At 71.0% G+C, this 56818-nt stretch carries 50 protein-coding genes (2 of these 50 only partly in view); 35 read left to right on the top strand and 15 right to left on the bottom strand.

The window, feature by feature from the left end; genetic code table 11:
- The 6 genes from ACTOQ3_RS20420 to ACTOQ3_RS20395 all read left to right on the top strand — a co-directional run.
- Window positions 1-1274: the 3' portion of an AMP-dependent synthetase/ligase gene (locus ACTOQ3_RS20420; RefSeq protein WP_440084951.1), read on the top strand. It extends 562 nt beyond the left edge of the window; only the last 1274 of its 1836 coding nucleotides appear in the window; its start codon lies beyond the left edge, outside the window; its stop codon occupies window positions 1272-1274.
- A 647-nt stretch (window positions 1275-1921) separates the two neighbouring features.
- Window positions 1922-2914, top strand: a complete 993-nt coding sequence (locus ACTOQ3_RS20415) for an ABC transporter permease (protein ID WP_440084950.1) — start codon at window positions 1922-1924, stop codon at window positions 2912-2914.
- Window positions 2911-3783 (top strand): carbohydrate ABC transporter permease, encoded by an 873-nt coding sequence (locus ACTOQ3_RS20410; RefSeq protein ID WP_440084949.1) that lies wholly within the window; start codon window positions 2911-2913, stop codon window positions 3781-3783. The genes ACTOQ3_RS20415 and ACTOQ3_RS20410 overlap by 4 nt, the downstream gene beginning before the upstream one ends.
- Before the next feature lie 84 nt (window positions 3784-3867).
- Window positions 3868-5505 (top strand): ABC transporter substrate-binding protein, encoded by a 1638-nt coding sequence (locus ACTOQ3_RS20405; RefSeq protein WP_440084948.1) that lies wholly within the window; start codon window positions 3868-3870, stop codon window positions 5503-5505.
- A gap of 141 nt (window positions 5506-5646) precedes the next feature.
- A complete protein-coding gene (locus ACTOQ3_RS20400) occupies window positions 5647-6324 on the top strand; it encodes a DUF624 domain-containing protein (protein ID WP_440084947.1) in 678 nt (225 codons plus the stop codon).
- Window positions 6325-6626: 302 nt separating this feature from the next.
- Window positions 6627-7487, top strand: a complete 861-nt coding sequence (locus tag ACTOQ3_RS20395) for a hypothetical protein (protein ID WP_440084946.1) — start codon at window positions 6627-6629, stop codon at window positions 7485-7487.
- A 151-nt stretch (window positions 7488-7638) separates the two neighbouring features.
- Here the strand turns inward: ACTOQ3_RS20395 and ACTOQ3_RS20390 are convergent, their stop codons facing one another.
- The 3 genes from ACTOQ3_RS20390 to ACTOQ3_RS20380 are packed head-to-tail and all read right to left on the bottom strand — an operon-like array spanning window position 7639 to window position 10635.
- Window positions 7639-8652, bottom strand: a complete 1014-nt coding sequence (locus ACTOQ3_RS20390) for an NAD(P)/FAD-dependent oxidoreductase (RefSeq protein WP_440084945.1) — start codon at window positions 8650-8652, stop codon at window positions 7639-7641.
- A complete protein-coding gene (locus ACTOQ3_RS20385) occupies window positions 8649-9299 on the bottom strand; it encodes an isoprenylcysteine carboxyl methyltransferase family protein (RefSeq protein ID WP_440084944.1) in 651 nt (216 codons plus the stop codon). Before ACTOQ3_RS20385 ends, ACTOQ3_RS20390 begins: the two co-directional genes overlap by 4 nt.
- A gap of 7 nt (window positions 9300-9306) precedes the next feature.
- The gene (locus ACTOQ3_RS20380) at window positions 9307-10635 is read right to left on the bottom strand and encodes a type III polyketide synthase (RefSeq protein WP_440084943.1); all 1329 of its coding nucleotides are present in this window, start codon (window positions 10633-10635) and stop codon (window positions 9307-9309) included.
- 270 nt (window positions 10636-10905) lie between these two features.
- Here ACTOQ3_RS20380 and ACTOQ3_RS20375 point away from each other — a divergent pair, with 270 nt between their 5' ends.
- Entirely contained in the window at window positions 10906-11775 is an 870-nt protein-coding gene (locus ACTOQ3_RS20375; protein ID WP_440084942.1) for a UbiA family prenyltransferase, read from the top strand.
- A gap of 15 nt (window positions 11776-11790) precedes the next feature.
- On the opposite strand, the gene ACTOQ3_RS20370 is transcribed toward ACTOQ3_RS20375, so the two are convergent.
- Window positions 11791-12972: an FAD-dependent oxidoreductase gene (locus ACTOQ3_RS20370; protein ID WP_440084941.1), complete on the bottom strand. Its 1182-nt coding sequence runs from the start codon at window positions 12970-12972 to the stop codon at window positions 11791-11793.
- Window positions 12973-13025: 53 nt separating this feature from the next.
- On the opposite strand from ACTOQ3_RS20370, the gene ACTOQ3_RS20365 reads away from it, so the two are divergent.
- The 4 genes from ACTOQ3_RS20365 to ACTOQ3_RS20350 all read left to right on the top strand — a co-directional run bounded on the left by ACTOQ3_RS20365 (window position 13026) and on the right by ACTOQ3_RS20350 (window position 15873).
- Entirely contained in the window at window positions 13026-13595 is a 570-nt protein-coding gene (locus tag ACTOQ3_RS20365; protein WP_440084940.1) for a PadR family transcriptional regulator, read from the top strand.
- Between the two features lie 257 nt (window positions 13596-13852).
- Window positions 13853-14584 (top strand): hypothetical protein, encoded by a 732-nt coding sequence (locus tag ACTOQ3_RS20360; protein WP_440084939.1) that lies wholly within the window; start codon window positions 13853-13855, stop codon window positions 14582-14584.
- A gap of 96 nt (window positions 14585-14680) precedes the next feature.
- Complete coding sequence (locus ACTOQ3_RS20355; RefSeq protein WP_440084938.1) at window positions 14681-15010, top strand: PadR family transcriptional regulator; 330 nt, start codon at window positions 14681-14683, stop codon at window positions 15008-15010.
- Window positions 15007-15873 carry a hypothetical protein gene (locus ACTOQ3_RS20350; protein ID WP_440084937.1) on the top strand — a complete coding sequence of 289 codons (867 nt, stop codon included), beginning with the start codon at window positions 15007-15009 and terminating at the stop codon, window positions 15871-15873. Before ACTOQ3_RS20355 ends, ACTOQ3_RS20350 begins: the two co-directional genes overlap by 4 nt.
- A 211-nt stretch (window positions 15874-16084) precedes the next feature.
- Here the strand turns inward: ACTOQ3_RS20350 and ACTOQ3_RS20345 are convergent, their stop codons facing one another.
- Complete coding sequence (locus ACTOQ3_RS20345; protein WP_440084936.1) at window positions 16085-18946, bottom strand: helix-turn-helix transcriptional regulator; 2862 nt, start codon at window positions 18944-18946, stop codon at window positions 16085-16087.
- A gap of 981 nt (window positions 18947-19927) precedes the next feature.
- On the opposite strand from ACTOQ3_RS20345, the gene ACTOQ3_RS20340 reads away from it, so the two are divergent.
- Window positions 19928-21238, top strand: coding sequence for a sensor histidine kinase (locus ACTOQ3_RS20340; protein ID WP_440084935.1), 1311 nt, complete (start codon window positions 19928-19930; stop codon window positions 21236-21238).
- Window positions 21228-22595 (top strand): sensor histidine kinase, encoded by a 1368-nt coding sequence (locus tag ACTOQ3_RS20335; RefSeq protein ID WP_440084934.1) that lies wholly within the window; start codon window positions 21228-21230, stop codon window positions 22593-22595. Before ACTOQ3_RS20340 ends, ACTOQ3_RS20335 begins: the two co-directional genes overlap by 11 nt.
- Window positions 22596-22670: 75 nt before the next feature.
- On the opposite strand, the gene ACTOQ3_RS20330 is transcribed toward ACTOQ3_RS20335, so the two are convergent.
- Window positions 22671-23861: an RtcB family protein gene (locus tag ACTOQ3_RS20330; RefSeq protein WP_440084933.1), complete on the bottom strand. Its 1191-nt coding sequence runs from the start codon at window positions 23859-23861 to the stop codon at window positions 22671-22673.
- A gap of 312 nt (window positions 23862-24173) precedes the next feature.
- Between ACTOQ3_RS20330 and moaA the strand changes: the two genes are divergently transcribed.
- The 3 genes from moaA to ACTOQ3_RS20315 are packed head-to-tail and all read left to right on the top strand — an operon-like array spanning window position 24174 to window position 26182.
- Window positions 24174-25163: a GTP 3',8-cyclase MoaA gene (gene moaA, locus ACTOQ3_RS20325; RefSeq protein WP_440084932.1), complete on the top strand. Its 990-nt coding sequence runs from the start codon at window positions 24174-24176 to the stop codon at window positions 25161-25163.
- Between the two features lie 30 nt (window positions 25164-25193).
- Window positions 25194-25928: a molybdenum cofactor guanylyltransferase gene (gene mobA, locus ACTOQ3_RS20320; protein WP_440084931.1), complete on the top strand. Its 735-nt coding sequence runs from the start codon at window positions 25194-25196 to the stop codon at window positions 25926-25928.
- Window positions 25925-26182 carry a DUF6457 domain-containing protein gene (locus ACTOQ3_RS20315; RefSeq protein WP_440084930.1) on the top strand — a complete coding sequence of 86 codons (258 nt, stop codon included), beginning with the start codon at window positions 25925-25927 and terminating at the stop codon, window positions 26180-26182. The genes mobA and ACTOQ3_RS20315 overlap by 4 nt, the downstream gene beginning before the upstream one ends.
- Window positions 26183-26378: 196 nt before the next feature.
- Here the strand turns inward: ACTOQ3_RS20315 and ACTOQ3_RS20310 are convergent, their stop codons facing one another.
- Window positions 26379-26690, bottom strand: a complete 312-nt coding sequence (locus ACTOQ3_RS20310; RefSeq protein WP_440084929.1) for a DUF3099 domain-containing protein — start codon at window positions 26688-26690, stop codon at window positions 26379-26381.
- 75 nt (window positions 26691-26765) lie between these two features.
- Between ACTOQ3_RS20310 and ACTOQ3_RS20305 the strand changes: the two genes are divergently transcribed.
- Together ACTOQ3_RS20305 and ACTOQ3_RS20300 are read left to right on the top strand one after the other, a co-directional pair.
- Window positions 26766-26978 (top strand): dodecin, encoded by a 213-nt coding sequence (locus tag ACTOQ3_RS20305; RefSeq protein ID WP_440066106.1) that lies wholly within the window; start codon window positions 26766-26768, stop codon window positions 26976-26978.
- Window positions 26979-27016: 38 nt separating this feature from the next.
- On the top strand, window positions 27017-28204 hold the full coding sequence (locus ACTOQ3_RS20300; RefSeq protein ID WP_440084928.1) for a carcinine hydrolase/isopenicillin-N N-acyltransferase family protein: 1188 nt from the start codon (window positions 27017-27019) through the stop codon (window positions 28202-28204).
- Between the two features lie 21 nt (window positions 28205-28225).
- Here ACTOQ3_RS20300 and ACTOQ3_RS20295 read toward each other — a convergent pair whose 3' ends face one another.
- Both ACTOQ3_RS20295 and ACTOQ3_RS20290 read right to left on the bottom strand, forming a co-directional pair.
- On the bottom strand, window positions 28226-29593 hold the full coding sequence (locus ACTOQ3_RS20295) for a metallopeptidase TldD-related protein (RefSeq protein ID WP_440084927.1): 1368 nt from the start codon (window positions 29591-29593) through the stop codon (window positions 28226-28228).
- Between the two features lie 62 nt (window positions 29594-29655).
- Window positions 29656-31155: a TldD/PmbA family protein gene (locus ACTOQ3_RS20290; RefSeq protein ID WP_440084926.1), complete on the bottom strand. Its 1500-nt coding sequence runs from the start codon at window positions 31153-31155 to the stop codon at window positions 29656-29658.
- Window positions 31156-31231: 76 nt separating this feature from the next.
- Between ACTOQ3_RS20290 and ACTOQ3_RS20285 the strand changes: the two genes are divergently transcribed.
- Together ACTOQ3_RS20285 and fabI are read left to right on the top strand one after the other, a co-directional pair.
- On the top strand, window positions 31232-31936 hold the full coding sequence (locus ACTOQ3_RS20285) for a beta-ketoacyl-ACP reductase (protein ID WP_440084925.1): 705 nt from the start codon (window positions 31232-31234) through the stop codon (window positions 31934-31936).
- 1 nt (window position 31937) lies between these two features.
- A complete protein-coding gene (gene fabI, locus ACTOQ3_RS20280) occupies window positions 31938-32702 on the top strand; it encodes an enoyl-ACP reductase FabI (protein ID WP_440084924.1) in 765 nt (254 codons plus the stop codon).
- A gap of 113 nt (window positions 32703-32815) precedes the next feature.
- On the opposite strand, the gene ACTOQ3_RS20275 is transcribed toward fabI, so the two are convergent.
- Window positions 32816-33793 (bottom strand): hypothetical protein, encoded by a 978-nt coding sequence (locus ACTOQ3_RS20275; RefSeq protein ID WP_440084923.1) that lies wholly within the window; start codon window positions 33791-33793, stop codon window positions 32816-32818.
- A 270-nt stretch (window positions 33794-34063) separates the two neighbouring features.
- Window positions 34064-35008: an aldo/keto reductase gene (locus ACTOQ3_RS20270; protein ID WP_440066112.1), complete on the bottom strand. Its 945-nt coding sequence runs from the start codon at window positions 35006-35008 to the stop codon at window positions 34064-34066.
- A gap of 65 nt (window positions 35009-35073) precedes the next feature.
- Here ACTOQ3_RS20270 and ACTOQ3_RS20265 point away from each other — a divergent pair, with 65 nt between their 5' ends.
- From ACTOQ3_RS20265 to mshC, 5 genes are all read left to right on the top strand, one after another.
- A complete protein-coding gene (locus tag ACTOQ3_RS20265; RefSeq protein WP_440084922.1) occupies window positions 35074-35775 on the top strand; it encodes a histidine phosphatase family protein in 702 nt (233 codons plus the stop codon).
- Window positions 35776-35784: 9 nt separating this feature from the next.
- Entirely contained in the window at window positions 35785-36360 is a 576-nt protein-coding gene (locus ACTOQ3_RS20260) for a DUF3090 domain-containing protein (RefSeq protein WP_440084921.1), read from the top strand.
- A complete protein-coding gene (locus ACTOQ3_RS20255; RefSeq protein WP_440084920.1) occupies window positions 36357-37118 on the top strand; it encodes an SCO1664 family protein in 762 nt (253 codons plus the stop codon). The genes ACTOQ3_RS20260 and ACTOQ3_RS20255 overlap by 4 nt, the downstream gene beginning before the upstream one ends.
- Before the next feature lie 191 nt (window positions 37119-37309).
- Entirely contained in the window at window positions 37310-38038 is a 729-nt protein-coding gene (locus tag ACTOQ3_RS20250; RefSeq protein WP_440084919.1) for an NRDE family protein, read from the top strand.
- Window positions 38039-38129: 91 nt separating this feature from the next.
- On the top strand, window positions 38130-39353 hold the full coding sequence (mshC, locus tag ACTOQ3_RS20245; protein ID WP_440084918.1) for a cysteine--1-D-myo-inosityl 2-amino-2-deoxy-alpha-D-glucopyranoside ligase: 1224 nt from the start codon (window positions 38130-38132) through the stop codon (window positions 39351-39353).
- Between the two features lie 172 nt (window positions 39354-39525).
- On the opposite strand, the gene ACTOQ3_RS20240 is transcribed toward mshC, so the two are convergent.
- A complete protein-coding gene (locus ACTOQ3_RS20240; protein WP_344903117.1) occupies window positions 39526-39729 on the bottom strand; it encodes a cold-shock protein in 204 nt (67 codons plus the stop codon).
- Window positions 39730-39944: 215 nt separating this feature from the next.
- Window positions 39945-40421, bottom strand: a complete 477-nt coding sequence (gene def / locus ACTOQ3_RS20235) for a peptide deformylase (RefSeq protein ID WP_440084917.1) — start codon at window positions 40419-40421, stop codon at window positions 39945-39947.
- A 236-nt stretch (window positions 40422-40657) separates the two neighbouring features.
- On the opposite strand from def, the gene ACTOQ3_RS20230 reads away from it, so the two are divergent.
- From ACTOQ3_RS20230 to ACTOQ3_RS20210, 5 genes are all read left to right on the top strand, one after another.
- Window positions 40658-41980, top strand: coding sequence for an MFS transporter (locus ACTOQ3_RS20230; RefSeq protein ID WP_440084916.1), 1323 nt, complete (start codon window positions 40658-40660; stop codon window positions 41978-41980).
- A 235-nt stretch (window positions 41981-42215) separates the two neighbouring features.
- Complete coding sequence (gene nirB, locus ACTOQ3_RS20225) at window positions 42216-44663, top strand: nitrite reductase large subunit NirB (protein ID WP_440084915.1); 2448 nt, start codon at window positions 42216-42218, stop codon at window positions 44661-44663.
- Window positions 44664-44755: 92 nt separating this feature from the next.
- Complete coding sequence (gene nirD / locus ACTOQ3_RS20220; RefSeq protein WP_440084914.1) at window positions 44756-45127, top strand: nitrite reductase small subunit NirD; 372 nt, start codon at window positions 44756-44758, stop codon at window positions 45125-45127.
- Between the two features lie 85 nt (window positions 45128-45212).
- Entirely contained in the window at window positions 45213-46382 is a 1170-nt protein-coding gene (locus ACTOQ3_RS20215) for a uroporphyrinogen-III synthase (RefSeq protein ID WP_440084913.1), read from the top strand.
- On the top strand, window positions 46379-47164 hold the full coding sequence (locus ACTOQ3_RS20210; RefSeq protein ID WP_440084912.1) for a sirohydrochlorin chelatase: 786 nt from the start codon (window positions 46379-46381) through the stop codon (window positions 47162-47164). Before ACTOQ3_RS20215 ends, ACTOQ3_RS20210 begins: the two co-directional genes overlap by 4 nt.
- 13 nt (window positions 47165-47177) lie before the next feature.
- Here ACTOQ3_RS20210 and ACTOQ3_RS20205 read toward each other — a convergent pair whose 3' ends face one another.
- Both ACTOQ3_RS20205 and ACTOQ3_RS20200 read right to left on the bottom strand, forming a co-directional pair.
- Entirely contained in the window at window positions 47178-47825 is a 648-nt protein-coding gene (locus tag ACTOQ3_RS20205; RefSeq protein ID WP_440084911.1) for a hypothetical protein, read from the bottom strand.
- 256 nt (window positions 47826-48081) lie between these two features.
- Window positions 48082-48936: a PAC2 family protein gene (locus tag ACTOQ3_RS20200; RefSeq protein WP_329079264.1), complete on the bottom strand. Its 855-nt coding sequence runs from the start codon at window positions 48934-48936 to the stop codon at window positions 48082-48084.
- Between the two features lie 396 nt (window positions 48937-49332).
- Between ACTOQ3_RS20200 and metH the strand changes: the two genes are divergently transcribed.
- The 5 genes from metH to ACTOQ3_RS20175 form a co-directional block, all read left to right on the top strand.
- Window positions 49333-52797: a methionine synthase gene (gene metH, locus ACTOQ3_RS20195; RefSeq protein WP_440084910.1), complete on the top strand. Its 3465-nt coding sequence runs from the start codon at window positions 49333-49335 to the stop codon at window positions 52795-52797.
- A 32-nt stretch (window positions 52798-52829) separates the two neighbouring features.
- Window positions 52830-53501, top strand: coding sequence for an HAD family hydrolase (locus ACTOQ3_RS20190; RefSeq protein WP_440084909.1), 672 nt, complete (start codon window positions 52830-52832; stop codon window positions 53499-53501).
- Window positions 53502-53621: 120 nt separating this feature from the next.
- Window positions 53622-54197: a cellulose synthase gene (locus tag ACTOQ3_RS20185; RefSeq protein ID WP_440084908.1), complete on the top strand. Its 576-nt coding sequence runs from the start codon at window positions 53622-53624 to the stop codon at window positions 54195-54197.
- Window positions 54198-54463: 266 nt separating this feature from the next.
- Window positions 54464-55465, top strand: coding sequence for an ABC transporter permease (locus ACTOQ3_RS20180; RefSeq protein ID WP_440084907.1), 1002 nt, complete (start codon window positions 54464-54466; stop codon window positions 55463-55465).
- Between the two features lie 44 nt (window positions 55466-55509).
- Window positions 55510-56818: the 5' portion of an ABC transporter substrate-binding protein gene (locus ACTOQ3_RS20175; protein ID WP_440084906.1), read on the top strand. Its footprint extends 455 nt past the window's final position; 1309 of the gene's 1764 nt are visible here — the first part of the coding sequence; the start codon lies at window positions 55510-55512; its stop codon lies off the right edge, out of view.

Raw genomic sequence — 56818 nt, 5'->3', positions numbered from 1 at the left:
CCGCCGACGACGTCCTCACCGTCCTGTACACCTCCGGCACCACCGGCAACCCCAAGGGCGTGCCGCTGACCCACTCCAACGTGTTCTTCGAGGTCGTGGCCACCAACCGGATGGCCGACCTGCCCGGCAACGGCACCCAGATCTCCTACCTCACCTACGCGCACATCGCCGAGCGGGTGCTCAGCCTCTACCTGCCGCTCTTCAAGTTCTCCCACACCCATTTCTGCACCGACCTCGCCCAGCTCGGCGCCACCCTCGGCCAGGTCAAGCCGGTGCTGTTCTTCGGGGTGCCGCGCGTGTGGGAGAAGATGATGGCCCGCCTGCAGGCGCTGCTCGCCACCCAGCCGGAGGAGCAGCAGGAGAGCGTGCGCCAGGCGATGGCCGCCGGGCTCGCCTACATCGAGGCCAACCAGTACGGGCGCACCCCCTCGCCCGAGGTCCTGGCCGCCTACGAGCAGGCCGACGCCGCCCTGCTGTCGATCATCCGGTCGATGATCGGCTTCGACAACGCGGGCTGGCTCGCCACCGCCGCCGCGCCGATGCCGCTGGAGGTCCAGCGCTTCTTCGCCGGCCTCGGCCTGCGGGTCCTCGACGTGTACGGCATGACCGAGACGACCGGCGCGTTCACCGCCAACGCCCCCGACCGCTACAAGCTCGGCACGGTCGGCCAGGCGGGTCCGGGCGTCGAGGTCAGGATCGCCGACGACGGCGAGATCATCACCCGCAGCCCGGCCAACACCCGCGGCTACCTCGGACGGCCCGAGGCCACCGCCGAGCTGCTCGACGAGGACGGCTGGCTGCACACCGGGGACGTGGGCTCCATCGACGAGGACGGCTTCGTCAGCATCGTCGACCGCAAGAAGGAGATCATCATCACCTCCGGGGGCGAGAACATCTCCCCGGCCAACATCGAGAGCCACCTCAAGGAGCACCCGCTCATCGGCCAGGCCCTCGCCTACGGCGACGGCAGGCCGTACCCGGTGGCGATCCTCACCCTCGACGGCGAGGTGGCCCCCGGCTGGGCGCAGGCCAACGGCGTCTCGTTCACCACCCTGGCCGACCTCGCCGAGCACCCCGACGTCCTGAAGGCCGTCGAGGGCGCGATCGCCGTCGCCAACGAGAAGCTGGCCCGCGTCCAGCAGATCAAGCGCTGGCGGCTGCTGCCGGTGGAGTGGACGGCCGAGAGCACGGAGCTCACCCCGAGCCTGAAGCTCAAGCGCCGCGTCATCCACGCCAAGTACGCGGAGATCATCGACGGCATGTACGAGGGCTGATCACACGGCACGAACGAGAGCCGACCACGAGGAGGCCGCGAGCCGCCCACGAGCCGCCCGGCGCCCGCCGTCGCCGGGCGCCGGGTTCCCCTTTTCCCCTTTCCGGCGTTCCCCGGCTTCCCGTTGCCCCGGGTTCCCCGGCGCGCGTCGCCCGGGAGGCCGCTCACGAAAGGCGGCCCGCCGACCCTCCCGGTCCGGCGCCGGGCCGCGATGAGCGGGCCGCAGGACCGGCACGGGCGAGGGGCACCGTCCCGGCACGGGCGAGGAACGCTGTTCCGGCACCGTGAGCCGAAACCTTTCGCCGCCGGATGACCGGGACGCTGGCTGCACATCGGCTCCGAAACATTTCGAGTAAATAAGTGCGCCGAGTTCGCACGACGTTGAGCTGCGAGTGAGAACGAGGAAGACCTTACTCGTCATAAGTCTGTTGACACCTCCCTTGACTCACCTCTACCAGCCGCTTATATTTCCGCAATATTAATAAACCGCATTGAAAGTTTCAGCCTCACAACTCCGATTGATTCACGGCCGACGGCCTCGGGTGACGCCGTCGCCGGTCGAAGGGATGGCATGAGCGAACAGGCGGTCCACCGGCGACGCCCGCGGCCGCCGGCACGCGTTCACCGGCCGGCACCGGAGACGCGGGGATGAGCGCGACCGGGACGGTCGAGGTGTCATCCGGCACTCCTGATCCGGGTGAGGTGACGTCCGATCCCGTCCGGGGGAGGCGCGCTCCGGGTCGTACCTGGCGTCAGGCGCTGCGCCGCGACTGGCAGCTGTACTCGCTGGCGGTTCTCCCGCTGCTGTTCTTCGCGATATTCCGGTACCTGCCGATGATCGGCAACGTGATCGCCTTCAGGAAGTTCGAGCCCGGCGGCAGCGTGCTGGGCGAGGAGTGGGCGGGCCTGCGCTACGTGCGGATGTTTTTGAACGACCCGACGTTCTGGCAGGTGTTCACCAACACGCTGGTGCTGGGGGCGCTGACCCTGCTGTTCTGCTTTCCCATGCCGATCGTGCTCGCACTGCTGATCAACGAGGTGCGGCAGCGGCGCCTCAGGCGGTTCGTCCAGTCGATCTCCTACCTGCCGCACTTCCTGTCGATCGTGGTCGTGGCCGGCCTGGTCATCGAGTTGTTGTCGGTGGACGGGCCGGTGAACCAGATCCTGCGCGTGGCGGGTGACGACCCCATCTCGTTCCTGCAGCAGCCGGAGTGGTTTCGGACGATCTACGTCTCCTCGGAGATGTGGCAGACCGTCGGGTGGGGGACGATCCTCTATCTCGCCGCGCTGACCACCATCGACGACCAGCTGTACGAGGCGGCCAGGATCGACGGCGCGGGCCGGTGGCGGCAGACCTGGCACGTGACGCTGCCCGGCATCCGGCCGACCGCGGTCACCCTGCTGATCCTGAACATCGGGGCGTTCATGGCGGTCGGGTTCGAGAAGGTCTTGTTGCTGTACAACCCGCTGACGTACCCGACCGCGGACGTGATCTCCACGTACCTGTACCGGATGGGCGTGGTGTCCAACAACTTCAGCTACGCCACGGCGATCGGCCTGTTCGAGGCGTTGATCGGGCTGATCCTGGTGTTGTCGGCGAACCTGATCTCCCGGCGCACGGTGGGGACGAGCCTGTGGTGAGCGTGGACGTGAGCAGGGGCCATCGGGTGTTCCAGGCGGTCAACGCCGTCGTTCTGGCCGGCGTCGTGATCGTGACCCTGTACCCCTTCGTCAACGTGGTCGCCCGCTCGCTGAGCGACGAGACCGCCATCCGCTCGGGTCAGGTCAACCTCATACCCCGCGGCTTCACCCTGTCGACGTACGAGTACGTGATCTCTGACCCGACGTTCTGGACGAACTACCGCAACACCGTGGTGTACACGGTCGTGGCCACGGCGATCGCGATGTTCATGACCACCTGCTACGCCTACGTGTTGTCCAAGAGGCATCTCAAGGGCCGCAGGCTCCTGATCGGGATCGCCGTCTTCACCATGTTCTTCTCCGGCGGCATCATCCCCAACTACGTGCTGATCACCAGCCTCGGGATGAAGGACAGCATCTGGGCCATCGTGTTGCCGAACGCCATCAGCGTCTTCAACCTCCTGATCATGAAGGCGTTCTTCGAGGGGCTGCCGGTCGAGCTGGAGGAGGCCGCCGCGATCGACGGCATGAACACCTACGGCATCCTGCTGCGGATCGTGCTGCCGCTGTCGAAGGCGGTGATCGCCACGATGGTGCTCTTCTACGCCGTCGCGTTCTGGAACTCGTGGTTCGCCGCGTTCCTCTACATGAGCCAGTCCGATCTCTTCCCGGTGACCGTCTTCCTGCGCAACCTGATCGCCGGCGCCACCGGCGCGTCGTCGGTGGGCGCCGACGCGATGAACATGACGGTGGCCGCCAACATCAAGGCGGTGACGACGGTGCTCACCATCTTGCCCATCCTGGGGATCTACCCCTTCGTCCAGCGCTACTTCGTCACCGGGGTCACGCTCGGCGCGGTCAAGGGATAGCCGTACTCCCGCCGGCCTCTGTCACCCCGGTCGCCCTCCCACCCGTTTCCGAGAAATCCGAGAAAAAGGACTTCCATGTACCAGATGAACCGGCGTCAGGCGATGGTCGCGATGGGTACCTTCGCCGTCCTGGCCGGCTGCGGCAGTGACGACACCAAGAAGCAGGCCGACAACCTGGCGGCGAACCGGGAGGGCGCGATGCCCGGCTACGGGGCCGGCGCCCAGTTCAAGGCCGCCGCGCCGCTGTCGTTCACCGTGCTGTACAACAACCACCCGTTCTACCCGATCAAGAACGACTGGCTGTTCTGGTCCGAGCTCGGCAAGCGGACCAACGTGACCCTCCAGCCGAGCGTGGTGCCGCTCAGCGACTACGAGAACAAGCGCAGCCTGGTGATCGGCGCGGGTGACGCCCCGCTCATCATCCCCAAGACCTATCCCGCCCAGGAGACCCCTTTCGTCGCCTCCGGCGCCATCCTGCCGGTCAGCGACTACCTGGACCTGATGCCGAACTTCAAGGAGAAGGTCGCCAAGTGGAACCTCCAGGCCGACCTGGACACGCTCCGGCAGGAGGACGGCCGCTTCTACCTCCTGCCCGGCCTCCACCAGGACCACTGGGTGGATTACTCCCTGGCGGTTCGCGCGGACATCCTGGAGAAGCACGGGCTCGAGATCCCGGAGACCTGGGAGGAGTTACGCACCATGCTGAAGGCGCTGAAGGCGGAGTATCCCGACTCCTACCCGTTCTCCGACCGCTGGGGAACCCTCACGCCTGGTGCCAACCTGCTGAACATCGTCGGCGTCTCCTACGGCGCCCCCGGCGGCTGGGGCTACGGGGAAGGGGTGGTGTGGGACCCCAACATCCAGAAGTTCGCCTTCACCGGCGCCACGGAGCAGTACCGGCAGATGCTGGAGTATCTCCACACGCTGGTGAAGGAGAAGCTGCTCGACCCGGAGAGCTTCACCCAGACCGACGACCTGGCGATCCAGAAGCTGGTGTCCGGCAAGTCCTTCGTGATCGGCACGAACGCCCAGACGCTGGTCAACGAGTACCGGCCGCCGCTGGAGAAGGCGAACCCGGAGGCCAGGCTCGTCAAGATCCCACTGCCCGTCGGCCCGCTCGGACCCATCAAGTACGGCGCGGGCAACACCCGCCTGGAGAACGGCGTCATGATCTCCAAGAAGGCCCGTGACAGCAAGAACTTCGTCGCCATGATGCAGTTCGTCGACTGGCTCTGGTACTCCGACGCGGGCCAGGCGTTCGCCAAGTGGGGGGTCGAGGGGGTCACCCACACCAAGGACGCGTCCGGGAAGTACAAGCTCGCCTCCGACGTCGACTTCGTCGGGCTCAACCCCAAGGCGCCCAAGCACCTGCAGAAGGACTTCGGGTTCTCCAACGGCGTCTTCGCCTACGGCGGGCCCACCGAGCTGCTGCAGTCGACCTTCTCCGAGGAGGAGATCGCGTTCCAGAAGGAGATGAACTCCCGCAAGCCGCTGCCGGTGCCGCCCCCGCACCCGCTCACCGACGAGGAGCGCGAGCAGGTGACGCTGTGGCAGACACCGCTGAAGGACCACGTCACCCAGAACACGCTCAAGTTCATCCTCGGCAAACGCGACTTCGGCGAGTGGGGCGCCTACGTCAAGGAACTCGAGGCCAACAACATGACCTCCTTCGTCAACATGATGAACGGCGCCTACGAGCGGTTCAAGCAGAAGCACGGTTGATCCCCTGCGGGCCGGTGGCGCTCGTACCACCGACGGGCGCCCCGGCCTCCCCTGCACGACCGACCCGTCCGACGGCACGTCCGACCCGTCCGACCGCACGAGCGACCCATCCGACGGCACGACCGACGCGGAGTTCCCCTGATGACCGACACGACGGCCGGGCACCGGTTCGGCGAAGGGCCCCTCGCCCGCGCCTCCGCGCTCGTCTACACCCTGCTGGTGGTCGAGCTGCTGTTCCTGCTCACCACCGTGCCCGGCCTGATCGGGCTCGTCCTGCTCGGCCGTGACGCCACCAACATCCCGCTGGCCGCGCTCTGCCTGATCCCGGCCGGCCCGGCGCTCTCGGCCGCGCTTTACGCGCTGCACCACCGCCGCCTGGACCTCACCGACCTCCATCCCGGGGCGGCGTTCTGGCGCGGCTACCGGGCCAACCTGCGCGGGGTCGTGAAGCTCTGGATCCCGTGGCTGCTGTGGCTGGCCGTCATCGGGTCGAACCTCGCCACCGCCGGCGTCCAGGGATGGTGGGCCGTGCCGTCGGTCCTCATCGCCGTGGCGGCGACCCTCTGGATCGCCAACGTGCTGGTGATCACCTCCCTGTTCGCGTTCCGCGCTCGGGACGTCGCCCGCCTGGCCGTGTACTTCCTCACCCGTTCCCCCCGGGCCTCGCTGGGCAACGCCTGCCTGCTGGTCCTGGCGGCGGGTCTCACGCTGATCGCCTCCGAGGCGCTGCCTGTGCTGCTGGCCTCGGTGTTCGCGTCGATGCTCCTGCTGAACAGCCGCACGGTGATCACCGAGGTGCGGGAGAGGTTCACGGCCTGAGACCCGCGGACGCCCGTCGCCGGAGACCCACCTGTTCGGATCGGCCACCCCGATGGCCCCGCACGCCGGCCGGAGGAGCCCTACGACCGGGCTCGAACCGGCCGGCGCGGCGGCGTCGGCACGGGGGCGCTCACCGGCGTCCGGCCGGCGACGGCGATCCCACCGGCATGCCGGTCTCGCGGCCGGGGAGCGGCCGGGCCTCGGGGCCCCGGGGGCTTTCCCCGGCGGGCGGCTCTCGCTTTGCCCAACGGGGCGTGTGTCCTCTACCTGCTTGTTACCGGTGGCCTCCTAGCGTCTTGATCATGACGATGAGAGTTCTTCTCGCATCCCTGGCGGCCGGGGCAGTGACCCTGCCGGCACCGGCCGGAGCCCCGGCCGCCGCCGCTGTCGAGGACCTGACGATCCGCTCGGTGACCCTGCACCCCACGACCCCCGTGGTCGGGCCCGCCGACTCCGTACGCATGGTGATAGAGGTGGTGGCCCGGGGCGTCACCGGCCCCGAGGGGGTGAGGATCAAGGTCGAGCCCGGCGCGCCTCCCGCCTCGGCGGGCACGTCCTTCCCCGTCACCGCGCCCCGCCGCGGGACGCCCGCCCGGCCGGGACCCGGACGGGGGCCCGCCCTCGCGCCCGGACCGGCGCCCGGCCCGGTCGTGGCCGCCCGCCTCGCTCCCGGCTCGGCCGTGGCGACGGCGGGGAAGATCGTCTCCAGGCCGGGGGAGGGCTGGGTGACCTGGCGGTTCGCCCCGGAGAAGAGCCTGAGCCGCTGGTACCCCGCAGGACCCTGGACGGTCTCCGTGACCGCCAGGGGCGCGGACGGCGCCGAGGTCACCGGGCACACGGGCTTCCTGCTGAAGCGCCTGACCAGGTTCGGCGGGGTGGAGGCGGTCCGGGGGAACTCGGGTGTGCGGGTGACGGGGGTGCTGAACCGGGTCGACCCGCAGGGAGCCCTCGACTACGCGCCCTTCCCCGGCCAGCCCGTCGAGATCCTGCACCGGCCGGGGGAGAAGGCCGGATGGACGAGGGTGGCCGGCGCCACGACCGACTCCCGGGGACGTTTCGCCCGGACCGTGGGCGATCGCACGGGCGGTGAGTGGCGGATCCGCTTCCAGGGCACGAACCATTACGCCCCCAGGCTGGGCATCGTTCACAAGGTCTCGCGCTAGGCCGGCCGGGTCGAGACGGAGGGCCGGGCGGCCGGCGAGATCGGGCCGGGCCGGGCCAGAGACGTGCCGGGCCATGCCATGCCGGGCCATGCCATGCCGGGCCATGCCATGCCGGGCCATGCCATGCCGGGCCATGCCAGGGCGTTCCAGGTCAGGCCAGGGCGTGCACCGCCGCGCCGAACAGGGAGGGCATCCGCCGGGCGGCCGGGACGATCAGCCGCCCCGCCGTCCGGTACCGGCGGGTGCCCACCAGCGCCCCGGTGAGCAGCCGGTGCCGCCGGGACAGCCGAAGCCAGGCGGCCTCGTACGACCCGGGGGCACCGGCCCGCAGGCAGTCCACCAGCAACCGCGCGGACGTCAGCGCGAGCGACACCCCCTCCCCGGTGAGCGCGTCGACGTAGCCGGCCGCGTCACCGACCAGCAGCACCCGCCCGGCCACCCGGGCGCGTACCCGCTGGCGCAGCGGTCCCGCCCCGCGCACCGGGGTCGCCGCCGGTCCCTCCAGCCGCTCCAGGAGCGCGGGAAAGTCCGCCAGGTGCTCCGGGTAGCCGCGCCGCCGCGAGCTCAGCACGGCGACGCCCACCAGGTTCTCGCCCACCGGCGTCACGTACGCCTCGCCGTCCGCCGCCCAGTGGACCTCGACGAAGTCCGTCCACGGCGCGACCGGGTAGTGCCGCCGCAGCCCGTACCTGCGCGGCCCGCGCCCCGGCAGCTCCAGCCCGAGCAGGGCGCGCAGCGGGGAGTGCAGGCCGTCAGCGGCCACCAGCCAGCGGGCACGCAGCCCCGCCGCCTCGACCCCGCCGCCGTCCTGCCGCACGCCGTCCACCTTGCCGGGCACGACCTTCACGCCCAGTTCCCGCGCCCGCCGGGCCAGCGCGGCGTGCAGCGCGGTCCGCCGCACGCCCAGGCCCGGCCCGTCGCGGAACGCCGCCTCCACCGCGTACCGGCGGTCCAGGTAGCGGATGCCGCGCAGCGGCCTGCCCTCGACCCGCACCCCCAGCGACCCCAGGGCGGCGGTGCCGCTGGGCATCAGCCCCTCGCCGCACGCCTTGTCCACCGGTACGGCCCTGGGCTCGACGACGACCGCCTCCATCCCGGCCAGCGCGGCGTGGATGGCGGTGGCCAGACCCGCCGGCCCACCGCCCGCGATCAGGACGTCGATCACGCCGGGGCCCTGCCGGAGGACGGCGGCACGTCGGAGGGCGGCAGGTCCTCCGGCGGCGCGGTGGGGGGTGGCACGTCCTGCGGCGGCGCGGCTCCCGCCGCCCCGGTGGCGGGAGCCGTGGCGAGCGAGGCCAGGGCGTCCTCCTCGCAGCGGATCCGCACCACCATCAGCGCGGCGTTGAGCACGGTGAACACCAGCGCGGTGACCCACGCGGTGTGCACCAGGGGCAGCGCCGCCCCCTCGACGGCCACCGCGACGTAGTTGGGGTGGCGCAGCCACCGCAGCCGGTAGGGGCCGCGCTCCACCAGCGGCAGACCGGGCACCACGATGACCTGGGTGTTCCACTGCGGGCCCAGCGCGGTGATGCACCACCAGCGCAGGCCCTGCGCGGCGACCACCAGGACGAGCATCGGCCAGCCGAGCGCGGGCACGAAGGGCCGGTCGGCCAGGCCCGCCTCGAACAGGCATCCGGCGAGCAGGCCGGTGTGCAGGGCGACCATCCACGGGTAGTGGCCCTGCCCGGACAGCACCCCGCCGCGCGCCATGCTCCAGCGCGCGTTGCGGCGCGCGACGACCAGCTCGGCGACGCGCTCCAGGCCGACGAGCAGCACGAGCAGCAGGTACCAGGACGACAGATGCCAGGACATCGGGCTCCTACCAGCGCAGCAGTACGAGTTCGGAGCAGAAGCCCGGCCCCATCGCGAGGAGGAGTCCCGGCGTGCCCGGCGGTGGTGGCCGCAGGGCGAGCGTATCCCGCAGGACGTGCAGGACTGAGGACGAGGACAGGTTCCCGATCGCGGCGAGCGAGCGCCAGGTGAGGTCCAGCGCGCCCTCGGGAAGCCGCAGCGTCTCCGCCACCGCCTCCAGGACCTTCGGGCCGCCCGGGTGGCAGACCCACGCCGTCACGTCCTCGACCCTCAGGCCGTGGTCACCGAGGAAGCCGTGCACGTCGTCCGCCAGATAGGTGCGCACCACCTCGGGGACGCTCGCGTCGAGCACCACGCGGAAGCCGGTGTCGCCGACGTGCCAGCCCATCACGTGCTCGGACTCCGGATACAGGTGGCTGCGCGAGGCCACCACCGTCGGCCCGGTCATCGTGACCGGCGGCTCCGGGAGCTCGTACGTTCCCGCCGGTTCGGAGGGCGGCCGGTGCGTCACGGGCGCGCCGGTCGCGGGGGAGGACCTCGCGAACCCCGAGGGCGCCGGGGACGAGGAGGACGCGGAGGCTCCGGAGAGGGGGAACCGGTGATGCGCGGCGGGCGCGCTGTTCGGCGGGGAGGAGCCCGCGGGTCCCGCGGGCCGCGTGGTCGCGGACGCGCCGTTCGCCCCGGCGGCGGCACGGGAGGTCGCGGAGGATCCGGTACGCCGTGGCCGCCACTCGTCGCCGCAGGCCACCACGGCCGTCGCCCCGTCGCCGAACAGGGCGCTCGCGACCATGTTGGCGATGGAGGCGTCACCGCGCTGCAGGGTGAGGGAGCACAGCTCGACCGAGAGCAGCACCGCGAGATGGTCCGGCCAGCCGCGCAGGTAGTCGTGGAGGCGGGCGATCCCGGCCGCCCCCGCGACACAGCCCAGGCCGAAGACCGGTACCCGCTTGACGTCCGGGCGCAGCCCGAGCCGCCCGGCCAGCCTGGCGTCCACCGAGGGCGCCGCGACACCGGTCACCGAGGTGAAGAGGATCATGTCCACGTCCTCGGGGAGGACCCCCGCGTCCCGCAGCGCACCGCCCACCGCCTCGGCGCCCAGCTCCACGGCCGTCTCCACGAAGGCGTCGTTGGCCGCGCCGAAGCCGTCCAGCTTGGCGTACCGTTCGAGCGGCAGTGTCAGGTGCCGTGACTCCACCCGCGCGGAGGCGTGCAGCCTGTCGAGCAACAGGCGGCTGGCACCCTTGGGAAGGCACGCTCGTGCGAACGCGTCGGTGATCTCTGCCTGGGAGTGGCGGTTCGGCGGGAGTGCGCCGCGGACAGCGACGATTCGCGTCATCTGGTAACTCCCGGCTCGCGAACAGCGGACAACTCCCTTTTGCCCACCTGCGCGTGTGGCATGCGTCACGAAGCCCTTCGCGCCCGCCTTCCGCGGGGTTCCGGTCCGCGGGGGAGCCGCGCTCCGCCTCCGGCTCTCGCCCCGGCCCCGCCCGTCTCCGGCCCGCCCGTCTCCGGCCCCGGCTCCGCGAGGTGGCGGGCCGGGACGCGAGAGCGGGAACGGCCCGAGAGGGTGCCCGCGCTTTGTGAGGTTCCCGCCTACGATCGACCCGTGACGAGGAGTCGGCCATCGCGCCTGGGCCCCGGGCCGTCGCTCCGGGCCGTACGGGGATTACTGCTGGCCTGTCACCCGGGACCGACCGTGGCGGTCACCGCCCTGGTGACCGCGCTGGCCGTCGCGAGCGGGCGCGACGCGGCCGGGTGCGCCCTGGTGGCCGCGGCCGTGCTGGCGGGACAGCTCTCGATCGGCTGGTGCAACGACGCGGTGGACGCCGCGCGGGACGCCGCCGCGGGCCGCACCGGCAAGCCCGTCGCCTCCGGAGCGGTGGGCGTCCGCACGGTGTGGGTCGCCGCTCTCGCGGCCCTGGCGCTGTGCGTGCCGCTCTCGCTGGCCTCCGGTCCCGCCGCCGGTGCCGTCCACCTGGCCGGCGTCGCCGCGGCGTGGGCCTACGACCTCGGGCTCAAGGCGACCGCGCTGTCCTGGCTGCCGTACGCGGTGGGGTTCGGCTCGCTGCCGGGGTTCGTGACCCTGGGCCTGCCGGGACACCCGTGGCCCGCCTGGTGGGCCGTGACGGCCGCGGCGCTGCTCGGCTGCGGGGCGCACCTGGCCAACGTGCTTCCCGACATCCCCGCGGACCTCGCGGGCGGGGTCCGCGGCTGGCCGCAGCGGCTCGGCACCGCCCGCGTCCGCCTCCTGATCCCGCTGCCCCTGCTGGCCGCGACGGCCCTGCTCGTCCTCGGGCCCCCGGAGCCGCCGGGCGCGGGAAGCTGGGCCGCCCTGGCGGCGGCGGGGGCCTTCACCGCCGGAGGACTGGCACTGGGCCGGGGCTCGTCGCGCGTCCCCTTCGCCGCGGCGATCGCCGTCGCCGCGGTCGACGTCGTCCTGCTCCTCGCCCGCGGCACCGCCATCACCGCGCCCTGACCGGCCGCCCGCGTCTCAGCGGGACGCCGCGGGTACCGGGTCGTCCCAGGAGATCCGGTGGTCGTGTATCCAGGCCAGCGCGTTCCTCCTGTCCACCTGCCGCATGATGGCGGGGAGCGTGAGGTCGCGCAGGAAGGCGCGGACGGCTCCGGGGGCCTTGCCGCTCCCGCTGCGCCTGCCGTGCGCCACGATCCGCTCCACCCGGTCTCGCCGCAGCCTCTCGAAGGCGGCGAACGCGTCGGGGGTGCCGGGGACGTCACGCAGGCACTTGGCCAGCACCACCGCGTCCTCGATCGCCATGGACGCCCCCTGGCCCGACGAGGGCGAGGTCGCGTGCGCGGCGTCGCCCAGGATCACCATGCGCTCGTCGAACCACTTCGGCACGGTCGGGAGGTCGTAGGTGTTCCATCCGGCCGGGATGTGGTCGGTCGCGCCGATGATGTCGAGCATCGGCCCGGTGTCGTCCCTGAACAGCTCCGTCAGCGTGGCGCGCCACCCCTCCGGGGTGACCGCCGCGAGCTCCTGCGGAGCCGGCTCCCTCGGACTCGGCGGGTTGGCGAACCACCACACCTGCCCGTCCGGATGGACCAGGTAGCCGAAGAAGGCCCTCTTGCCGAAGATGAAGTGGTACGTCCCCGGCTCGCCGGGAACCTCCACACCGTCCGCGAAACCGCCCGTGTTCAGCAGCCCGACATGCCGGGCACGGGGAGCGCCGGGGTCGATGATCGTGCGCGTGCGCGAGTGGAGCCCGTCGGCGCCGACCAGCAGGTCGCCCTCGGCCGTACCGCCGTCGGCGAAGACCGCCCGCACCCCGTCCGCGGTGGCCGAGGCGTCGGTGAGGCGCTTGCCGTAGTGGATCCGCACCCCGCGCCGTACGGCCTCGTCGCGCAGCGCCAGGTAGAGGTCGGCGCGCTTCAGGGTCCGGCTGGGCTGCCGGGTGGTGGCGAGCGGCCTGCCCCGGCCGTTGAGCATGAGCATCCGCGGGGAGTCCATGCCCAGGTCGCTGACGAGATCGTGCAGGTCGAGGAGGCGCAGGGCCTCGATCCCGTTGACCGCGAGCGTGAGGAAGACGCCCACGCCCTCCGAACCGCGGTCGTACGCCTCGAAGACCTCGCAGTCCACGCCCGCGCGCCGCAGGGCCATGGCCGTCACCGGACCGGCGATGCCTCCGCCGACGATCAATGCTTTTTTAGTCATAAAATGACTATACATAAAATGACCATTACGCGGCGAGCCCTACGATGTTCGCCATGTCGACGAGGCGATCTCCACTGGCCATGGCGTTGCTCTCGCTGGTCGCCGAGGCGCCGATGCACGCGTACCGGATGCAGCGGCTGATCAGGGAGCGGCACAAGGACGACGTGGTCAACGTCGCGCAGCGCAACAGCGTGTACCAGACCATCGACCGGCTGCTGCGCGACGGGCTCATCGCGGTCCGCGAGACCTCGCGCGAGGAGAACCGCCCGGAGCGGACCGTCTACGAGCCCACCGAGGCGGGCCGCGACACGCTGCGGCAGTGGATGCGGACGATGCTCTCCACGCGGGCCCGCGAGTTCCCCGAGTTCCCCGCCGCGCTCGCCTTCATGGTCGTGCTGCCGCCCGAGGAGGTCCGTGCCGCGCTCGAGGAGCGACTGACCTCGCTGGAGACGCGGCTGTCGGAGCTGGACACCGACCTGACCGAGGGCGGGAGATTCCTGTCCCGGGTCTTCCTGGTGGAGTCCGAGTACCAGCGGGCCGTGCTCAAGGCCGAGCTCGACTACGTCCGCGGCCTCGCCGGCGACCTGCGCGCGGGCATGCTCGGCTGGGATTACCGCCTCTGACGTCCACCGGCGTCCACGAGGCCGGGCCGCCGCGGGCGCGACCCGGCATCGTGACACTCACCGGACGGTCCGCCGGAGTCTGACCCGCCGCCCCCGCGGCACTCCCGGCCCCGTCCGTGAGACGTGAGCGTGGCCGGGTGACTCCGCCCGGATCTCGCGGACGCCCCTGTCCTGGCCACAAAAGGCCATCCCGTTGCCGCCGGGGAAACGCGGTGGAAGTGTCATGGTTCCTCCGGAAAAGTAATTGGGAGATCACCATGAGTCAGTCCACGCACGCGACCCCGAAGCAGGCACGGATGGCGGCCGTTCAGGCGGCGATCGCCAAGACGAAGATGACCACGGCCAAGCTGTGGAACCCCTGGCCGCAGTTGCTGGACGACGACGTCGTCATCAAGAAGCTGCAAATCGCGGCCGGTGGTGGGAACGTTCCAGAAATCATTCCCGACGGGCAGCAGTTCTCCGACCTCAAGCCCGTGCGCCTGCCGGCGATCGGCAAGGAGGCGGGGCTCGGCGGGCCGGTGACCCAGTCCACGTTCGCCGAGGCCCGCGAGAAGCTCAGGAGCGGGTACGTCGCGACCGGGCGGGCCAACTACCGCGGGCTCGCCAGCGCCAACTGCACGCTCTTCGCCTGTTGCGTCATCGGGATGCTGGCCGACCAGCCCAAGCTGCTCGGTTCGGGCGTCAAGGTGGAGTTGGTCAACTTCCGCGACACCACCGGGGGCGCCGGGCACGCCTACGTCGTCGTGGGACGCGCCGAGGGCGATGTGGGCGACATCAGGACCTACGGTCCCGACTGCTTCTTCGTCGACCAGTGGTACGCCCGCCACAAGAGCGGCACGCCCGGCGTCCAGGGGGTCAAGGACGCCGTTCCGGGTGAGCCTCCCAACCCCTTCTGGGACCTCGATTTCTACGCCTTCATGAGCGACGAGACCTCTCCCGTCGTGAAGCTCACCTTTACCGGCGACGAACTGTCCAAGCTCGGGCTCTGAGCCCTCCCGGCGCGCCCGCCGTCTCCCTCACCGGTCACCGACGGCGGGCGCACCGGCACCCTTGCTTAGTCCAACTTACTAAGTTTTACTGAATAGATGGGACGTCGAACACAGGACCTCGGGCGCTTCACCGACGTGGCACTGCTCGTGCTCATCAGCCTCGCCGAGGGCGACAAACACGGTTACCGGATGATCCAGGACATCGAGGGGTTCTCCGGGACGGCTCTGGAGCCCGGCACCCTCTACGGGGCGCTCATGCGCCTGGAGAAGCGCGACTGGATCGAGCAGGTCGCCTCCGGCGAGCGACGCAAGCCGTACCGGCTCACGGAGGGCGGCAGGAGCGCGCTCACCGAGCAGCTCGCGACGCTGCGCCGCATCGAGCAGACGGGCGCCAGGCGCGCGGGGGTCGCCTGGGGGTCGTCATGATGCGGGCGCTGGCCGTCGGAGTGCTGCGGCTCTATCCCAGGGCGTGGCGCAGGCGCTACGAGGAGGAGGTCCGCGAGCTGGTCGAGGCGCGCCCGGTGCGGCTTCGCACGGTGGCCGATCTCCTCGCGGGCGCGTTCGACGCCCGGATCAACCGTGACCTGATCCCAGGAGGCTCCGCCGTGCGAACTCCGCGCGCCGCCGTGCTGATCGTCGGCGGCATCACGCTCACCCACCTCTGGAACCCCGGCATCCGGCAGGTGGCCAGCCTGGAGGCCACGTGGTCGCACGCTCTGGAGCACGGGCCGGTCGCGGAGCCGCTGGCCGTCGTGAGCACCACGGTGTTCACGACGGCACCGGTGATCGCCGTGCTCGCGATGCTCCCGCTGCTGGCGAACGCGGTGAGGGTGATCAGACGCAGCGAGCGTTCCGCCCCCTTCGAGGTGATCGCCTTCGCGCCCCTGTGCCTGGTTCCAGCGGCGCTGTTCGGCTGGCTGTACGTGAGCATGGTGTTCCTGGGCTCCGGGTTTCCGATGGGAGCCTTCGGCAACGCCATGACCGGCGGCTTCTTCGTGCCGATGATGCTCGCCTTCCTCCTGGCGCTGCCTTCGAAGGCGGCCGGGGACCCCATGCTCGCCCCCGGCGTCCGTGCCGCCGGCCGGTTGCTCGCCGTCGCCGCCGGGGCCACCGCCCTGGCCTGGCTGCCGATCGCCGTCCTGATGCTCATGGGTGCCGAGGGGGTCACGGCCTCCTTCGCGGCAGCGGTGGCGGCGAGCGCGGCGGTCAGCGTGGCGATGTCGGCTTTCATCGCCGGGCGGGCCCTCGGCCACGGCCGCCAGGCGGTCCGGCACCTCGCCCACGCCTGACGGGGAGGCGCGTCCGGCCGTCCCGGTGTCCCGCGTGACGCCGTGACTCGACGGTCGTCGAGTCACGAGGCGGCCGGCGGTTCCGGCCCTGCCGATCGCGTTCGGGACGTGACCGGGAGCGATCGCCTGCCACCACGACGTCGCTCCGGGCGACAGGTTCGCGCCGGCCGCTTGGGCCGGCCTCTCGACACCGTGATCTCAGCCATCGGGCCTAAGCGCCCTCGCGGAGGTCGGGGCATCTCTCGGCGACGATGCGAGCCAGCTCGGCACGGGACGCGATGTCGAGTTTGCCGAACATCCGGCGAAGGTGGGTGGACACCGTGTGGGGGGAGAGGAACATGCGCTCGGCGGCCTGGCGGTTGGTCATGCCTCGGGCGATGAGGCCGGCCACCGCGCGTTCCGTGTCGGTGAGGCTGTCCCATCCGAAAGACGGCCGCTGGGCTCGAGCCCAGCGGCGGCGCCGTACGCCGAGTGTCCGCAGCCGGGCTCGCACGCGGGCCGCGTCCCGGAGCGCGCCGATGTGCTCGTAGCCGTCGAGCGCCTCGTCCAGGCTGCCGACGGCCTTCGCGAAGGCGTCGGCGCCGGAAACGCCGGCCCACAAGAGGCCCAGGTCTTCTGCGGCCGAGGCGCATGCCCACGGTTCAGGCTGATCGGTGGCGGAGGCCAACGCGCCGGGGTCCTGGTAGAAAATGCCGCGGACATGGGCGAACGTGACGGCGAAGACGGGGAAATCCGGGTTGTTCCGGGCCAGGTACTCGGCCGTGTCAACGATGACCTGCGCATACGGACGATTCGCCGTGGCCAGCGCCAGCCGGGTCATCCAGGCGGCGGTGAGAGGCGTCGTGATCAGTGCCCAGCGCCGCTCCTCCTCATCGGTGTAGATGGTGCGGAGGATGTCGATCGCCCGCCCGGGGTCACCTTGAGCCTCGGCCACCGCCGCCATCACCCACCTTTCCCACACCGTCCCGAACAACATCTCGGGCGCGGCGTGGATGGACCGGAAGCGCTCGATGTGCCCGGCCGCGGCGTCGATGTCACCCCGCCACATGGCGATGAACGCGAGGACGGACAGCCCGACGCGGATGAACCCGTGCGTGCCCAGCCCCTCGGCGATCATTCTCCCGGCCTGGGCCTCGGCGGCGGCGTCATCGTATTGACAGGCGGTCAGCTTCAGAACGGAGCGAAACAGCGCGGGTTGCGCGGCGAGCACGGTCAGCCCGAGGTCGTTGATCTCCTCCTCGGCGGCCTGGATGGCGATGTCGGCCTCGTCGAACTGACGTACGGCCCTGTAGTGGAGGCTCAGTATCAGGCGCGTGTACGGGCGCTGGATGGCTTCGGCGGTGCCGCTGTCGGTGATGTGCAGGGCTTCGCGAAGATGCGCGGACGAGTCGGCGATCCGCCCATCGACCACGGCGAACCGGGCGAGCAGCAGGAGAGCTCCGACGACGGCGGCATCGGCGTGCCGTTCGCGGTCGGCCAGAACGGCTTCCGCCTGTCGCCGTCCTTCCCTGAAGTCGTTCAGGCAGAAGAGCCCCCAGAGCATCGCCCATTCGGCGATGCCGCGAAGGTCGTCCGGGAGGTCCTGCCGGGCGAGCAGGGTTTCGGCCTCGGGTACCGCATCCTCCGGCCGGCCGCTCAGGACCAGGATGTGCGCCAGCGCGCATCGGAGGCGAGGGGCCTGGAGGGGCGGGGCCCTGCGGAGTGCGGCACGGGCGAGATCGGCCGCCTCGGACAGCCGTCCGATGACCGTCAGGGCGTCGACCGCCGTGGTGGCGCGGTCGAACCAGTCAGGGTCGGTGGAGTCGCTGAGTTCGAGCGCCCGCATGGCGAGGTCGGCGGCGGTCTGAGGTGAGGACCGCAGCACCTCCCGCGCCGCCTGGTCCAGTCCGAGGAGTGCGGACGCATCGTCGCGACCGGCACTGCGGATGAGATGCGCGGCGGCGGGAACAGCCGATCCGCCTCGGTTGAGCAGCATCTCCGCCACATCGCGGTGCAGGGCCAGGCGTACGGGGGCGGGGATGGCTCCGACCACCGCCTGCCACAGCAGATCGTGCCGGAAGGTGAGCTCATCCCCGGCGGGTTCGACGATGCCGGCCGACATCGCCTCCTCCAGCACCGGCAGCAGGGCGCCGGTCGATTCGCCGAGCATCTCGGTCAGATCCCTCACCAGGAACGAACGGCCCAGGATTCCGGCGCACTGAAGCGCATGCCTGGTCCGTGCGGACAACTCCTCCAGGCGTTCCTGCGTGACCGCCTGAGCACACGGCAGCCGTGCCGAGACCATCCGTGCGTGACCGTCGGTGATCTGGAAGGCGCCCTCGCTTCTGAGTTTCTCCAGGCGATCGACGAGCAGGAAGGGGTTGCCGCCCACCATGTCGGCCAGGGCCAGCACGTCCGGCTCGGGCGCTGCCCCGAGGACATCGGTGACGACGTCCGCCACTGCTCGCCTGTCCAGTGCCTCCAACGTGATCCGGTTCGCGCCGTCATGTTCCAGCACGTCGAACAGACAGTTGAGGCGGGGATCGTCGCCGCTGCCGCTGGTGCGGGTCAGCATCCAGACGAGCGGGTAGGAGGCGAGATCTGTGATCATCGATCGCAGCGCCAGCAGGGTTATCGGGTCGGCCCACTGCACGTCGTCCAAGGTGAGGAGCATCGGTTTTTGAGCCACCCGCTGTTCCAGGGGGCCTTGTAGTCGCTCCACCAGCAGCAATCGCTGATCGGCCGGACCGGAGACGGTCATGTGATCGTCTACGGGAAGCTCACGGCCGGATTGCCCGAGCGCCGATGTCAGCGGGGCCAGCGGTATCAGCTGGGTCAGTTCGTCCGCCGCGCCCCGGGCGATCTCCAACCCCGCCCTCGCCGCCGCGGTGACGGCCATGTCGAGCAGACGGCTCTTTCCGGCGCCCGACCGGCCCTCGATCAGTATGATCCCGCCCCGGCCGATCTTGGCCGCCTGCAGCAATCCGACGACAAGCTTCCACTCCCGCGCGCGGCCACGCCAACCAGGCCACGACGACTCATGGAGATCGGGCTCATCAGCAGTTTCACGGTCACGGCGGGATGAATGCCCCATAGGCCCATGAACCACCCAGATGTCAGCCGTGTCAAGTACGGGGCCGGAAGGGAAGGCCCGCGATGTTCCCCGGCGTTCCCCGGCCTCTGTGATGTGACTTTCGCGAAGAAAGCCGTTGCCCGCTCAAGCGTGCAAGGCCTTCGCCCGGCTTCGTCCTTCCCGCGCTTTTCGTCGTGCGACATGGCCGCGAGGGCGAACACCTGACCTTGGACGTCCGTAAAACCGGGACCAGGTCCACCCCAATCGAGCCCCAAACCGGTGGTCGCACGCGTGGAGCGCAGAGGTGCAAACATGCACAAATATGCGATACGGCGGCCTTTGGTCGCAGGCCAAGCTCATACCGTTCACTCATTCCCGGTGAAGTGGCGCGAAAAAGGATCTCCTCGGCTGAGGCGCGTGAGGGAGCGACAGCGGTGGCGGCCCGCCGGTAGCGGCCCCGGCCCCCTCGGAACTCCGGCATCCCCCTTGAGTCTGTTTTCTAAAAGGATGGCAATGGCGGACCCGTACGACAACTGGATGATACTCATGTGGCCCCTGATCACCCTGATCACGTGGATGGTGATCGCCACGGCCCTTGTGCGTCTGCTGACCGACAGATCATGGGAGCGGCGGGCCGATTTCCCGTCCTCGGAGACGTCGCTCTTCGGGAAGCCCGCGTGCGGGGAGATCGGTGATGACGGCTGCCGGTGTCACGGGGTGAAGGATCCGCCTCACCGTCTGTCGAAGCCCTGCCGTTCGCCTCGTGCGCTTCCTGCGATCGACCCCGCCGACCGGCCCCGCACCCGTTCCCCGCGAATGGGTGACGGCCCTGTCCAGGGACGGTCGTCCGGTTCGACGGGTCGCACGAGTATCCGCAGGCGTCACCTGCGCCTGACGCGGACAGGCCGGAGGCGGGAGCCGGCCCTGACGAGGTCGCCGAGGCGGGCCGTCCGATGCAGGCCGGGATCCGTCCGGGGACAGATCACCCTGCTGACCACCGCCGTGGCCCTCCTCACCCTCCTCACCCTCCTCGTCGCGGGGGCGGGGATGTACTCGATGGACCACGCGCGCGCCGCCCGGCGGCAGGAAGCCCCGCGGCGGGTCGTGCCCGCCGCCCCCGAGATGCACTCCGGAACGGCACCCGGCCGGTTGCGATCGCGTGACGCCGACCTCGGCCGGACCCGGACCGCGGCGCGGGGCCACCATCCGGCCGCCACCACGGGATCGCTCCCCGGCCAGGCGAGCCGGCGGTCTCCGTGCCACCGCGAGCGGTACACGCGGACCTGTGAGCCGCGGTTGTCGGCGTCCGGATCCAGCGGCTCGGCTGCCTCGCCGGTTCGCGCCGCGGGGCCGCGGGCCGCGGGTTTCCCGTCGTCGGGCTCCCGTCACCTGATCCTGGTGATCGAGGCTGTCGCGCTGATCTCCCTGGCCACGTACGCCATCTGGAAGGTGACCGGCCGGGTGTTGCGCCCTGTGGACGTGGTGCGCTCCGAACTGGCAGTGATCGGCTTCGGCGACCTGCACACGCGCATCTCCGAACCGGCCAACGTGCGAGAGGTGGCCCGTCTGTGCCGGACGATCAACAATGCGCTGCAGCGCCTGGACGAGGGCAAGGAAGAGCTCCAGGGGTTGGAACGCTCCCATCGGCGGTTCGCCTCGGACGTCTCCCACGAACTGCGTACTCCCATAGCCGGACTGCGCGCGCAACTGGAGGAGGCGCAACAGGATCTCGGCGGGGTGCGGCTGCCTGACCTGGTCGAAACGATGCTGGGCCAGGTGGAGCGGCTCCAGGCGATCACCGACGACCTGCTGTTCCTGGCCCGCATGGGGACCGGCGCGGCCGCCGAACAACAGCGGCTGGATCTCGCGGCACTCGTCCGGACCGAGGTTTCCCGACGGTCGGATCAGCGTCCGGTACAGCTCCACCTCGCGCCCGGCAGCATCGTCAGCGCGGTGCCCACCCGGCTCAGCCGGCTGCTCGCCAACCTGCTGGACAACGCCCAAAGGCACTGCACGCACCGGGTATGCGTCGATGTGCACGCCGTTCACGCCGTGGTCGAGCTCGCGGTCAGCGACGACGGGCCGGGAATCGCGCTCGACGACAGGGAGCGTGTGTTCCACCGTCTCACCCGGCTGGACGACGCCCGCCGGCTCGACCACAACGGCACCGGTCTCGGCCTCGCCATCGCCCGTGCCATCGCCCACGCGCATCACGGAACCCTGAACGTCGAGGAGAGCACCATCGGCGGTGCGTGCTTCGTCCTCCGGCTGCCCCGGGTCCCATTTGTGGACGGGGGGCGTCATGAGGCGTGAACGCCGCACGATCAGAGGCCGCCTGGCGCTGTTCACCGGAGTGGCGGTGGGTTTGCTGTGCATCGTGTTCTCCACCGTCCTGTTGTTCGTCATCAACAGGACGGCCACCGGCGAACTCACCAAGGAGGTGACCGCTGTGGGGGAGCTGACCGCCTACTACGTCGACCGTGGAAAACTCGTCGATCCACTTCCGCCCATCCCGCAGAACCTGATCCGCCCCATCCAGGTGGTCGACCCCCAAGGAAGGGTGGTCGCGGCGACCAGAGATCTGCGGAACCAGCCGGCCATGGCGCATTTCACCCCGAAGTCCCCTCACCGGGTGGCCAGTGCCGTCATCTGCCACTCCGTCTTCGCGTCAGGCCGTTGCCACATCGTCGTCGCGCAGCAGGTGTTCCGCAACGGGGACTGGACCATTTACAGTGCCGCGCCGACGCCGCCGTTCGCCGTCTATCCGGGTGTGACGGCCCTGTTGGCCGCGGGGACGGTCATCTTCACGATCGCGATGGCCTGCGGGGCGCGGCACACCGTCACCCGCTCGCTGAAACCCGTGGACGCCATCCGGGCCCAGCTCGACCACATCCAGAGCACCGACCTCGGCCGCCGGGTCCCGGTCCCCATGGCCAAGGACGAGATCTACCGGCTGGCCCGCAGCGTCAACCAGGCACTTGACCGGCTGGAGGGCGTGCTGGAGCAGCAACGACGGTTCTGCTCCGACGCCTCCCACGAGCTGCGCAGCCCGATCACCGCCATCCGCGCCCAAATGGAGGTCGCCCTCATGGCGCCGCAGGACGTCGACCCGGCCGAGTTGTGCAACGCCGTGCTCCCGAGCGTGGAACGGCTCCATTCGATCGCCGCCGACCTGCTGACGCTCACCCGCCTGGACGCGGGCGTACCGTATGAGCGGCGAATCGTGGATCTTGCCGAGCTCGTCACCACGGAACTGAAGGGCCGCAAGACGAGCAGGAAGATCGTCCAGCACCTGGCGGCGGGCGTGACGGTCAGCGGTGACCGGTTGCGGCTGGGCCAGTTGATCGGCAATCTGGTCCAGAACGCCCAGCGACACGCCTCCTCCACGGTCACGATCACTGTACGACGCGTGGACGGTGACCCACGATTCCCGGAGAAAGCCGCGGAACTGGAGGTGCTCGACGACGGCGCAGGAGTCGCCGCCGACCAGCGAGAGACGGTATTCCAGCGGTTCACCCGGCTGGACACCGCCCGCAGCAGGGACGCGGGAGGCGTCGGACTCGGTCTCCCCATCGCCCGGCAGATCGCCGAGAGCCACGGCGGCACGCTCACCATCCAGGACAGCGCCCAGGGCACGCGCTTCGTCGTCCGCCTCCCGTTGTCCCCGTGACGCTCGTCCAGAGCCGTCGACGGCTCTGGACGAGCGTGGACACCGAGGCGGCTTCGGGGCACGGGGGGCGCGGGCTCAGCCCTTGTAGTTGAACACCTGGCGCAGCGTGTGCTGGATCGCGACCAGGTCCTTCTGGTCCGCCATCACCTGGTCGATCGGCTTGTAGGCCTGCGGGTGCTCGTCCACCAGGGCGGCGGCGCGGTCCGCGTTCCAGGTGCGGCCGCGCATCGCCTCGGTGAGGGACGTGGCGGTGAGCTCCCGCTTCGCCCGGGTGCGCGACATCCTGCGGCCGGCTCCGTGGGAGCAGGAGTTGTACGACATCGGGTTGCCGAGCCCGCGCACGATGTACGAGCGCGTGCCCATCGAGCCCGGGATCACGCCCTCGTCGCCCGTGTCGGCCTTGATGGCTCCCTTGCGAGTGATCCACAGCTCCTTGCCGTCGTGCGTCTCCCGCTGGGTGAAGTTGTGGTGGCAGTTGATCGTCCGGAGCCGCCGCCCCTTGCCGACGACCCGGAACAGGGCGTTGCTCAGCACCTTGTCCATCCGGGCGCGCGAGGCCATGGCATAGGCCTGCGACCACAGCATGTCCTCGATGTAGGCGGTGAACTCCGGAGTGTTCTGCACCAGGTAGGCCAGGTCCGGGTCCTCCAGGCCGATCGCCTGCCTCTTCATCATCTTCTTGGCGTCGACGATGTGCTTGGTGGCGAGCAGGTTGCCGATGCCGCGCGAGCCCGAGTGCAGCACCGTCCAGACCCGGTCACGCTCGTCGAGGCAGACCTCGACGAAGTGGTTGCCGGATCCGAGGGTGCCGAACTGCAGCGACACCTTCTTCTCCTGGTGAGGGGTGAGGTCGGTGTGCGGGCGGCCGAGGTCGCTGAGCGCGCGATCCATGGACGGGTCGTCGTGGCCCTTGCCGACGCCGGCCGGAATCCGCCTCTCCACCAGCGGCATCAGGGCCTCCAGGGTGTCCGGGAGGTCGGCGGCGGTGAGCGTGGTCTCGGTCGCGACCATGCCGCAGCCGATGTCGACTCCGACGGCGGCCGGGATGATGGCCCCTTCGGTCGGGATCACCGATCCGACCGTCGCGCCGATGCCGATGTGCGCGTCGGGCATGAGAGCGACGTGTCCGGAGACGAACGGCAGGCGGGCGGCGCGCGCGGCCTGCATGATCGTACTCTCGTCGATCTCGCTGGCCCACGACACCAGGTTCGGTGCGGGCTGGTTCGGCATCATGATCTCCTTGGTTGCGAGATCCAGTTTGCCCACGTTCCACGTGAGATCCCACTCATTTTATCGGGCGCCGTAGGTCGTGACCGCCCGGCGTATCTCGCGGGTACGAGGACATCCGGCCGGTCGTGGCGACGCGGGCCGGCCTGGCCGAGGCCGTCGCCATCTGCGGCAACCGATCTGTGTCGAGGGGCGGGCCGATCGGGCCGGGGCATACGAGGCCATCTCATCAGGAATCAACCATCTCGTGGTGATGTTGAAACGTTAAGGGCCTGCTTTAGGGCCGGGCGGGGGGCTGGCCGTAGGCTGGTCCCCTGTCCCAACAGGTGATCGACTGGGAGGTGGCGTCCCGTGTTGCAGGACTCGTTCGGTCGCGTTGCGACTGATCTGCGGGTGTCCCTCACCGATCGCTGCAACCTGCGCTGCTCCTACTGCATGCCACCCGAGGGCCTCGAATGGTTGCCGAAGCCCGAGCTGCTGACCGCCGACGAGATCGTCCGGCTGGTCACCATCGGGGTGGAGCGGCTCGGCATCACCGAGGTCCGCTACACCGGCGGCGAGCCCCTGCTCCGCCGCGAGCTCATCGACATCGTGACCCGCACCACCGCGCTCGACCCCGTCCCGCAGGTCTCGCTGACCACCAACGGGATCGGGCTGAGCCGGATGGCGGACGCCCTGGCCGCCGCCGGTCTGCACCGGGTCAACGTCTCCCTCGACACCCTCGATCGCGAGACCTTCAAGAGGCTCGCCCACCGCGACCGCCTGGCCGACGTCCTGGCCGGGCTGGAGGCGGCCGACGCCGCCGGGCTGCGCCCGGTCAAGGTCAACACGGTGCTGATGCGCGGGATCAACGACCACGAGGCCGTGCCGCTGCTCCGCTACTGCCTGGAGCGGGGCTACGAGCTCCGGTTCATCGAGCAGATGCCACTGGACGCCCAGCACGGCTGGCGCCGGGAGAACATGATCACGGCTGACGAGATCCTCGCCATGCTCAAGGCCGACTTCGACCTGGTCGACGCCGACTCGGCGGAGCGCGGCAGCGCCCCGGCGGAGCTGTTCCTCGTCGAGGGCGGCCCGGCCAGGGTGGGGGTCATCGGCTCGGTCACCCGGCCGTTCTGCGGCGCGTGCGACCGGGTACGGCTCACCGCCGACGGTCAGATCCGCAACTGCCTGTTCGCCACCGACGAGTCCGACCTGAGGGCCGCGATGCGCGCGGGCGCCGGGGACGACGAGATCGCCGAGCGCTGGCGATCCGCGGTCCGGATCAAGAAGGCCGGTCACGGCATCGACGACCCGACCTTCCTGCAGCCGTCCCGCCCGATGTCCGCCATCGGCGGCTGACGTCCCCGCCCGGAGACCCGGAGGTGTCCGATGACCGCCCGCCACGACGCCTGCATCCTGGCCGGCGGTCTCGCGCGAAGGCTCGGCGGGCGGGACAAGCCCGGCCTGCACGTCTCCGGCCGCCCGCTGGTCGAGTCGGTGGCCGCCGCCGTGCCCGGCGCGGCACGGCTGATCGTCGTCGGGCCGCCCCGCCCCGGGCTGCCGCGCGCGATCTTCCGGCGTGAGGACCCGCCGGGAGGCGGCCCCGTCCCGGCGCTTCGGGCGGGCCTGGCCGAGGTGACCGCGCCGTGGGTGGCGCTGCTCGCCGCCGATCTCCCGTTCCTGACCGCCGAGCACGTGAACGCGCTGCTGGACGCCGCCGGGGCGGGGGACGGGCAGGACACGGCGCCGTACGCGGGAACGGGGCCCTCTCCGGGCGGGGCCGGGACGCGCGCCGGAGAGGCGGGCGGGCCCCGGGCAGGGGCGGTGCTCCTCGACGACGGCGGGCGCGAGCAGTGGCTCGCCGGAGTGTGGCACGCGCGGAGCCTGGCGCGGGCGCTCGCCCGCTACGAGGGGCGGTCGCTGCACGGGCTGCTCGCCCCGCTCGCCCCGGTCACGCTTCGTCTCACCGGGCAGCCGTGGTTCGATTGCGACACCATGGACGATCTACAACGGGCCCGGACGGTGGAGCCGGGCTCCGACGGCGGAGGCGTGGGTTCCGGCGAGGGCCGCGAGAGCGGTGACGGCGCGGGACGGGCGCGACCGCGGACAAGGAGCGAGATGTGAACGTGCTGACGGAGTGGACCGCGCTGGTCTGCCGGGAGCTGGGCATCGATCCCGCGGTGATGGACCGCGACGAGGTGCTGGACCTGACCAAGGAGGTCGCGCACGGGGTGGCCAGGCCGGCCGCGCCGCTGACGGCCTATCTGCTCGGCCTGGCACAGGGGGCGGGCACGGCGCCGCCGGACGCCGTGGAAAGGCTGACCACGCTGGCGCGCAACTGGGAACAGGCGACGACCGAGACGCTGGGCGACAAATAATGCCAAAAGCCGAGGTGCTTTAATGTAAAAGTCTGAGAAAAGGGCGACGCCGGGTGGTTACGGGGGCAAACCACCCGGCGTCGCTTCATCGGCGTTCCGACGGGGGCCCGGAACGCCGGCAACAGTGCCCCGACGGGGGACCAGGGCACTTGGCTAAAGCGTACACCTACTACCCTTGGGGTGCGTCAAGACTTAGTCACGACCCGATCTCGCGTCGGTGGCGTGGAATCTCGCTTTGTCCGGAATCTTCCATGTCAGGGACATGCGGAACCCCGCGCGGTGGCGCGTTGGCCCCGATCACGGCAACGTATGGCAAAAAGATCGCTCCGGCGAAGAGTAGCAGCCGCACGGGCATCGGAGCGGGCACCGTGAAGGCGAGGACCAGGCAGATCAGCCGGATCCCCATCTTGATGAAGTAGCTCTTCTCGCGCTTGCCGATGTCGGCGCTCAGGGAGGGCTGGGCGTCCGTCACCTGATGAACCACCGGGCGCCTGCGCCATCCCTTCACGATTCCCAATCTAGGCCTCATATCGGCTGGGTGCGAACGGTCATGTAATCGTGGCTTTCCGGGAAGAAGCAGGGGATGACAGATCGAACGTATCGGGTGACCGAGATAGTCGGCACTTCGGGGGAGAGCGTCGAGGCCGCCGTCCGCAACGGGGTCCGCCGCGCCTCCCAGACCCTGCGCCATCTCGACTGGTTCGAGGTGACCGAGATCAGAGGGCACATCGAGGAGGGGGAGATCGGCCACTTCCAGGTCGGCATGAAGATCGGATTCCGCCTGGAGGACGACTGAGCCTGTACGACGGGTGTCCGGTGCCGCAGACTACGGGGATGAAGGAGACCCGGGGTCCGAGGGCGGGAAGGCCGCCCGGCGCGGCGGCGGGGGCGGTGGCACGGGCCGCGCTGGCCGCGGCGGTGATCCTCCCGGCCGGCTGCGCCACCCCCGCGGGCGGCGCGCCCCCGGTGCCCGCCACAGTGCCCGCCGCCACCGGGGCCGTCTCGCGAACCACGCCCACCACCGTTCCCACGGCCACCGCGCCGCGGGCCACGCCCGCCACGCCCGCCACCACCGCCACCGACACCGCCGACGCCGGGTCGCGAGCCGGAACGCGGGAGGAACCGCTGCTGCGCCAGAGCGCCGCCGACGTCGCGCGGACGACAGGCAGTCTCCGCAAGATCGACGACCTGCCGCTGTACGAGATGACCTACCACGGGTCGTACGACCTCGAGGCGCCCCTGGGGGAGGAGGAACTGGCGGGGCGCGCCGACGGCTGGGCCTGCTCCCTGTTCGCCCTCGGCGGCGACCGGCCGCTGTTCGGCCGCAACTTCGACTGGGATCCCAACCCGGCGCTGATCGTGCACGCCGACCCGCCCGACGGCTACGCCTCGGTCTCCGTCGTCGACCTGTTCCACCTGATCGGAGGCTCCGCGCCGCCGGACCTGTCCGCCGCGCCCGACCGCCGCAGGATGGCCCACGCGGTGCTCGCCCCCTACGACGGGGTCAACGAGAAGGGCCTGGCGATCGGCATGGCCACGTCGCCCGAGGGCGGGCTGCCCGCCCGCTCTCCCGACCGCCCCGACATCACCAGCGTGCGCGTCATCCGGATGATGCTCGACAAGGCGGCGACCGTGGACGAGGCGTTGGCGATCATGCGCCGCTACGACGTCGACTTCACGATCGGGCCGCAGATCCACTACCTCATCGCCGACGCGGCGGGCGGGTCGGCCGTCGTGGAGTACGCCGGGGGCAGGCTCAACGTCATCGACGACCGCATGCTCACCAACTTCGGCATGACCGGCACGTCCGCCGCCCAGCGCCGGGCCGACCACCGCTACCGCACGCTCGCCGAGGGGCTGCCCGCCACCCGGGACTGGCGCGACGCGATGGGCCTGCTCCGGCGGGTCGCCCAGCCGCACACCCGCTGGTCGGTCGTCTACGACCTCACCGACGCCACCGCCCGCGTGGTGGCGGGCCAGCGCTGGGAGACGGTGCACACCATCCCGCTCGTCCAGCGCTGAACGGCCCGTATCGGCGAGGGCCTAGCTGGCCTGGCTCACCGTCGACATGTTGAAGTCGGGCACCCGGATCGGGGGCATGATCGCGCGGTTGAAGTAGTCGCTCCACTCGCGCGGCAGGGTCTGCTCGGAGGCGCCGATCTCGGTGAGGCGGCGCAACAGGTCCACCGGGCTCTCGTTGAAGCGGAAGTTGTTCACCTCGCCCACGACCTCGCCGTTCTCCACCAGGTAGACGCCGTCGCGGGTCAGCCCGGTCAGCAGCAGCGTCTGCGGGTCGACCTCGCGGATGTACCACAGGCAGGTGAGCAGCAGGCCGCGCTCGGTGGAGGCGATCATCTCCTCCAGCGACCGCCCGCCCTCGGGCCCCCGCATGATCAGGTTGTCGACGGCCGGGGTCACCGGCAGGCCGGTCAGCTCGGCCGAGTGCCGGGTCTGCAGCAGGTTGGCCAGCCTGCCGCCGGAGATCCAGTCGGTGGGCTCCAGCGGCAGCCCGTTGTCGAACACCGAGTTCTCCCGGCCGGAGGCGTGCGCCACCACGAACGGCGGGCACTCGACGCCCGGCGCCGAGGGGTCGCCGTACAGGCGGACCGGCAGCTCGGACAGGACGTCGCCGACGCGGGTGCCGCCACCGGGCCTGGAGAAGACCGTGCGCCCCTCCAGGGCGTCGCGCGCTCCGGCCGTCCAGTACAGGTACGTCATCAGGTCGGCCACGGCCGTCGGCGGCAGCAGCGTCTCGTACCGGCCCGCGGGCAGCTCGACGCGGTTCCTCGCCCACTCCAGGCGCCGGGCCAGCGAGGCGTCCAGGGCCGCCACGTCGACGTCGGAGAAGTCGCGGGTGGACACGCCGGTCCACGCCGAGCGCCTCATGTCGGGCGACTTGGCGTTCAGCTCCAGGCGGCCGGTGGGCTGGGTGTGCCGCAGCCGGGTGCCGGTCGAGGTGCCCACGAAGGTCGTCGTGACGATGTGCTCGGCGAACCCGTACAGCCTGCGCCCGCCGGCCTCGGCCGTGGCGAAGGTCTCGCCCAGGGCGGGGGCGAAGGCGCCGAACACCCCGATCGAGGTCGTCTCCGCGGGGGCGTCCCAGTCGTCCGAGCGGCTGCCCTCCAGCAGCGGCCGGGCGTCCTCGGACGGTCGCGCGTCCTCGGCGGCGTGGTCGGCGGCGGCCACGACGTCGTCGAGCTGGCCGGGGCGGACCGCCGCCCGCGACACCACGCCCACACCGCGGCCCACGATGGAGATCACGGTCAGCTGCGCGGAACGGGACACGCCGTTGGTGGTGAGGGTGTTGCCCGCGAAGCGCAGGTTGGCGCTCGAGGTCTCGTCCACGATCACGACGTTGTCGTCGGCCGTGGAGAGTTCGAGAACCCTCTCGATCATTTCCTGGGGGGTCATCCCGTTCCTCTCCCGCCGGACCTCCTGGCCGGCGCCTTCTCCCACCCGTTCGCCGTGCGTGCTCAACTGCCACTCTCCTGGACGGTGTTGAGGATGCGCACGCCGTGGAAGAGCGCCGACGGGCAGCCGTGGCTGACCGGCGCGACCTGGCCCGGCTGCCCCTTGCCGCAGTTGAACGCCCCGCCCAGCACGTACGTCTGCGGCCCGCCGACCGCCGCCATCGACCGCCAGAAGTCGGTCGTCGTGGCCTGGTAGGCGACGTCGCGCAGCTGCCCGGTGAGCCTGCCGTTCTCGATCAGATAGAACCGCTCACCGGTGAACTGGAAGTTGTACCTCTGCATGTCGATGGACCAGCTCTTGTCGCCGACCACGTAGATGCCCCGGTCGACGCCGGAGATCAGCTCCTCGGTGGTGGGGCCGTCGGGCGCCGGGCGCAGCGACACGTTGGCCATCCGCTGGATCGGGGTGTGGCCGGGGGAGTCGGCGAAGGCGCAGCCGTTGGAGGCGCCCAGGCCCTTCAGCAGCGCCATCCGCCGGTCGAGCTGGTAGCCGACCAGGACGCCGTCGGAGACGATGTCGAACTCCCTGGTCGCCACCCCCTCGTCGTCGTAGCCGATCGTGGACAGGCCGTGCTCGACGGTGCGGTCACCGGTCACGTTCATCGCCTGCGAGCCGTACACCAGCTTGCCCAGCTGGTCGAAGGTGGCGAAACTCGTCCCGGCGTACGCCGCCTCGTAGCCGAGGGCACGGTCGAGCTCGGTGGCGTGCCCGATCGACTCGTGGATCGTCAGCCACAGGTTCGACGGGTCGACCACCAGGTCGTACAGCCCCGCCTCGACGGAGGGGGCCCGGAGCTTCTCCTCCAGCAGCTCGGGGATGCGCGCCAGCTCCTTGGGGAAGTCCCAGCCGGTGCCGGTGAGGTATTCGTACCCCCGGCCGACGGGCGGGGCGAGCGTCCGCATCGAGTCGAAGCGGCCGTCCAGCACCCTCGTCGCGTTCAGCCGGGGATGGACGCGCACCCGCTGCTGCGTGGTGGTGGTCCCGGCCGTGTCGGCGTAGAACTTCTGCTCCTTGACCTGCATCAGCGACGCCTGGACGTGGTCCACCCCGGGATCCCTCAGCAGGTCGCCCGACCAGTCGGCGAGCAGCGCCGCCTTGTCGCGCATCGGCACCTCGAACGGGTCGACCTCGTAGGAGGAGATCCAGGTGACGTCGGAGTGCACCGCCTCGGGGGCCAGCTCGACGGGCTCGCGGTTGACCGCCGCGGAGACGACCGCCACCTCCACCGCCTGCTCGGCGACCCTGACGGCCGCCTCGGGGGTGAGCTCGATGCCCGCGGCGAAGCCCCAGGTGCCGTCCTTGACGACCCGTACGGCGTAACCGAGGGTGTCGGCGTCGATGGAACCTTCCAGCGCGGCGTCGGAGAGGCGCAGGGTCTCCCCGCGGATGCGCTCCAGCCGGAAGTCGGCGTGCTCGGCGCCCAGGTCCCGGGCGCGCTGCAGGGCCGCGTCCGCCAGCCGGCGCAGAGGCAGGGCGAGGAAGTCGGAGTCGATCTGGCGCATGTCAACGATCCTAGCCCTGTGATCTTGTCCCTCCCGGACAAGGTGGTTACCCCCCGGTAGCCGATACCGTCTGACCATGGCTCGATCTGTTCTCGTAACCGGCGGCAATCGCGGCATCGGCCTCGCGATCGCCCGCGAACTCGCTCAGGCAGGCGACGACGTCGCCGTCACCTACCGTTCCGGCCAGCCCCCAGAGGGCCTGTTCGGCGTGCGCTGCGACGTCACCAGCACGGCCGACGTGGACGCCGCCTTCGCGAAGGTCGAGGCCGAGTTCGGCCCGGTCGAGGTGCTCGTCGCCAACGCCGGCATCACCAGGGACACGCTGCTGCCGATGATGAAGGAGGAGACCTTCACCGACGTCATCGACGCCAACCTGACCGGCGCCTACCGGGTCGCCAAGCGCGCCACCCGCGGCATGCTGCGCCTCAAGCGCGGGCGCATCGTGCTGATCTCCTCGGTGGTCGCCATGCTCGGCTCGGCCGGGCAGAGCAACTACGCCGCCTCCAAGGCCGGGATGATCGGCTTCGCCCGGTCGGCCGCCAGGGAGCTGGGCTCGCGCAACATCACCGTCAACGTGGTCGCCCCCGGCTTCGTGGAGACCGACATGACGGCCGAGCTGGACGAGGTCTACCAGGAGCAGATCCGGAAGAGCATCCCGCTGGGCCGGTACGCCGCCCCGGAGGAGATCGCGCGCGTGGTCAGGTTCCTGGCCGGCGAGGACGCCGCCTACATCACGGGGGCCGTCATCCCCGTCGACGGCGGCCTGGGAATGGGGCACTGACATGGGAATTCTCGAAGGCAAGCGGCTCCTCGTCACCGGGGTGCTCACCGACGCCTCCATCGCCTTCTCGGTGGCCAAGCTGGCCCAGGAGGAGGGCGCGCAGATCGTGCTCACCGGATTCGGCCGGCTCAGCCTGGTCGAGCGCATCGCCAAGCGCCTGCCGGAGCCGCCCCCCGTGCTGGAGCTCGACGTCACCAACACCGAGCACCTCGACTCCCTGGCCGACCGGGTCGGCGAGCACCTCGGCGGCCTGGACGGGGTGGTGCACGCCATCGGCTTCGCGCCGCAGACCGCCCTGGGCGGCAACTTCCTGAACACCTCCTGGGAGGACGTGGCGACCGCGGTCCAGGTCTCCACGTACTCGTTCAAGTCGCTCGCGGTGGCCGCGCTCCCGCTCATGAAGGAGGGCGGCGCGATCGTCGGCCTCGACTTCGACGCCACGAAGGCCTGGCCGGTGTACGACTGGATGGGCGTGGCCAAGGCCGGCCTGGAGTCCTGCTCCCGCTACCTGGCCCGCGATCTCGGCAAGCAGGGCATCCGGGTCAACCTCGTCGCCGCGGGCCCGATCAGGACCATGGCCGCCAGGAGCATCCCCGGCTTCGTCGAGTTCGAGGAGAGCTGGCCCGCCAAGGCCCCGATCGGCTGGGACATCAACGACCCGATCCCGGCGGCCAAGGCGTGTGTCGCCCTGCTGTCCGACTGGTTCCCCGCCACGACCGGCGAGATCGTCCACGTCGACGGCGGCGTCCACGCCATCGGAGCCTGAGCCGTTCCCGGCCCGGCGGGCGGTGATCGGCCGGGCCGGTGTCGTGCCGAGGCGGCGAGGCCGCGGCGGCCGTGAAGAGGCCGGACCGGGGACCGCGGGCCGGGGCGGTGCGGTCAGGCCACCCGGTGGTGTCCCGGCGGAGCCGGCTCGAACGGTATCGACTCTCTGACCCTCCGCCTGCTGTACAGCAGGCGGACCGCGAGGATGGCCGAGACGAGCACCGTCGTGGTGAGCACGGTGCTCGCCGTGTCGGACGACCGGCTGGGGGTCACCGGGTGCCCGTCCGGCATCTGCCGCTGGAGCTTCTCCATCAGCGGGGCGGGCCACAGCAACTCCACCCGGGGCGCCTCGGCGTCGACCACGGGCGACGGCCTGGGGGCCGCCGGCTCGCCCACCTCGGTCGTGAGCGTCCTGGTGTCCGGGAGCGGCGTCCGGGGGAACGGCGGCCGGTCGGTCGGCACCGGAACCGGACTCTTTCTGGCCGGGGCGGCGTCCTGGTCCCGCGAGGGGCTCGCCGAGGGGGTCGCCGACGGGCTGGGGCTCGGGGACGCCCTGGCCCAGGGCGTCTCGGAGGTCCCGGGCTCCTGTGACTCCTCGAGGAGGGGGGCCACCGGCGAGTCGGCGCACTTGGCGGAGGCCGCGGCCCCGCAGGCGTCGGCGGGGGCCTGGGTCCGGGGCGCCTGCGTGCCACCGGAGGACCTCTCCTCCTCCTTCACGGTGGACGGCCGCCTGCCCGACGAGGTCCTGGTGGGCGAGGGGGCCGGTGCCGGGCTCTCCGTCTCGGCGGGCGTCTCGGCGTTGTTCTCCCTGCCGTTCTCGGGGTTGTTCTCGGCGTTGCCGCGGGTGGCGTCACCGCCGGAGGGCGCCGATGAGGGGGCGGGCGGGGAGATGCCCTCCGTGAGGCCGTCCACGACGCCGTCCACGGCCTGGCAGACCCGGCCCGTCACCGTGCCCAGCAGCCCTTCGTGATCGCAGTCGTCCAGCCACGCGACGGCACTCGCCCGGGCGGCGCTCACGGGCACGACGGCGACCGCCGGGATCCCACCCCCCAGCGCCAGCGCCAGAACGCCTGCCGCCATCGCAGTTCGCACTCGTCTCCTTCGCCCCGGCCGGACGCCGGCCATGAATCTCGCCGACGTCCAGGTGTCCCCCTGCCACCTGTTTGACAGTTTTGTAGGGAGGCCCGTTTTTTCCACGGAAAGTCGTCATTCGGTATCGACTAGTGATACGCGAGACGAATTCTCGTTCGGTTTCTCGTTCGTTCTCCTGTGACACCGTCCCTTTTCCCGGGAGGCCGTCCTTCCCGGGAGGCCGTCCTTCCCGGGAGGCCGTCCGCACCGGAGCCTCTCCGGTGCCGCGCCTCAGTCCGCGGACACGTCGTCGAGCGCCTCCCTGATCTCCACGGGCAGCGCCAGGTCCTCGGCCTGGAGCACCCCGGACAGCTGCGCGTGGGTGCGGGCGCCGACGATGGCGGAGGCCACCCCCGGCTGGTCGCGTACCCATGACAGGGCCACCGACAGCGGTGAGACGCCCAGCCCCTCGGCGGCGGTCGTCACCGACTCCACGACCCGGCGGCACCGCTCGTCGAGGTAGGGGGTGACGAAGTCGGCGAAGTGCGGGGTCGCGGCCCGGGAGTCCGCGGGGATGCCCGTCCGGTACTTCCCGGTGAGGACCCCGCGCCCGAGCGGCGACCAGGCGAGCACTCCCGCGCCGACGTGCTCGGCGGCCGGGATCAACTCGCGCTCGGCCTCCCTGGCCAGGAGCGAGTACTCGACCTGGGCCGCGACGATCGGCACCCTGCCGGGGACCGCCCGCTGCCCCACGGCCGCGGTCGCCAGCTGCCAGCCCGCGTAGTCGCACACCCCGGCGTACGCGGCCCGCCCCGAGGACACGATGGCGTCCACGGCGGCCAGGGTCTCCTCCAGCGGGACGTCGGGGTCGAAGGCGTGCAACTGCCACAGGTCGACCTCGTTGACGCCCAGGCGGGTCAGGGAGGCGTCGATCGCGGCGACCAGGTGTTTCCTGGAGGCGTCGCGGGGCCTGCGCCCGGCAGGGGTGAGCACGGCCTTGGTGGACAGCACCAGCTCCGAACGCGGTACGGAGTCGCGCAGCAGCCGCCCGAGCAGCCGTTCGGCGTCGCCGCCGGTGTAGACGTCGGCGGTGTCGATGAGCGTGCCGCCGGCCTCGGCGAACGTGCGGAGCTGCGCCGCGGCCTCCTCGGCGCCGGTGTCACGTCCCCATGTCATCGTCCCCAGTCCCAGGCGGGACACCGACAAGCCGCTCCGGCCCACATAGCGCTGCTCCATGATCCGGCCAGGTTACCGCCCGGCCACTTAAAAGTAGTGGAGTGAAGGCTGCAAGACTTGCCCGCGTGACGACCTTGTTGCTGGCCAGACACGGCCTTACCCACCTCACCGGTCCGGTCCTCGCCGGCTGGACCCCGGATGTGCACCTCAGTGACGCGGGACGGGCCCAGGCGGAGGCGCTCGCCGCGCGGCTGACCACCCTGGAGCTCGACGCGATCGTCTCCAGCCCGCTGGAACGCTGCCAGGAGACCGCGCAGGCGGTCGCCGCTGGGCGGCGGGAGGCGGAGGTGCTGACCGACGAGCGCTTCGGCGAGTGCCGCTACGGCGACTGGACGGGCCGCCCGATCGCCGAGCTCGCCAAGGACCCTCTCTGGCCGGTCGTGCAGGCCCACCCGAGCGCGGTGACGTTCCCCGGGGGAGAATCCCTGTCCGCCGTGCAGCACCGCGCCGTGACGGCCGTCAGGGAGTGGAACGAGCGCCTGGGCCCGAAGGCGGTCTATCTCGTCTGCAGCCACGGAGATGTGATCAAGGCCATCGTGGCCGACGCCATGGGACTCCACCTGGACCAGTTCCAGCGGATAACGGCTGATCCGGCGTCGCTCACCGCCATTCGCTACACCCCCTTGCGTCCCTTCGTGCTCAGGCTCAACGACCTGGGCGGAGATGTGGCCGGATTGCGCCTCGGGGAGGGTTCGGAGGGCGAGGACGGGGGAGAAAATCCCACCGGGAGCGATGCCGCAGTCGGCGGCGGATCCGGAACCACGTAAGGTCGGGCTATGCCGGTCTTCGACTACGATCCACCCGAGAGGTTCGTGGCCGGTGCCGTGGGGCAACCGGGATCACGAACCTTCTTCCTGCAGGCGCGGGGCCAGGGCAGGCTGACCACCGTGGCCCTGGAGAAGTTCCAGGTCGCGGCGCTGGCCGACCGCCTCGACGAGCTGCTCGACGAGGTGTTGCGACGCGGTGAGGGCAACGTTCCCGTGCCCGCCGTCGCCCCGGCCGCGCTGGCGGACAACGCCCCCCTCGACATGCCGATCAGCGAGGACTTCCGCGTCGGCGTCATGGCCCTGGCCTGGGACCCCGAGGCCGCGCAGGTGGTCATCGAGGCCAAGGAGGCCGTCGCCGAGGACGAGGAGTTCGAGCCGTCCCCGCTCGTCGAGCCCACGGTGCTGCGGGTGCACATCAGTGCCGGCGCCGCGAGGGCCTTCACCAAGCGGGCCATGGCGCTCGTCGCGGCCGGCCGCCCGCCCTGCCCGCTCTGCGCCCAGCCTCTCGATCCCGAGGGGCATATTTGTGTGCGGCTCAACGGTTACCGGGGTAATAGCGCTTCATCTGCTGGAGGAGGCGAATGAGTGCTGAGAGCGAGCCGACGCTGAGTGCGGCGCCGGCCGCGGGGCTGGACGACGAGACCGCGACGCGTCTGCTCCGTGACGGCCAACTGGACGTGGCGGGCCGCCTGGTCGAGGCGACCAACATGACGCTCTACTGCTCGGTCCGGCTCGGCGGGCTCGCGGCGGCCTGCGTGTACAAGCCGGTACGGGGCGAACGCCCCCTCTGGGACTTCCCCGACGGCACCCTGGCGGCCCGCGAGGTCGCCGCCTACGAGGTCTCCGCGGCGACCGGCTGGCGGATCGTGCCGCCCACCGTCTACCGCGACGGCCCCTTCGGCCCGGGAATGTGCCAGCTGTGGATCGACACCGACCCCGAGACCGACCTGATGGTGCTGATCCGCAGCCGCCAGCCCTCGCTGCGGCGGATGGCCGTCTTCGACGCCATCGTCAACAACGCCGACCGCAAGGGCGGTCACCTGCTGCCGCTCGCCGACGGCCACGTCTACGGCGTCGACCACGGGGTCTCCTTCTCGGCCGAGGACAAGCTCCGCACCGTGCTGTGGCAGTGGCGCGGCAAGCCACTGTCCCGCGAGGCCATGAACGTCCTGACCCGCCTCGAGACCGACCTGGAGCAGGGCCGCCTCGGCCGCCGCCTCCGCGAGCTCCTCACCCTCCACGAGGTCGAGGCCACCTGGTCGCGGGTCCGCAGGCTGCTCGACACCGGCCTGCACCCCCTTCCCTCCAAGGACTGGCCCGCCATCCCCTGGCCGCCGATCTGAGGCCCTCGCGCGGTGGTCTCCCGCCCCGGGCGCCGGGCGTCCCGCGGGGAGCGGGACCGGCGAGCCGGGGGCGTCCTCGCCGTGGCTTCCGTGGCTTCCGTGACTTCGGCTGACCTCGTTCGACCTCGGTCTTCCTCCCGATGGAGGGCCCCGGTCCGCGCACGCCCCTCGCGGGGGCGTAGCCTCCGGGCATGTGCACGGTTGTCGTCAGCATCGATCCGAGCGCCGAGATCCCCCTGATCGTGGTCGGGGTGCGCGACGAGTTCACCGACCGCCCCTGGGTTCCCCCGGCCCGGCACTGGCCGGAGAGCCGGCCCGGCCTGATCGGCGGGCGTGACCTCCGGGGAGGCGGCACCTGGCTGGCCGTCGACCCCGAGGCCAGGCGGGTCGGAGCCCTCCTCAACGGCCTCGGCGTGCTCGCCCCCGAGGAGGCCCGCCGCTCGCGGGGCGACCTGCCGCTCCTGGCGGCGGCCGGAGGCGGGCCCGTGGAGGGCGACCTCGGGCACTACGACCCCTTCCACCTGCTGCGGGCCGATCCCGCCGGGGCCCGCCTGTGGCACTGGGACGGGATCACCCTGGAGCGGGACGACCTTCCCCCGGGAACCCACATGATCGTCAACAGCGGCTGGGAGCGCGGTGCGGAGAACGAGCGGGTGGCGTTCTTCCGCCCCCTGTTCGCCAAGGCGGGCCGCCCCTCGGAGCTGGAGGGCCCCTGGGAGGAGTGGCGGGAGCTCGCCACCGGGGCGGGGATTCCCTCCGAGGACCCCCGCACGATGATCGTCCGTCACGAGCTGCCCGACGGGCGGACCTTCGGCTCCGGCTCCGTCACCCTGCTGGCCCTGGCGCCCGGCGGCGTCCGCTACGACTTCACCGCCGACCCTCGCGATCCGGGCGCCTTCCGCGAGGTCCGCCCGGAATGATCCGGCCGGCCACCGGAGTTGAGGTGAGTGCCCGTACATCCACCACCCCGAGCCGATCGGGGTGGTCTAACCGCTGGATAGGCTTCATTTTATGAGATCGTGGTCTGAGCCGAAGGTTCCTCGGCTTCCCGGTGCCGGTGTCCCGCTGCGGCTGTTCGACACCGCCGCGCGAGAGGTCGGCCCCACCAGGCCGGGCCGCACGGCGCGGATGTACGTCTGCGGCATCACACCCTACGACGCCACCCATCTGGGCCACGCCAACACCTATCTCGCCTTCGACCTGGTCAACCGGGCCTGGCGCGACGCCGGTCACGAGGTGCACTTCACCCAGAACGCCACGGACGTCGACGACCCCCTGCTGGAACGTGCCGGGCAGACCGGCGTCGACTGGCGCGACCTGGCCGAGCGTGAGATCGAGCTGTTCCGGACCGACATGGAGGCGCTGCGCATCCTGCCGCCGCGCGACTACGTCGCCGTGACCGAGGCGATCGACCAGGTCGCCGACCTGATCGTGTCGCTGCGCGACAAGGGCGCCACCTACGTCCTCGACGGCGACGTCTACTTCGACGTGGCCGCGGCCCCCAAGTTCGGGGCCGTCTCCGGTTACTCGGAGGAGCGCATGCTCGCCCTGTTCGGCGAGCGCGGGGGAGATCCGGACCGGCCGGGCAAGAAGCACCCGCTCGACTGGCTGCTCTGGCGCGCGGAGCGCCCGGGGGAGCCGTCCTGGCCCTCGCCGTTCGGCCAGGGCCGGCCCGGCTGGCACATCGAGTGCACCGCGATCGCCCTGGCGAGCCTGTCCAGCGGTTTCGACGTCGCCGGCGGGGGCTCTGACCTGATCTTCCCCCACCACGAGTGCGGCGCCCACGAGGGCCACGTGGCGTGCGGGGAGTGGCCCTTCGCGAAGGCCTACGTGCACGCGGGCATGGTCGCCCTGGACGGCGAGAAGATGTCCAAGTCGAAGGGCAACCTGGTCTTCGTCTCCCGCCTGCGCAAGGAGACCGACCCGATGGCCATCCGGCTCGCCCTGCTGGCGCACCACTACCGCTCCGACTGGGAGTGGACCTCCGGGCAGCTGGGCTCGGCGGAGGTACGGCTGGCGCGCTGGCGTTCGGCGGCGGGGCTGCAGACCGGCCCCGACGCCGGTGTCGTGCTCGAAAGGGTGCGCGCCCGGATGGCCGACGACCTGGACGCCCCGGGCGCCCTCGCGGTCGTCGACGACTGGGCCGAGCGAGCCCTGTCCGAGGGGGGCAGCGACCCGGACGCGCCGGTCCTCGTCAGGGAGACCGTGGACGCGCTGCTCGGGGTCGCGCTCTAGGGTCCCGGGTTCCGGGCGGTGCCGCCCCCGGGGGCGCGGCGCCGCCCGGAACCCGGGGGCACGGCGGCGTTCCCGGGGGCACGGCGGCGCGGGAAACGGCCCTGAGAGACGACTGAGCCCGCACCGCTTGCGCGGTGCGGGCTCAGCCTGAAGCCTTTGAGGTCAAACCAGGTCAGATGACCTGAACCTGGTCGGCCTGCGGGCCCTTCTGGCCCTGCGTGGTGACGAAGCTGACACGCTGGTTCTCCTCCAGGCTGCGGTAGCCGCCGGAGTTGATAGCCGAGTAGTGCACGAAGACATCGGCGGTGCCGTCATCCGGTGCGATGAATCCGAAGCCCTTTTCGGCGTTGAACCACTTAACGGTGCCCTCAGACAAAACTACTTCTCCTCATTGGGAGCCTCACCGAACCACCAGGTCGGCGGCACGGGGCTGCGTTGCGGACCCTACCATGCACCCGCGGAAACCATCCGGAGAAACTGTGTAACGTCCGCTGTCGGCGGACTTCTCATAAGCACTTGAGATGATAAGGCTAAGCTGAGAACTACGACTGCAACCAGACGATGGTATCCGATGCCTCCGCGATGCGCAAGTCACGAGATCGAGGCGAGGAATCGCTCGCGCTCCTCCTCGGGGAGGTGGTCGACGAAGAGGATGCCGTCGAGGTGGTCGGCCTCGTGTTGCAGGACGCGGGCGAGCACGCCCAGGGCGCGGACGGTGGCGGGCTTGCCGAACATGTCGCGACCACGGGCGGTGACCATGTAGGAGCGTTCCAGCGGCCACCAGCGGCCGGGCGCGGACAGGCATGCCTCGTCGGCCACGATCTTCCGTTCGGACAGCTCCAGGCGCGGGTTGACCAGGTGACCGGACTTGCCGTCCAGCTCGTAGACGACGACCCTCAGGGGGACGCCGATCTGCGGCGCGGCCAGTCCCGCGCGGCCCCTCCCGGCCCGCATCGTGGCCTGGAGCGATTTGACCAGGACGCGCAGCGCGCGGTCGAAGGTGGTCACCGGCTCGGACACCGTGCGAAGCACGGGATCGGTGAACGGTCGGATCGGCTGGACGGCCACGCGCACTCCCCGAAGCGAACGAATGGGCACCGGAGACGATTCCCATTGTCGCGCTGACTCAACCGTTACCCCCTCACCCCTCGTGTTTCCGGAATGTTGCCGCTGTGCGACGTGTGCATTGCGTATTTCCATGGTTAGTCACACGTAACCGGCGCACCATCACAGATAGTAAATGTGCGTAATGCCGCCCTCTTAGATTTCGGGATCGAAGCCCGCCCGAAACCGCAGGAGGAAAGATGGCCAAGCCCTGGATCAGCGACTGGCGGCCCGACGACCCCGACTTCTGGCAGGGACACGGCAGGAAGGTGGCCCGCAGGAACCTGATCTTCTCCATCTTCGCCGAGCACCTCGGATTCACGCTGTGGACCGTGTGGAGCATCGTGACCGTGCAGCTCGGCTCCTACGATTTCTCCACCGACCAGCTCTTCTGGATCGTCGCCCTGCCCAACCTGATCGGCTCGGCGCTGCGCATCCCGTACACCTTCGCCCCGGCCAGATTCGGCGGCCGGAACTTCACCGTGGTCAGCGCCCTGCTCCTGCTCGTGCCCGCGGTGCTGCTGGCCATCGCGGTCGGCAACCCGGCCACCCCCTACTGGGTCTTCCTGGTCATCGCGGCCACGGCGGGCCTGGGCGGCGGCAACTTCGCCTCCAGCATGGCCAACATCACCTACTTCTACCCCCAGGACAGGCAGGGGTCGGCGCTCGGGCTCAACGCGGCGGGCGGCAACATCGGGGTCAGCTCCGTACAGCTCGTCATGCCCCTGGTGATCGGGGCGTTCGGCCTGGCCGCCGCCGGGCTGTTCTGGATCCCGTTCATCCTGGCCGCCGCGATCGGCGCCTACTTCTTCATGGACAACCTGACCTCCGCCAAGGCCAGTCCCGCCGACCAGCTGAAGGTCGCCGGCCGGGCCCAGACCTGGATCATGTCCGTCCTGTACATCGGCACCTTCGGCTCCTTCATCGGCTACTCCACCGCGTTCCCGCTGCTCATCAAGAGCCAGTTCCCCGAGCAGGCCTCCCTGGTGGCGCTGGCCTTCATCGGCCCGCTGCTCGGCTCGCTGATCCGCCCGGTCGGGGGCTGGCTGTCGGACCGGCTCGGCGGGGCGCGGGTGACGCTCGTCAACTTCGCCGCGATGGCGGGCGCGGCGGCGCTGGTCTGGCAGGGCCTGTCCCAGCACGCCTTCGCGCTGTTCTTCTGCGCCTACATGCTCCTGGTCGCCACCACCGGCATCGGCAACGGCTCCACCTACCGGATGATTCCGGCGATCTTCCGGGCGAAGGCCGTGGCGGGCGTCGCCCCCGGTACGGACGCCCACGAGGCCGCCGTGGCCGTCGGGAAGCGGGACGCCTCCGCCGCGATCGGGATCATCTCCGCGATCGGCGCCTTCGGCGGGTTCTTCATCAACCGTGGATTCGGTAGCTCCATCGCCGCGACCGGGGGAGCGGGCGCAGCGCTGGCCTCCTTCGCCGCCTTCTACCTGGTGTGCGCGGCCATCACCTGGGCCTGCTACCTGCGGACCGCGGGATCCGTGCCGAGCCTGGCGGCGGCGCGCGTGTGATCCCGGCGTATCGGGCGCCCGTTCGGCTCACATCCGGCACCGTCCCGGCCGACGGACAACTCACATCCGCCTCATCGTGAATGTGAACGCGGTTAGCGGCTTGTAGCACATCGGTAACAGGGGAGACCTCAGGGTGAAACCGCCTGAAAGCACCATCGGATCCATGCCGGTCTCACTTCCCCCCCAGACACCTGTGAAGGCTGGGGCGGAGCGGACGAGAGGGGAAAAGCGACCCATGTCACGGCTCGTCGTGGTAGGACACGGACCGACATCGCATCGGCTGGTCGAGGCGCTGGTCGCCAAGGGCTTCGCGGGAAGGATCACGGTGCTGGGGGAGGAGCCCCGGCCGGCGTACGACCGGGTGGCGCTCACCTCCTACCTGGCGGGCAGGAGCGTCGAGGACCTCACCTATCCGACGCCGGACGGGGTCGTGCTGCGGCTGTCGTCCAGGGTCGTGGAGATCGACAGGCGGGCGCGCGAGGTCGTCACCGCCGACGGCCACCGCGAGCCGTACGACGTGCTGGTGCTGGCCACCGGCTCCAGCCCGTTCGTGCCGCCGGTGCCGGGCAGGGAGCTGGACGGCTGCTTCGTCTACCGCACGATCGACGACCTCGACGCGATCAGGGCGGCCGCCTCGGACGCCACGAGCGGCGTCGTGATCGGCGGCGGGCTGCTGGGGCTGGAGGCCGCCGACGCGCTGCGAGGCCTGGGGCTGGCGACCCACGTCGTGGAGATGGGCGGCTGGCTCATGCCCCGGCAGGTCGACGAGGGCGGCGGCGCCGTCCTGCGCGGCCACGTGGAGGCGCTCGGCCTGAACGTGCACACCGAGGCGGGGGCCAAGGAGATCGTCGCGGGCCCGGACGGGCGGGTGGCGGGCCTGGTCAAGCCGGACGGCGAGACCGTCGAGGCACAGATCGTGGTCTTCTCCGCGGGCGTCAGGCCCCGCGACGAGCTGGCCAGGCAGGCCGGTCTCGAGGTCGGCGGGCGCGGCGGGATCGCCGTGGACGACGGGATGCGCACCAGCGACCCGGCGATCTACGCGATCGGCGAGTGCGCCCTGCACGAGGGCATGGTCTACGGGCTGGTGGGGCCGTGCTTCACGATGGCCGAGGTCGCCGCCGACCGCATCCTCGGCGGCGAGGCGGTCTTCACCCGCGCCGACCTGTCGACCAAGCTCAAGCTGCTCGGCGTGGAGGTCGCCCAGTTCGGCGCGATGGAGGGCGCGCTGGACGTGACCTTCATGGACCCGGTGGGCGGGGTCTACCAGAAGCTGTTCGTCAGTGACGACGCCCGCACCCTGCTCGGCGGGATCTGCGTCGGCGACGCCACCCCGTACAACACCCTCAAGCCCTTCGTCGGCCGCGACCTGCCGGGTTCGCCGAGCGAGCTGTTGTTCACCGGCGGGCCGGCGAGCACGGACCTCCCCGACGACGCGCAGGTCTGCTCCTGCAACAACGTCACCAAGGGCCAGGTGTGCGCGGCCATCGCCGAGCACGGCCTCACCGACGTCCCCGGCATCAAGGCGTGCACCCGCGCGGGCACCACCTGCGGCAGCTGCGTCCCGACGCTCAAGCAGATCCTCGTCTCCTCGGGCGTCGAGGTCTCCAAGGCCCTGTGCGAGCACTTCGCGCAGAGCAGGGCGGAGCTGTTCGACATCGTCCGGGTGCGCGGCCTCACCACGTTCTCGCAGATCATCGCCGAGCACGGCACCGGGCGCGGCTGCGACGTGTGCAAGCCCGTCGTCGCCTCGATCCTCGCCTCGCTCGGCAACGGCCACATCCTCGACGGCGAGCAGGCCGCCCTGCAGGACACCAACGACCACTTCCTGGCCAACATCCAGCGCAACGGCACCTACTCGGTGGTGCCGCGCATCCCCGGCGGGGAGATCACTCCGGACAAGCTCATCGTGATCGGAGAGGTGGCCCGCGACTTCGGCCTCTACACCAAGATCACCGGCGGGCAGCGGATCGACCTGTTCGGGGCCCGGGTGGAGCAGCTCCCGCTGATCTGGAAGCGGCTGGTGGACGCGGGCTTCGAGTCCGGGCAGGCGTACGGCAAGGCGTTGCGCACGGTGAAGTCCTGCGTGGGCTCGACCTGGTGCCGGTACGGGGTGCAGGACGCCGTCGGCCTGGCCATCGCGCTGGAGCTGCGCTACCGGGGCCTGCGCTCGCCGCACAAGCTGAAGTCGGCCGTCTCCGGCTGCGCCCGCGAGTGCGCCGAGGCCCGCGGCAAGGACTTCGGCGTCATCGCCACCGAGCAGGGCTGGAACCTCTACGTGGGAGGCAACGGCGGCTTCACCCCGCGCCACGCCGACCTGTTCGCCTCCGACCTGAGCACCGAGGAGCTGGTCCGCGTCATCGACCGGTTCCTGATGTTCTACGTCCGTACCGCCGACCGCCTGCAGCGCACCTCCGCCTGGCTGGAGGCCCAGGGCCTGGCCTACGTCAAGGAGGTCGTGCTGGACGACTCCCTGGGGATCTGCGCCGACCTGGAGGCCCAGATGGAGCGGCACGTGGCCGGTTACACCGACGAGTGGCGGGCCGCGATCGAGGACCCGGAGAAGCTGCGGCGCTTCGTCTCCTTCGTCAACGCCCCAGGGACCCCGGACCCGTCGATCGCCTTCGAGCCCGAGCGCGACCAGGTGAAACCGGTCCTGATCCCGCTGGAGGTGGTCCGTTCCTGATCCGGCCCGATCCGTGTCCCGCGCCGGCCGTGCCGGAGCGCCACCGTCGTACCCCGAGGACCTGAGAACCCGAAGAGAGGAGGCCTTCACCGATGACCGCGCTGAGAGAAGACCTGGAGCTGAGAGAAGACCTGGAGACGATCGCCTGGACAGCGGTCTGTTCCTACGCCGATCTGCTGCCCGAGCGCGGAGCGTGCGCGCTCGTCGACGGCAGGCAGATCGCGCTGTTCCGCGCCTTCGACGGTTCCCTGTTCGCGATCGGCAACCGCGATCCGTTCAGCGGCGCCCACGTCATGTCCCGGGGGATCGTGGGAACCAGGGCGGGCGAGCCCGTGGTGGCCTCCCCGATGCACAAGCAGGTGTTCTCCCTCGCGACGGGGGTGTGCCTGGACGATCCCGCGGTGGCCGTGCCGACCTACCCGATCCGCCTCACCGGCGGAACGGTGGAGGTGGGCCCCGGGTGAGCACGGGTGGGCACGGGGTGGGGCCGCGGGCGGCCGGACACCCCGGATACCGAGGAAACATCGAGCGAGGAGTGGTGAACGACAGATGAGCATCGCCGTTCTGGACGGGCCCACCGGCTCTCCCGAGACCGCGCCCGACGCGCTGGCCGGGTTCACGATCGGGGTAACCGCCACCCGGCGGCGCGAGGAGTTCTGCGCGCTGCTGGAACGCAGGGGCGCCAGGGTGGTGAGCGCCCCGGCGATCCGGCTGGTGCCCCTGACGGAGGACGCCGACCTGCTGGCCGCGACCCGCGCCAGCCTGGCCGCCCCGATCGACGACGTGGTGGTCACCACCGGCGTCGGTTTTCGCGGCTGGATGGCGGCGGCCGAGGGCTGGGGACTCTCCGGCGACCTCGCCGAGCACCTGACCGCCGCCCGGCTGCTGACCCGCGGGCCCAAGGCGCGCGGCGCGGTCAGGGCGGCGGGCCTGACCGACCACTGGACCCCGCCCACGGAGTCGTGCGAGGAGGTCAAGCAGCACCTGCTCGCCCAGGACCTGCGCGGGCGCCGCATCGCCGTGCAGCTGCACGGGGAGCCGCTGACCGGTTTCGTGGCCGCGCTGCGCGAGGCGGGCGCGGAGGTCATCGAGGTGCCGGTCTACCGGTGGCTGCCCTACCGCGACGTGTCGCCGCTGCGGCGCCTGGTCAGCCAGGCGATCTCCGGCGGCGTGGACGCGGTCGCCTTCACCAGCGCCCCGGCCGTGCTGGCCATGCTCAACTCCGCCCGCGCGGAAGGTCTGGAGGACGCGCTGGTCTCGGCCTTCGCCGGGCCGGTCGTCGCCGCCTGCGTGGGACCGGTCACCGCCGCACCGCTGGAGGCGCGCGGGGTGCCCACCGTGCAGCCCGAGCGCTCCCGCCTGGGCACGCTGGCCCGTACCCTCGCCAGGCACCTGCCCGAGCACAGCGTCACCCGCCTGGTCGCGGGCGGCCACCGGCTGGAGATCCGCGGCCACGCCGTCGCGGTGGACGGCGAGCTGAAGCCGCTGCCACCGGCGCCGATGGCGGTCCTCAAGCGCCTGGCCGACAAGCCGGGACACGTGGTGGCCCGCTCCGACCTGCGGACCGTGCTCCCCGGCGGCCCGTCGCGCGACTCGGCCGAGCACGCGGTCGAGATGGCCATCACCCGCCTGCGCCGTGCCCTCGGTCCCGCGGGGATCGTCGAGACGGTCGTCAAGCGCGGCTACCGCCTGGCCTGCGACCGGGGCGAAGGCCTGTGACGACCCTGGTCCTGGCCGGGCACGGGACGCGCAGCGCGAGGGGCGAGGAGACCCTGGCCGGACTGCGGGACCTGGTGCGCGGGGGCCGCCGGGGGACGCGGGTGGAGCAGGCGTTCCTGGAGATCAGCTCGCCGCTGCTGGCCGACGTGCTGCCCGGCCTGCCCGGCCCCGTCGTGGTGGTCCCGCTGCTGCTGGCGGGCGGCTACCACGTCCACATCGACCTGCCCTCCGTGATCGCCGCGGCCAGGCCGGACGCCGTGCTGGCGGCCCCGCTGGGACCGCACCCGCTGCTCACCGCCGTCCTGGCCAGGCGGCTTTCCGCCGCGGGGCTGAGGGGCGCCGACTCGGTGGTCCTGGGAGCGGCGGGCTCGTCCGATCCGGCCGCGCTGGCCGACGTGCGGGCGGCGGCCCGGCTGCTGTCGGTCAGGCTCTCCCGCCCGGTCACCGCGGCCTTCGCCGCGACGGGCACCCCGTCGGTCGCCGAGGCTCTGGAGCGGCTGCGCTCGGGACCCGCGCCGCGGATCGCACTGGCCTCCTATCTCCTGGCCCCCGGTTTCTTCCAGGACCGTCTGGAGACGTCCGGCGCCGACCTGGTCGCAGCCCCCCTGGGGGTGGACGCCGACCTGGCCGCGCTGGTGTGGGCCCGGTTCGACCAGGCGCGCCTGGCGTCGACGGCCACGGCCGGCGGCCAGGCCCGTCCGGGACCGGTGGCGGCCGGACTCGACCGGGGCGTCCGGCCTCCGAGCGTCCGGACCCCGGCGTGGCCCGCCCGGCACCGTTGATCGCGGGGGGCGATCAGGCCGGCCGGGGCTCCAGCCTCAGCTCCCGGACGATCTCCTCGGCGACCTCGTCCCGCGACGGCAGGAAGTCGTCGGCGCCGAGAAGCGTCTCGTAGTAGGCGTGGCGGAAGCACCCGGCGAGCAGCAGCCGGGCGCTGGCGACCGGGACGACCCCGGGAGAGACGCGCCCCGCCCGCTGCTCGGCCGCCAGGTACGCGGTGAGCGGCACGATCTCCGACATCGGCCCGATGTCGCTGTCGCGCATCGCCTCGCGGAAGCGGACGGTGACCGAGGGGGAGGTGAAGGCGGGCAGCGCCGCCGCCTGGACCTCGCAGTAGTAGTCGATGCCCGCTCGCGCGATGGGCAGCAGGTTCTCGCTCACCCGGCCCTTGCCGACCAGGTACATCAGGTCGTCGAGGATGCGCCGCCAGACCGGGAGCCGGTCCTGCAGCAGGGCCAGGAACATGTCGACGGCGTGTCCGGACGCGGTGCCCCGCGAACGCGGGTGCGCGGCGTCGTCGGCCTCCTCGCGCTTCATGAACGCGGCCAGCTCGAGGACGCGGCGCCGCGCCTCCTGCGCGTTCCGGTGCGGGTCGACGGTCTGCTGATACGAATCGATCTGGTACGGGTCGATCTGGTACGGGTCGATATAGGGAGTCGCCATGGTCGCCCTAACGTGCGCAGTCACATGGACAGATGGTCGTAACGGTGATGCGTCGTTCACCGGCGTCCACGGGGCCGTGTGCTTCCTGGGTTCTTCCTGGCCGTGGAGTCGCCGACGTCCGGTTTTCCGCTCGGCGCGCCCCCGGAGAGGCGGGGCGTGCCCGATCAGTGCCTGTCGACCCGGGCCCGACCCCAGGCTCAACCTGGTTTCAACCTAGGCGAAAAAGAGCGTCCGGTGGTAACCGCACGCCGTGAGTTCAGCCGTCGGAGTCACGGTCGCGCCGGCGCAGATAGCGCTCGAACTCGGCGGCGATGGCGTCGCCGCTCGCCTCGGGCAGCTCCGCGGCGTCCTTGCGCTCCTCGAGCTCCTTGACGTACTCGGCGACCTCGCTGTCCTGGGAGGCCAGCTCGTCGACGCCGTGCTCCCAGGCCCGGGACTCCTCGGCCAGCTCGCCCAGCGGCATCGGGATGTCGAGCAGGTCCTCCATCCGGCTGAGCAGCGCCATGGTGGCCTTCGGGTTGGGCGGCTGGGCCACGTAGTGCGGCACCGAGGCCCACAGCGACACGGCGTGCAGCCCGGCGGCGCCCAGGGAGTGCTGCAGGACGCCGACGATGCCGGTCGGCCCCTCGTAGCGGCTCAGCTCCAGGTTGATCGCCCTGGCCAGGCCCTCGTCGGTCGCCGACCCCACGATCGGCACCGGGCGGGTGTGCGGCGAGTCGTTGAGCAGCGCGCCGAGCAGGACCGCCAGCTCGACGCCCAGCTCGCGGCAGACCAGCACGATCTCCTCGCAGAACGCGCGCCAGCGCATGTTTGGCTCGATGCCGCGCAGCAGCACCACGTCGCGGTCGACGCCCGGGGGCCTGGCCACCGACAGCTTGGTGGTCGGCCAGGTGATGGACCGCGTCAGCCCCTCGCCCATCTCGACGATCGGGCGGGTCACCTGGAAGTCGTAGTATTCCTCCGGGTCCAGGGAGACCAGCGGGGTCGCCTTCCACTCGTCCTCGAGGTGCGCGATCACTCCGCTCGAGGCCTCACCCGCGTCGTTCCACCCCTCGAACGCGGCGATCATCACCGGGTCGACGAGCTCGGGCAGGCCTTCGATCTCGATCACGCGCCCCCTCCTTCTCACCTCTCGTCCTATCCGGCTAAGCCTATGCGGTGAGGGGGCCTTCACGTCACCTTCCCGACATGGTGCGAGCGATCAGGACGTCGCGACCTCCGCGCCGCCACACGCCGGGCGGCACCGCGTCTCGCGACCGCCCGCGGGGCCGGTGGGCTCCCGGCCCGGCGGCCACGGGAGGCCGCCCTCGCGCCCGCCGGTGGACCGGGGGATCGGGGGATCGCCGGTACCGGTGAGGACGGCGCGACCGGCCACCGGCGGTGTTCCGGCGTGTTCCGGCGCGGCGGCGGGGGGCGGCGACAGGGGTGATCGCCGGGCCGAGCGGGCGAAAGATCCGATCGCCGCCGAGTACGGGGGCGCCCGGACGGCTCCCAGTACTCTTGTCCCATGACAAGCACTCCGTCTTTCCGCGAAGTCCTGGCCGAGCGCGTGATGGTCGCCGACGGGGCAATGGGGACGATGCTTCAGGCCCACGACGTCACCATGGATGACTTCCAGGACCATGAGGGCTGCAACGAAGTGCTCAACGTCACCCGTCCGGACATCGTCCGCGCCGTGCACGAGGCCTATTTCGAGGTCGGGGTCGACTGCGTCGAGACCAACACCTTCGGGGCCAACCTTTCAGCTCTCGGCGAATACGACATCCCCGAGCGCGTCTTCGAGTACTCCGAGGCCGGTGCCCGCGTCGCCCGCGAGGCCGCCGACGCCTGGTCCACCCCCGACCGCCCGCGCTTCGTGCTCGGCTCCATCGGCCCCGGCACCAAGCTCCCCACCCTCGGGCACAAGCCGTACGCCGAGCTGCGCGACGCCTACTACGACAACGCCGCGGGCCTGATCGGCGGCGGCGCCGACGCGCTGATCATCGAGACCTCCCAGGACCTGCTCCAGGTCAAGGCGGCGGTGATCGGCGCCCGCCGGGCCATCGCCGACTCCGGCCGCGACGTGCCGGTGATCGCCCAGGTGACCATCGAGACCAACGGCGCGATGCTGCTGGGCTCGGAGATCGGCGCGGCCCTGACCGCGATCGAGCCGCTCGGCGTCGACGTGATCGGCCTCAACTGCGCGACCGGCCCCGCCGAGATGAGCGAGCACCTGCGCTACCTGGCCCGCCACGCCCGGGTCCGCCTGTCGTGCATGCCCAACGCCGGGCTGCCCGTGCTGACCTCCGACGGCGCCTACTACCCGCTGAGCCCCGAGGAGCTGGCCTCGGCGCACGAGAACTTCACCCGCGACTACGGGCTCTCCCTGGTCGGCGGCTGCTGCGGCACCACCCCCGAGCACCTGCGCCAGGTCGTCGAGCGGGTCCGTGGGCGGGAGACGGCCCCGCGCCGCCCCCGCCCCGAGGCCGGCGCCTCCTCCCTCTACCAGAGCGTCCCCTTCCGCCAGGACATCTCGTACCTGGCCATCGGCGAGCGCACCAACGCCGTCGGCTCCAAGGTCTTCCGCGAGGCGATGCTCGCCCAGGACTGGGAGGAGTGCGTGGAGATCGCGCGGGGGCAGGCCCGCGACGGCGCGCACATGCTCGACCTCTGCGTCGACTACGTGGGCCGCGACGGCGTGGCCGACATGAGGGAGCTGGCGTTCCGCTTCGCCACCGCCTCCACGCTGCCGGTCGTCCTCGACTCCACCGAGCCCGCCGTCCTCGAGGCCGGGCTGCAGATGCTCGGCGGGCGCGCGGTCGTCAACTCGGTCAACTACGAGGAGGGCGACGGCCCCGAGACGCGCTTCCACCGGAACATGACCCTGGTCCGCGAGTACGGCGCCGCCGTGGTCGCCCTCACCATCGACGAGCAGGGCCAGGCCCGCACCGCCGACTTGAAGGTTCAGATCGCGGTCCGCCTCATCGAGGACCTTACGGGCAACTGGGGCATGAACATCGAGGACATCCTCATCGACATGCTCACCTTCCCCATCGCCACCGGCCAGGAGGAGACCCGGCGCGACGCGCTGGAGACGATCGAGGCGATCAAGGAGATCAAGCGGCTCCACCCCGGCGTGCAGACGGTCCTGGGCCTGTCGAACGTGTCGTTCGGCCTCAACCCGGCCGCCCGCGTCGTGCTCAACTCGGTCTTCCTCAACGAGTGCGTCAACGCCGGCCTGGACGCGGCGATCGTGCACGCCTCCAAGATCCTGCCGATGGCGCGCATCCCCGAGGAGCAGCGCGAGGTCGCCCTGGACATGATCTACGACCGGCGCAGGGAGGGCTACGATCCGCTGCAGCGGTTCATGGAGCTGTTCGAGGGCGTCGACACCGCCGCCCTCAAGGAGAGCAAGGCCGAGGAGCTCGCCGCGCTGCCGCTGTGGGAGCGGCTCAAGCGCCGCATCGTCGACGGCGAGCGCAAGGGCCTGGAGGCCGACCTCGACGAGGGCCTCGCCCGGCGCCCCGCCCTGGAGATCGTCAACGACGTGCTGCTGGACGGCATGAAGACCGTCGGCGAGCTGTTCGGCTCCGGCCAGATGCAGCTGCCGTTCGTGCTCCAGTCGGCCGAGGTGATGAAGACCTCGGTCGCCTACCTGGAGCCGCACATGGAGCGGGTCGAGGGCGAGATCAAGGGCCGCATCGTGCTCGCCACCGTCAAGGGCGACGTGCACGACATCGGCAAGAACCTGGTCGACATCATCCTCTCCAACAACGGCTACGAGGTCGTCAACCTCGGCATCAAGCAGCCGGTGTCGGTCATCCTGGAGGCCGCCGAGGAGAAGAAGGCCGACGTCATCGGCATGTCCGGGCTGCTGGTGAAGTCCACGGTCATCATGAAGGAGAACCTGGAGGAGATGAACTCCCGGGGCATCTCCGAGAAGTTCCCCGTGCTGCTCGGCGGGGCGGCGCTGACCCGCGCCTACGTCGAGCAGGACCTCGCGGAGCTCTTCCAGGGCCAGGTCCGCTACGCCCGCGACGCCTTCGAGGGACTGCGCCTGATGGACGCCTTCATGGCGGTCAAGCGCGGGGAGAAGGGCGCGAGCCTGCCGCCGCTGCGCGAGCGCCGGGTCAAGGGCGGCGCCACGCTGGTCAGGACCCCGGTGGAGGAGCTGCCCGCCCGCTCCGACGTGGCCACCGGCAACCCGGTGCCGACGGCGCCCTTCCTCGGCGAGCGCGTCATCAAGGGCGTGCCGCTCGCCGAGTACGCCGCGTTCCTGGACGAGCGGGCGACGTTCATGGGCCAGTGGGGCCTCAAGGCCGCGCGCGGCGGCGACGGGCCCTCGTACGAGGAGCTGGTCGAGACCGAGGGCCGCCCGCGCCTGCGGATGTGGCTGGAGCGGATGCAGACCGACGGGCTGCTGGAGGCGGCGGTCGTCTACGGCTACTTCCCGTGCGTCAGCGACGGCGACTCGCTGATCATCCTGGACGAGGGGGGCAACGAGCGCACCCGCTTCACCTTCCCGCGCCAGCGGCGCGACCGGCACCTGTGCCTGTCCGACTTCTTCCGCTCCAAGGACTCCGGCGAGGTCGACGTCGTCGCCCTCCAGGTCGCGACGATGGGCAACCGGGTCTCCGAGGCCGCGGCCGAGCTGTTCGCCAAGGACGCCTACCGCGACTACCTGGAGCTGCACGGCCTGTCGGTGCAGCTGACCGAGGCCCTGGCCGAGTACTGGCACGCGCGGGTGCGCTCGGAGCTCGGCATCGGCGGCGACGAGTCCCTGGAGGACATGCTCAAGGTCAACGTCGCCGGCTGCCGCTACTCCTTCGGGTACCCGGCCTGCCCCAACCTGGAGGACCAGGTGCAACTGATGGAGCTGCTCGATCCGGCCAGGATCGGCGTCGAGCTGTCGGAGGAGTTCCAGCTCCACCCCGAGCAGTCGACGTCCGCACTGATCGTCCATCACCCCGAGGCCAACTACTTCAACGTATGACCGGCGTGTGATCGGCAGGGGGTTCACCGGGAATGGAAGCGGTTCTCTTCGACATGGACGGTCTTCTCGTCGACAGCGAGAAGATCTGGTTTCAGGTCGAGACCGAGGTGATGGAACGGCTCGGCGGCGAGTGGGGGGAGGCCCACCAGGAGAATCTGGTGGGCGGCTCCATGCCGGCCACCGTGGCCTACATGCTCAGGATCTCCGGCGGGGGCGCCACCCCCGCCGAGGTGGAGACCTGGATGCTGGAGGGCATGACCGCCAGGCTCGCGGGCGGGGTGGAGATGATGCCCGGCGCCGCCGAGCTGCTGGCGGAGGTGCGCGGGCACGGCCTGGCCACCTCCCTGGTCACCTCGTCGGTCCGGCCGATCGCCGAGGCGTGCCTGCGGAGCATCGGCGACCACAACTTCGACCACGTGGTCACCGGTGACCACGTCACCAGGACCAAGCCCCATCCCGAGCCCTACCTGACGGCCGCCCGGCTGCTGGGGGTCGATCCGGCCCGCTGCGTCGCCCTGGAGGACTCCCCGAATGGGGTGACGTCGGCCACCGCCGCGGGCTGCCGGGTGGTGGCGGTGCCGAGCGTGCTGCCGATTCCCGCCGCGCCCGGCCGCCTCGTCGTCGACTCGCTGCTGGAGGTCGACGTGGCGATCCTGCGTTCGCTGTCCTCCGGCGAGCCGTTCGAAGTCGGGGATCGCCCCTGATCTTTCCCGCGAACCGCCCCGTATCCCCTAAGGGGTGATCCCTCCTCAGGAAGGAGGGCCCGTCCCGGTTCCACGTGCCAGGATGGAGATCGGGTAAGCCGATACGAGGGGCGGTCCGCTATGTCGTTCGAACAGATCGCGTGGTTGCCGCTCTGCGCCGGGGTCACCGGCGTGGGGCTGGTGCTGAGTTTCCTGCTGATGCGGCGCCGGGGGGCCGCGGCGGGGTTGCGCGCCGCGGCCTGGTCGCTGCTGCCCGTGGCCGCCTACCTGACCGGCGCGCTGCCGACCCTGTGGCAGATCGGCACGGCGATCGGCGGGTTCGTCACCGGCCTGGCGTTCAATCCCGTGGTGTGGGCCGGGGTGGGGGTGGCAGGGCTCTCCGCGCTGCTCTTCCTGGTCTCCGGCTTCCTGCGCGGACGCCGCCTCAGGGCCGCCGCGTCCTCGGGGTCCTCGGGGTCCGGGGCCTCCCCGGCGCCCGTCGCGAGCGCCCCGGCCGCCTCGGGGCGGCGCGGGGCCGTGACACCGGGGGCACCGGCGGCACCGGGCGCGACGGCCGTCACGCAGCCGCTGCCCAAGCGCACGCCCGCGCCCTCGCCCGTTTCCAAGGCCGCCGGGTCCAGGCCCGCGGCGAAGCCGGCGGCCGACGACGACTTCTCCGATATCGAGGACATCCTGAAGCGCCGGGGGATCGGGTGACGCTACGTCATCGCCTCGTTTCCATGTCACGAATCCGAGACAGAAGCGGAACGGCTTCCGGACATTACCTTCAAGATCAAAACGAATGAATTTCACGTGAATCACAGTTGAGCCACATAGCGCCTCAGGGGACTGGTCAGCGCAGTTCAGCCCATAGATTCTGCGCACGGGACCACTAATAGCGGCCCGTAGACTTACGGCGCGCTACCCCGACCCGGGGGACGCGTTGACGGACGACGTCGTCTGGGATCCAGGGGGCCAACTGTATGACCGCACCGCTCGACGCCCCCGGTAAGACCACCGAGGTCTCGCCGGAGGCAGTGCTCGCGGGAGCGGGCGTGAAAGCCATCCAAGGCCGATCGCTCGGGCAGATCGCGTGGATGCATCTGAAGCGCGACAAGGTCGCGCTCATCGGTGCCGGCGTGGTCGTCCTGCTGATCCTCACGGCGGTCTTCGCTCCGCTGATCGTGGACGTGTTCGGTCATCCGCCGAACGAGTTCCACCAGGAGATGATCGATCCCTCCACCATGGCGCCCCAGGGCGGCACGGGCATCAGCGGGGACTTCCTGTTCGGGGTGGAGCCGCTCAACGGCCGTGACCTTTTCAGCAGGGTGGTCTACGGAGCACGGATCTCGCTGCTGATCGCGGTCCTCGCCACCGTGCTCTCGGTGGTCCTCGGCACCGTCATGGGAGTGATGGCCGGTTACTTCGGTGGCTGGGTCGACACCCTGATCAGCCGCACGATGGACGTCTTCCTCGCCTTCCCCCTCCTCGTCTTCGCCATGGCCCTGGTCGGTGTCCTCGGCCAGTTCGAGCAGAGCCTCGGGGTGCAGGGCGACACGCTGCGCATCGGTCTGCTGATCTTCGTGATCGGCTTCTTCAACTGGCCCTACATCGGCAGGATCATCAGGGGCCAGACGCTGTCACTACGGGAACGCGAGTTCGTCGACGCCGCCCGTAGCCTGGGCGCCCGCGGACCGTACATCCTGTTCCGGGAGATCCTGCCGAACCTGATCGCGCCGATCCTCATCTACGCGACGCTGCTCATCCCCACGAATGTCCTGTTCGAAGCCGCGCTCTCGTTCCTGGGAGTCGGTATCCAGGCGCCCACGGCGACCTGGGGAGGAATGCTCTCGCAGGCGGTGAAGTACTACAACGTGCCGCATTTCATGTTCTTCCCCGGTATGGCGATCTTCATTACGGTGCTGGCTTTCAACCTCTTCGGTGACGGGCTGCGCGACGCCCTCGACCCGAAGGCGTCCCGTTGACCCTCAACCTCCCGTTCTCCCGGATTAACAAGGGGTGCAAGTAAATGAACAAGAGATCCGCGCTGGCCTTCGCGGCCGCGGGTGCCGCTCTCTCCCTGGGGCTCTCGGCCTGTGGCGGTGGCGGCGGTGAGACGAAACCGGCCGATGGTTCGTCGGCCGCGCCGGCGGCCGCGGACGCGTTCAACGCGGGCCTCGACAAGGTGTTCAACCCTTCTGACAAGAAGGGTGGCGTCCTGAAGATGGCCATCTCCGAGGACTGGGACTCGGTGGACCCCGGTGACACCTACTACGCGCTCTCCTGGAACCTGGTCCGTATCTACGGCCGTTCGCTGGTGACCTACACCCCGGCCCCCGGCGCCGAGGGCCGCAAGCTCTCCCCCGACCTGGCCGAGAGCCTGGGCGAGTCGAGCGACGACGGCAAGACCTGGACCTACAAGCTTCGCGCCGGCGTGAAGTTCGAGGACGGCACGCCGATCACGTCCAAGGACGTCAAGTACGCGGTCCTGCGGTCCATGGACAAGGAGACCTTCGTCAACGGCCCGACGTACTTCAACGACTGGCTGGACCTGCCGAAGGACTTCAAGACCGTCTACAAGACCCCGGACGTCAACACCGACTCCGCGATCGAGACGCCGGACGACCAGACGATCGTCTTCCACCTGAAGAAGGCCTACGCGGGCTTCGACAACTTCGCGGCGCTGCCCGGCACGATCCCGGTCCCCCAGGCCAAGGACACCGGCGTCAAGTACCGCGAGCACGTGATCGCCTCCGGCCCCTACAAGTTCGACAAGGTCGAGCCCGGCAAGCAGTACACCCTGGTCCGCAACGAGAACTGGGACCCGGCGACCGACCCGATCCGCAAGGCGCTGCCCGACAGCTACGAGATCTCCCTCGGCGTCAACGCCGACGACCTGGACAACCGGATCATCTCCGGCGACCTGCACATCGACCTCGCCGGCTCGGGCGTCCAGCCCGCCGCGCTCGGCCGCGTGCTGGGCGACCCGGCGCTGAAGGCCCGGGCCGACAACCCCACCGGCGCCCGCACCTGGTACACCTCGATCATCCCCGACGTGGCCCCGCTGGACAACGTGGAGTGCCGCAAGGCGATCATCTACGGCGCCGACCGGGTGGGCCTGCAGAACGCCTACGGCGGCGAGTTCGCCGGCGGTGAGATCGCGACCGGCCTGATGCCGCCGTCGATCGGGGGCTGGAAGAAGCTCGACCTCTACCCGACCGGCACCGGCGACGTGGAGAAGGCCAAGGCCGCGCTGGCCGCGTGTGGCAAGCCCGAGGGTTTCGAGACCATCATGGCCTACCGCGCCGACCGTCCCAAGGAGAAGGCGACCGCCGAGT

The organism is Streptosporangium sp. LJ11, from assembly GCF_051918945.1.
GTDB lineage: Bacteria > Actinomycetota > Actinomycetes > Streptosporangiales > Streptosporangiaceae > Streptosporangium.
This window is presented reverse-complemented; position numbering and strand designations above follow the sequence as displayed.

Bases quoted from the DNA above. Each gene is read 5' to 3' on its own strand.
- ACTOQ3_RS20415 (WP_440084950.1), top strand. From the start codon at position 1,922: ATGAGCGCGACCGGGACGGTCGAGGTGTCATCCGGCACTCCTGATCCG.
- ACTOQ3_RS20405 (WP_440084948.1), top strand. From the start codon at position 3,868: ATGAACCGGCGTCAGGCGATGGTCGCGATGGGTACCTTCGCCGTCCTG.
- ACTOQ3_RS20400 (WP_440084947.1), top strand. From the start codon at position 5,647: ATGACCGACACGACGGCCGGGCACCGGTTCGGCGAAGGGCCCCTCGCC.
- ACTOQ3_RS20395 (WP_440084946.1), top strand. From the start codon at position 6,627: ATGACGATGAGAGTTCTTCTCGCATCCCTGGCGGCCGGGGCAGTGACC.
- ACTOQ3_RS20385 (WP_440084944.1), bottom strand. From the start codon at position 9,299: ATGTCCTGGCATCTGTCGTCCTGGTACCTGCTGCTCGTGCTGCTCGTC.
- ACTOQ3_RS20380 (WP_440084943.1), bottom strand. From the start codon at position 10,635: ATGACGCGAATCGTCGCTGTCCGCGGCGCACTCCCGCCGAACCGCCAC.
- ACTOQ3_RS20370 (WP_440084941.1), bottom strand. From the start codon at position 12,972: ATGACTAAAAAAGCATTGATCGTCGGCGGAGGCATCGCCGGTCCGGTG.
- ACTOQ3_RS20365 (WP_440084940.1), top strand. From the start codon at position 13,026: ATGTCGACGAGGCGATCTCCACTGGCCATGGCGTTGCTCTCGCTGGTC.
- ACTOQ3_RS20360 (WP_440084939.1), top strand. From the start codon at position 13,853: ATGAGTCAGTCCACGCACGCGACCCCGAAGCAGGCACGGATGGCGGCC.
- ACTOQ3_RS20355 (WP_440084938.1), top strand. From the start codon at position 14,681: ATGGGACGTCGAACACAGGACCTCGGGCGCTTCACCGACGTGGCACTG.
- ACTOQ3_RS20350 (WP_440084937.1), top strand. From the start codon at position 15,007: ATGATGCGGGCGCTGGCCGTCGGAGTGCTGCGGCTCTATCCCAGGGCG.
- ACTOQ3_RS20345 (WP_440084936.1), bottom strand. From the start codon at position 18,946: ATGGGGCATTCATCCCGCCGTGACCGTGAAACTGCTGATGAGCCCGAT.
- ACTOQ3_RS20335 (WP_440084934.1), top strand. From the start codon at position 21,228: ATGAGGCGTGAACGCCGCACGATCAGAGGCCGCCTGGCGCTGTTCACC.
- mobA (WP_440084931.1), top strand. From the start codon at position 25,194: ATGACCGCCCGCCACGACGCCTGCATCCTGGCCGGCGGTCTCGCGCGA.
- ACTOQ3_RS20305 (WP_440066106.1), top strand. From the start codon at position 26,766: ATGACAGATCGAACGTATCGGGTGACCGAGATAGTCGGCACTTCGGGG.
- ACTOQ3_RS20300 (WP_440084928.1), top strand. From the start codon at position 27,017: ATGAAGGAGACCCGGGGTCCGAGGGCGGGAAGGCCGCCCGGCGCGGCG.
- ACTOQ3_RS20295 (WP_440084927.1), bottom strand. From the start codon at position 29,593: ATGACCCCCCAGGAAATGATCGAGAGGGTTCTCGAACTCTCCACGGCC.
- ACTOQ3_RS20290 (WP_440084926.1), bottom strand. From the start codon at position 31,155: ATGCGCCAGATCGACTCCGACTTCCTCGCCCTGCCTCTGCGCCGGCTG.
- ACTOQ3_RS20285 (WP_440084925.1), top strand. From the start codon at position 31,232: ATGGCTCGATCTGTTCTCGTAACCGGCGGCAATCGCGGCATCGGCCTC.
- fabI (WP_440084924.1), top strand. From the start codon at position 31,938: ATGGGAATTCTCGAAGGCAAGCGGCTCCTCGTCACCGGGGTGCTCACC.
- ACTOQ3_RS20270 (WP_440066112.1), bottom strand. From the start codon at position 35,008: ATGGAGCAGCGCTATGTGGGCCGGAGCGGCTTGTCGGTGTCCCGCCTG.
- ACTOQ3_RS20260 (WP_440084921.1), top strand. From the start codon at position 35,785: ATGCCGGTCTTCGACTACGATCCACCCGAGAGGTTCGTGGCCGGTGCC.
- ACTOQ3_RS20255 (WP_440084920.1), top strand. From the start codon at position 36,357: ATGAGTGCTGAGAGCGAGCCGACGCTGAGTGCGGCGCCGGCCGCGGGG.
- ACTOQ3_RS20250 (WP_440084919.1), top strand. From the start codon at position 37,310: ATGTGCACGGTTGTCGTCAGCATCGATCCGAGCGCCGAGATCCCCCTG.
- mshC (WP_440084918.1), top strand. From the start codon at position 38,130: ATGAGATCGTGGTCTGAGCCGAAGGTTCCTCGGCTTCCCGGTGCCGGT.
- ACTOQ3_RS20230 (WP_440084916.1), top strand. From the start codon at position 40,658: ATGGCCAAGCCCTGGATCAGCGACTGGCGGCCCGACGACCCCGACTTC.
- nirB (WP_440084915.1), top strand. From the start codon at position 42,216: ATGTCACGGCTCGTCGTGGTAGGACACGGACCGACATCGCATCGGCTG.
- nirD (WP_440084914.1), top strand. From the start codon at position 44,756: ATGACCGCGCTGAGAGAAGACCTGGAGCTGAGAGAAGACCTGGAGACG.
- ACTOQ3_RS20215 (WP_440084913.1), top strand. From the start codon at position 45,213: ATGAGCATCGCCGTTCTGGACGGGCCCACCGGCTCTCCCGAGACCGCG.
- ACTOQ3_RS20205 (WP_440084911.1), bottom strand. From the start codon at position 47,825: ATGGCGACTCCCTATATCGACCCGTACCAGATCGACCCGTACCAGATC.
- metH (WP_440084910.1), top strand. From the start codon at position 49,333: ATGACAAGCACTCCGTCTTTCCGCGAAGTCCTGGCCGAGCGCGTGATG.
- ACTOQ3_RS20190 (WP_440084909.1), top strand. From the start codon at position 52,830: ATGGAAGCGGTTCTCTTCGACATGGACGGTCTTCTCGTCGACAGCGAG.
- ACTOQ3_RS20185 (WP_440084908.1), top strand. From the start codon at position 53,622: ATGTCGTTCGAACAGATCGCGTGGTTGCCGCTCTGCGCCGGGGTCACC.
- ACTOQ3_RS20180 (WP_440084907.1), top strand. From the start codon at position 54,464: ATGACCGCACCGCTCGACGCCCCCGGTAAGACCACCGAGGTCTCGCCG.